The following is a 47,364-nucleotide window of genomic DNA, read 5'->3' on the forward strand; positions in this document are numbered from 1 at the left end:
CCGACGTTCGACGTCCTCCGGTGCAAAACGCTCGGCCATCCGGACGACCATGTCGAGCCCGGTGCCGAGCACGCATGTCATGGCGATCTCGGCCTGGTTCAACATGTAGCTCCACGCTGCCACGAGAGGCCCCGGATCCACGCCGGCGCGCTGGGCTTCCTGCAGGAATTTTGACGAGGTGAAGGACTCCCGGATCAGCTCGGCCTTTGAAGCGACGAACGACTCGGAGTGGACGACCCGGCTGACGTCGCGGCCCCAACGGTCGTACTTCTCCAGGCGCGGAGGGTTGCGGTCGGTCGCCTCTGCGCGCTCGGCGACCGGACCGCCCATCAGGGCGCCGGCGCGCTCCAGATGTGGCTCGGCCCAGCGCATCCCGTCGGCCCCCAGGTGCACCCGCATGAGGAATTGCAAGGTCGGATCGCACGACCACCAGTTCAGCCCGACCGCTCCGGCGTAGCGCTCGGTCGCGTATCGGCGGGTTTTTTCCGGGCTGCCGAACGGAAGCCTGTCGAACGGTTCTGTCACGTAGTCGGCCACATCTGCGACGTTACGCCTCCGTTGTCATTCAGGCAACGGCTGTAATGCGTCACGGAACGCTGTCAGCGCGATTGCAGTACCGCCACTCCCTCGCCGCTCAACTCGTCGAGCACGGCTTTCCGGCCCACCATGGCCATAAGAAGGGGGAGCATCGCGCCGCAGACCTCGGGACCGTTTCCGTGGGACCAGTCCGTGTCGGTCGCACGCAACGTGAGCCCGGTTACGCGTCGCTTGGTTCCCAGGATCAGGTTCGAAGCCTTGTAGAAGTCGGCGACCTGGATCACCGCGTCCATCGGATAGGTGTGCTGAATCCCCAAAGCGCGCCTGATGTCCTCGGAGTGCACGATCGTCTCGCCGAGCATCGTTGCGGGAGGTCCGGGCGGCCGCTTCTCCGAGTTCAGCACGCCCTCGAACCCGGTCAGGGTGTCTTCGGGGGTGGAGCCCTTCTCTGACGCGATGTCTTTCGCTTGCATCCGTTCGAAGCTGAAGCCGGATCCGATGAGCTTCGGGAAGAAGTTCGCGGGCGTGACCTTCGCGGTCGCGGTCATGTGGGCAAGGACATCCCGAACCGTCCACGCCGTGCACAGCGACGGCGTCGCCCAGCGATCTCCCGGCAGGCCGGTGAGATCCGATGCCAGAGCCTTGCGCTCGGTATGAACCACCGGCCAGATGTGGAGCTTTGCCATTCCCCCTCCTTGTTAGGTAACCGCTAAATATGCTTGTGACCGAACAATATGCAGTGACGGCGGGCGAAGAAGCGCGGTTCTGGATAATGCTTGGCGGATGAAGATCCGCCTGACCGCACAGGATGACTACCTGCACCCGCTTGAAGAAGCGTCCAACTTCAACGAGAGCAGGTACTACAACTTCTACGACCCCGGGTGCGGGCTTGGCGGTTGGGTGCGTATGGGGAACCGGCCCAACGAGGGCTATGCCGAGATGACCACCTGCTTCTACCTGCCTTTGGGGTCGGTGGCGTTCATGTTCGGCCGTCCCAAGATCGAAGGTCACACTGCTCACGATGCAGGCGGTCTCAAGTTCGACGTGGTCGAACCCTACGTCGAGCATCGAATCAGCTACGACGGGAAGGTTGTCCTTCTCGATCGACCCCGTGACATGGAGGATCCCCGCGCTGCGTTCACGGACAACCCCAAAGTTGCGTGCCAGATGAATCTGACGCTGAAGGCAGTGGCGAAGCCGTGGGGTGGTGAGCCCGAAGCGGAGGAAGGGGAGGCGGTCCGAGAGGTCGATCCTGAGAAGAGCTTCGCACGAGGCCACACCGAACAGCACATGGCGTCGACAGGGACGGTGACGATAGGGGACCAGACATTCCGCCTCCATGGCGCACTCGGTTTGCGCGACCACTCGTGGGGACCGCGCTACTGGCAGGCGGTCTGGTGGTACCGGTGGCTGACGGTCAACCTTGGGCCGGACCTCGGTTTGGCGACCACGATTTCGGGAACCGAGGGTGGAAGCCGGCACGTCCACGGCTTCCTCTACGACCGGAAGCGCTACGGGGACGACCAGTGGGTTCCAATACGAGACGTGAAGCTGAGCTCCGACTACGACGAAGGTTGGTATCACCAGGCCGTGCACGCGCTGGTCACGACCGACGATGCCGAATACCCCGTCGAAGGGGAGGTGTGGTCGAACATTCCGCTGCGCAACCGCCGCGAGGGGATGGTCACCCGTATCACCGAGGGCATGACCCGTTGGCGATGTGGTGATATCGAGGGCGCGGGCCTCGCTGAGTATCTCGATCAGATAATCGACGGACGCCCGGTGGGAACTCGCGAAGGCATCTAACCCGCGTTCGTGCCTTTGGATCGCCGCCCCCAAGCCTGGCTGTACACTACTGATCGATCAGTCAATCGGTAACGCCTCGCCGGTCAGGAGGTCCTCGCTGGGCGGCCCGTTCCTGGGGGGAACCATGAACAAGACACTCGTGCAGGTGCTCGGCGCTGTCGCGTACGGCGAACTGAAGGCGTACGAGAAGGCGAAATCGCTCGCCGAGGCGGCGACCGACGAATCCGCCAAGCGCCGGTATCGAAAGGTGGCAGCCGAGGAACTCCGGCACTACAGGGGATTCACCAAGCGTCTCGAGGTCCTAGGCGCAGATCCGGACCGTGCGATGCGCCCGTACCGGGTGCCACTCGATCGCTACCACAGTCACGAAACGACCGACACAGTCGCCGCCGGCGTGTACGACTACCTAGGCGAAGGCGTGGCCGATGATCTGCTCCATTGGCTGCGCAGGGTCGTCGACACCGACACCGCCGCCTTCATCGACACCGTCTTGGAGGACGAGGTCGAACACGAGGCTGCTGCTGCCGGCGACCTCAAGGCATTGCTCGACGAAGTCCCCGACGGTAAGAGGCGGGCGGCTAAGGCGGCGCAGAAAATGGTTCTTCACATGTTGTGGAGCGGGAGGGACAGGGCTGCGCCGTTCGCCGCCTTCTTGCGCCTCGGCCGTTCCCTGGATCTGCTCGCCGCTCTCGCCTCCGGCCACTACCGGCGGATGAAAGCGATCGGGCTCGGCCCGCTCGGATTGCCCGTGCCTGTACCGTAGGCGCGGTCGGCGTCGCCAGACTGGGGGGAGACGCGATGGATCAGCACACCTTGGCCCGCCTGACGGCGGCGAGCACCACGGCGCTGACATCGGCGCGGCGGTGGGCAGTGGGTGTAGCGATCTTCGCGTTGGCGTGCGTTGTCGCCGGCGCGGTCCTTCCTAACGGCCTTCCCTTCGGTGTGGTTCTTCTCGGCCTGGTGCTCGGGGGTTTGTCGTCCCTTACCGCGGTCGGGCTGGTGATTCTCTACCGGTCGGCACGCATCATCAACTTCGCTCAGGCCGAGATCGGAGGGCTCGCCGCGTCGGTAGCGGTGGTGATGGTGACCGGCTGGCACCTGACGTACTTCCTTGCGCTCCCGGTAGGGCTTCTTGCTGCGCTAGCGACCGGCACAATTGTCGACCTCACGGTCATCAGGACGCTGTTCAAGGCCCCGCGACTGATCGTCACCGTCGCGACCATCGGTTTGGCGCAGGTCATCGGCGCCGCCGAACTCGCCCTGCCGACAGCGTTCGGGCACCTCAAGCCTCTGACCACCTTCAACACGCCGTTCACGTTCAAGTTCAACGTCGGGCCCATCCTGTTCAACGGGAATCACGTCGTGGCGATGCTGGTAATCCCAGCCGTGTTGGGCGGCCTCGCTCTCTTCTTCAGCCGCACATCGTTCGGAATCGCGATCCGCGGCGCAGCCGATTCGAACGACCGAGCTGTTCTACTCGGCATCCCGGTGCGGCGCCTTTCGACGATGACATGGGTCCTCGCCGCGGGGCTGTCAGGGGTCGCGTCGATGCTGTCTGCTCCCATCCTCGGCCCGCAGCTCGGCGTGCTCGCAGGACCGGACGCCCTCCTAGCGCCCCTTACCGCCGCGGTGGTCGCACGGATGGAGAGCCTCACCGTCGCCTTAGCGGCGTCGCTTGCCATCGGTGTGTTCCAGCAGGCGGTGTTCTGGTCATACGCGCGCTCCACGACCGTGGACGTGGCTCTGTTCGTGGTCGTGCTCGTCGCGCTTCTTCTCCAGCGTGACCGCATCCGGCGTGCCGACGATCGCGACCTCGGCGGCTACGTCGCGCTGCAGGAGGTTCGGCCGATCCCGTCGGTTCTCGGGCGGCTCCCCGAGGTCCGGATCGGTAGGGGACTGCTTGCCGGTCTGGTGGTTCTGGCGGCCGTGTTGGTGCCGTTCGGTGTGTCGGACTCGAAGCTCACTCTCATGGCGTACGTCGCCATCTACGGGATTCTCGCGGTGTCACTAGTCGTGCTGACCGGCTGGTCGGGGCAGATCAGCCTCGGCCAGTTCGCGTTCGCTGGCATAGGCGCGGGCACAACCGCCAGCCTGTTCGTCAACTCCCACGCCGACTTGTTCGCGGCTCTGTTCGCTGCGGCCGTCACGGGCGCGCTGGCCGCGGTGATCATCGGCATCCCGGCGCTGCGCCTCCCCGGACTGTTCCTCGCGGTGACGACCCTCGCCTTTGCGGTACCGGTTTCCGACTACCTGCTGAACTCGGCCTACTTCCCGTGGTTCGCGCCGTCGACCCTCACCCGCCCGTCGGTGCTGCAACGGTTCGACCTCAACTCGGCGGGCACGTTCTATTACTTCTGCCTGGCTTTCTTGGTGCTTGCACTCCTGGCAGGGTGGAACTATCGCCGGGGTCGACCCGGCAGGGTGAGCGTTGCCGTTCGAGACAACACGAGGGGAGCCGCCAGTTTCGGTGTCGATCCGGTGCGTGCGAAGCTCACTGCTTTTGCCGTTGCAGGCGCCATGGCCGGGGTGGCGGGCGGTCTCTACGCAATCGGTCTCCGTGGGATCGGGTTCTCCGGCTACAACCCGGAGAACAGCCTCCAGGTGTTCACCATGGTCGTCATCGGCGGTCTGGGGAGCCTCACCGGTGGACTGCTCGGGGCGTTCTACGTCGAGGGAGCGCAATTCTTTCTCAAAGGAGCGGCCCAGTTGCTCGCGACTGGCGGCGGACTTCTGCTCGTCGTCCAGCTGTTCCCCGCCGGCTTGGCCGGGGGCATTCTGTACCGAGGCCGAGACGCGTTGCTTCGGATGGTCGCTTCGCGCCGAGGTTTGTCAGTGCCGAGCCTCAAAGAGGAGCAAGCCTTCGCCGAGAGCGCTGAAGAAGGCACCGTGGAAATGCCGGCGCTGGACGGTCTGCCTCCACCGGGTCTTCTCACGCTTTCGGGTGTCGATGCTTCGTACGGTCAAGTGCAAGTCCTCTTCGGCGTCGAGCTGAACGTTCCCGAGGGACAGATCGTCGGTCTGTTAGGAACGAACGGCGCGGGCAAGTCGACCGTTCTGCGGGTCGTGTCGGGACTGCTGAAAACCAAACGCGGCAGCGTCCGCTTCGCAGGCACCGATCTGTCCAAGCTTGATCCGATCGACAGAGTGCGGCGCGGCGTCGTAACGGTCCCGGGCGGGCGAGGGGTGTTCCCTTCGCTGACCGTCGCCGAGAACCTTCGGCTTGGGTCCTGGTTGATCAGGAGAGACCACGAAGCCGTGGACTCCACGACCACTTTGATACTCGGGCTGTTCCCCGCACTGCGGGACAGGCTCAACGTCCCGGCCGGAATGCTGTCAGGTGGCGAGCAGCAGATGTTGACCATCGCCCAGTCGCTGTACTGCAAACCCAAGCTGCTCATGATCGACGAAATGTCTCTCGGCCTGGCCCCGACGATCGTCTCCCAGCTCCTCGACGTCGTCCAGTCGTTAGCCGACAGGGGAGTGACGGTGGTGATGGTCGAGCAGTCGCTAAACCTTGCGAGTTCGATTGCAGGCACCGCGGTATTCATGGAGCGCGGTCAGGTTCGTTTCAGCGGCGAGACTACCGAGCTCTCCAATCGGCCGGAGCTGGTTCGCGCGGTCTTCCTCCAGGGCAGTTCCGAAACAAGGCGGACGTCGGACCGGTCGACGCCCGGAGAGGCTCGCGTCCCCGATGCCGGCCCCGCTTTCGCGGCTGTGGACCTCTCTCGGCGATTCGGCGGGGTGGTCGCCTTGGACGGGGTCAGCTTCGAGGCGTATCCCGGCGAGATCCTGGGCATCATCGGCGCGAACGGCGCCGGCAAGACCACTCTGTTCGACATTTGCTCCGGTTTCCTGCGCCCGACTGACGGACGTGTGCTTCTGCGCGGATGGGACGTCACCTCGATGCCGGCCCATACGAGGGCCGAACTCGGTCTCGGACGAGTTTTCCAGGACGCCGCTCTCTTCGCTTCGCTTACGGTCACCGAGACGCTGGCAGTCGCCTGCGAGCGCCACCTTGAGGTTCGTGACCCGTTCCTAAGTGTGCTTCGGACCGGATCGGTCGCGCGGTCGGAGGAGGGGGTCTCCGCCAAGGTCGACGAACTGATACGAACGTTCGGTCTCGAGCGATACCGCGATGCCTTCGTGAGAGAGCTGTCAACTGGAACCAGGAGGGTCGTCGAGCTTGCGTGCGCAGTCGCCCACGATCCTTCCGTGCTATTGCTCGATGAGCCGACTTCCGGGATCGCTCAGCGCGAGAGCGAGGCGTTGGGCCAGCTGATACTGGACCTTCGTGAGCGCACCGGCGCGACGTTCGTGATCATCGAGCACGATGTGCCGCTGGTTTCATCGATCGCCGACCGGCTGATCTGCCTGCACCTCGGAGCGTCGATCGCAGAAGGGGCGCCGATGAGCGTCATCGAGGATCCCGCAGTCGTCGAGGCGTATCTGGGTGTCGACCCGAGGGCGATCGCGAGGTCGGGACGCAGCCGGCAGCGGACTCCGCGAAAGTCCGCGGAGAAGCGGACCGCCAACACGACTACTCGAGCCGCGTCGCGGAACGGCAACATTCGTGACGGGTCGGCGGCGCCACCCGGCAAGGCCCGGGCAAGGACTGAACGAGGAGGGAACAGCCGATGACGGCACCCCTAGGGGGAGGACAGATGTCCCAGGCCGAGTTCGATGCGATGATGCGCCGGTGGCTGCTGAAGGTCGGCGCCCGTTACGTTCCCGTCGCGGTCATCGGGCTGGCCATCGGCCTGATCATCGCCTTTGTACCGACCACCCAGCCCAACAGCGCAGGAGGAGGATTTCAAGCAGGAGCTGCCGGGCAGCAACCGAGCGGGGCACCGGCCCCCACCGGCGCCGCGGCGAATCCACAGCCCTCCGGTGCCCAAGGGGCAACCCCCCCGGCGTCGGCGGCCGGAGCGGCCAGCGCGACCGGGGCGGCCTCTGTCGGGCCGTCCAGTTCGTCGAATTCAACGGGTATCACACCACCGGCGGCATCAGGCGTTTCTCGCACGGGGGTCACCTGCGGATCCGGAGCGCGTCAATTCAGCTGGTCTCGCTACGCACCGCTGTGCGTTCCTGCGTACCACGGCAACAACGGCGGCGCGACCGCCCCAGGCGTGACGGCATCCACGATCACCTTGACGTACCGCCTCGCCAACTCGGCCCAGCAGTCGGCCATCAACGCACTCGCGGGCGCCGCCAATGTCAATCAGGACGACTACGTGGCGGACCTGCAGGCATACATCGCCTACTTCAACAAGCAGTTCGAGCTGTACGGGCGTCAGGTGGTCCTCAAGACCTACCAGGGCCAGGGTGATTACATCGAAGAGGACCAGGGACAGGGTCTGGCAGCCACCCAGTCTGATGCCGTCACCGCCCACGACATGGGAGCGTTCGGCGACGTCACCTTCACGCTCCAGGCTTCCCAGCCTTACGAAGAGGACCTGGCCGCCGAGCGCGTGATCGGGTTCTCATCGGTTGGCCTTTCCCAGCAGTGGTTCGATCAGCATGCTCCCTACGAGTACTCGGTTCAGGGACCCTCCGGAACCAATGCGGTGACGGGCGGGGCGGCCGTGGTATGCCGCAGGCTGGCCGGACTGCCCGCGGTGTTCAGCAGTGACACTCTGTACCAGCACACCACACGCAAGTTCGGGATCATTTACCCGCAGACACCGGTGTACACGGCCGAAGCCAACCTCTACAAGCAGCTGTTGTCCAGCGGGTGTGGGGTGCAGGTTTCCAGCAACGACACCATCGGATACACCATTAACGTCGCCGAGTACGAGCAGGAAGCAACCACCGCTATGGCCAAACTCAAAGCGGATGGAGTCACAACCGTCCTCTGTTCGTGCGACCCGATCGTGCCGATCTTCCTTACCAGCGCGGCATCTCAGCAGCAGTATTTCCCCGAGTGGCTCACCGCAGATTTCGGTGACCCTATCGCCCGGGAGTACACCCAGAGCGAGTGGCAGGACACCATCGTCGGAGGCTTCCAGTTCCCACCCCTACCAACCATCGAAGCGTTCAAGGCCTACCAGCTCGGGTATCCCGGTCAACATCCTGCAGAGTGGTCGCCGAGCTCCCCGCCGTACTTCTACGTGCCGTATTACACGCTGCTTCAGGTGTTCGACGCCCTTCAGGCCGCTGGTCCTGATCTCACCCCAGCGACCTTCGAGCGGGGAATGTTTTCGCTACCGCCCTCGCTACCCGGTGATGTCATCGCCGGGCAGTGGAACTTTGGAAACGGAGTGTTCGACCCGGAGGCTTCGTTCGAAATCGCTAAATGGAACCCGAATGCCGTGAGCGCATTCGACAACACGAAAGGCGCCTACACATGGTGCAACGGCGGCCAGACCTATCTGATATCGGACCCATCCGCCCTAGGCGGACCCGGTCAACAGCTGCAGTGTCCGGGATAGCCTCCGATTCGCCGGCGTCACGCGCGGCGACCGCGTCGGCACCGAGGAACGACGTGCGGACGCTGTGCGACGCGTCGAGGATGTTCTTCCGGCAACGTTCTCCGATCGCCATCGCCGTCGTGCTGGTCGCTGCGGTCGCCGGACGGATCTACGTGGGGGAGTACAGCTGGTGGGACCTTCTGCCGCCGGCCATCGTGGTCGCTGTCCAACCCCTCACCGAATGGCTCATCCATGTGTTCCTGCTTCACTTCCGGCCGCGATCGGTCGGCGGTTACAAGTTTGATCCGCTCGTGTCGCGCAAGCACCGCGCCCATCACGCCGATCCGAAGGATCTTCGGCTGGTGTTCATTCCTGACCAGCCTCTCGTCGGATTGCTCGCCGGCACGGCAGCGGTCTTCCTGATCCCGTTCTCCCTTCCGGTCGGACTGTCGGGTCTGATCGGGGCGTACGCGATGACCCTCACTTACGAGTGGACCCACTTTCTGATTCATTCCTCCTACCGACCGCGCCACAAGGTGTACCGGTACGTATGGCGGGCCCACCGCAACCATCACTACCGGAACGAGCGGTATTGGTTCGGTGTGACCATGCACCTGGCGGATCACATTCTCGGGACCTTCCCGGATAAGAGCTCTGTCGAGCTGTCGCCCACCGCTCGAACCCTCGGCATGGAGTCATAGATAGCAATCGCCGCGGCAGAAAAGCACGCTACCGGGACAGCTCAGGAGTCACTATCCGGTAGTTGACCGTGCCGTCGGCAACCAGCCGTCCGTCGGCGGCGCGGCAGATCTCAACGTCGCAGAAGAGAACCTCGCGATCGACATGCACCACCCGCCCGTGCCCGACCAGGTCTCCCCGCGGAGCGGGGTCGAGTACCCGGGCCTGCAGTCCCGGAGTGGATGCCTTGAATCGGCCGGGCCCGGTCTTCGCCCAGGCCGACATCGCGCCAGTGGTGTCGAGGAGCGCGAGGAGCGCCCCCTCGTGGATTTCGCCGTCGGGAGTGGTGTTCGCCTCCGCCTCGGGCATGACGATCCGGGACAACCCGTCAGCCATGTGCTCCGCGCTGATCCCGAGCGCGGCATGAAACGGGATGGACGCGATGAACGGGCCCATCGGCCCCTTATCGTTCCCCGCGGCGAAGCCCGCCACGACCGGCGCAGGTAGGGGCTCGGCGCCGAAGCGGCCTCGCACCGTCAACAGTCCCTTCGCGATCGGTTTGCCGCCGTCGCCGGCAACTTCCACCTCGACGTGGGCGAGCTCCTTGCCCTTGCGCAGCAGTGTCGCGGTTCCGGTTATCCCCTCTCCCAAAGCCGCCGACAGATATCCGATCTGAAGCGCGCTGGTGTGCCAGGGGCCGCTCTCTGGCCCGAGCGAAGCGCGGGCCAGGCAACCGGCCGAGCTCACGATCATCGACCCGGCGACGCCGCCGTGAAGCGCGGTGTCCCCGTTGGACAGCTCTTCCTTGAAACCGAGCGACAGCCGCGCCTGCTCTGCGGACAGCTCTGTGATGGTCAGGCCGAGGAGCTTGGCGAACGGCGCATCCTCGATCCAGCGGCTAACCCAATCACTCCCGCTCATCGTGGGCGAAGGCCGTCCAGGACGAGCGACACCACGAAATCCGCGACGACTCGGGCCTCCAGCCCGTCGTCGGTGCTGAGGCGACGATGAGCCAGTTGCCCGACGAGCGCGGCCAGGCTGAACGCGACCATGCGAGGCGGCGCGGAGATGATTGCCCCCCGCTTCTGGGCGACCTTGATCATCTCCTCTATATCGCTGACGAACCGCTCGTAGATGCCGAAGAGATGCTTCTCGAATCGGTCACTGAGAGCGTAGGAATCGCGGAACAGGAGCTTCACCGTCGCGCGATCGGCCTCGAAGAACTCGAACGTGGCGCGTATGGCCGCGCGGAAACCCGCATCGGTGGCGTCCGCGGAATCTATGCCGGCGAGCGCAGCAGCGAGATGGGAGCGGAGGGCCTGCTCCTCGGATGCCATCAGCTCGTGGAACAGCTCATCCTTCGAAGAGAAGTACCAGTAGATCGACCCGTAGGCGACCCCTGCTTCTCTGGCGACGTCGGCAATGGTCGTCGCGTGGTATCCCTTGCTCGCGAACACCTTCTTCGCAGCGGCGAGGATGTCGTCACGGCGAGCCGCCTTGTCGTCCTCGCTGACGGCACGGCGCATCTGTTTCGCGCGCTGCGTTGTCACGGCCGCGAAGGTACCGCTCTTTTGATTGACTGATCAATCGAGAGGCCTGGCAGGCGGTTCTCCCAGATCGGTTGTAGCGGGCTCAGTCGAAGAGCAACAGGGACGCCGTCTGACTGGCCACCGCGAGCAGAGTCCCGTCGATCGACCACAGTCGGGCGGCTCCGTGTACGTAACCCCCAGCGATGAAGTGGGGATCCACGTCTATGAGCACCCAGTCGCCGGCCGGATCGGCGCCGAACCGAATCGAGTTGTCGAGGCTGGTTCCGGCGCCGGTTCGACCGGCGGCCCGCACCACCCCGCTCGGCACCACGTCAGCGACGAAGGCGAGGGCTGCACGGGTAAGAGGGCGGTCGAGCATGCGGGCCCATAGCGCCCCGCGGTCGCCAGCGTGACGGACCTCAACGCAGGCGAGCCAGCCAGCTCGATCTGCAATTTGCAGGTTCGGAGCCCTAGGACGCCACGTGGCGCATTGATCAGGAGGCGGGACCGCGGGCATGGATCCGAACTGAGCTTGAAGGGGATCTCGACGGAGGTCACCCGTGGCTCCGAGCGCGGAGAACAGGATGCCGTCGCGAACCTTGCCGGTCACCCGCACCTGAGAAGTCCGACGACCCTCGGCGAGAACCTCGACGTCGCAATCGATCACTTCGCCTACATCGGTCGTCGACACGAACTGCACTGTTGCCCATACTGCGTGCCGGCCGGTCTCGGCTTCCATCGCCGCCGCGACTGCTGCGAGCCCGGTTCCACCGTAGAACTTTCCATCAAAGCGTGACAGTGGGTTGGTTAGTGCGAAATGCCAGCGGCCCGGCTCGACTCGCGCCAGGCCGAGCCATTCGAGGTCTGCTCCGTCGTACATAGATCAGTCGCGCGCGTTCATCTGTTGATGGTGGGCTTGAATCGGCTAGTAGCGGGGCGGCCGGCGGCGTCGCCAGGCCTGCGACACCGATGGAGGTTCGTATCCCGCGTCGGCCCAGCTGAAGTTCGAGCCAGGCTTGACGATCTGGTCGATGCGGTCGAGGATCGACGGTTCCAGCGTCACGCCTGCGGCACCGAGCTGGCTGTCAAGGTGGTCGTGGGTGCGGGGGCCGATGATCGCCGAGGTCACCGCCGGGTGTCCGATCACGAACGCGAGGGCCATATGAACCAACGACATTCCCGCTTCTGCGGCCAGATCGCCGAGCGCGGTGGCCGCCTCGAGCTTGGCCTGGTTCGCCGGGATGGAGAGGTCATACCGCTCGGGCAGCCGCTCAGCCCGCCGGCTGGTCAGCTCGTCGGCACCCTTCCGCCACCTTCCCGACAACCACCCACCGGCGAGCGGGCTCCAGGGTATGACTCCCATCCCGTACTTCCGGCAGGTCGGCAGCACCTCGGCTTCAACGCCGCGGACGAGCATCGAGTACGGCGGTTGCTCGCAGACGAAGCGTTCGCGTTGCCTGCGCTCGGCGGTCCACTGCGCTTCGACAATGGCCGACGGAGGGAACGTGGAGGAACCGATATACCTGACCTTTCCTTGCCGGACAAGGTCGGTCAGCGCTCCAAGTGTCTCGTCTATATCGATGTGCGGGTCCGGCCGATGGATCTGGTACAGATCGATGTAATCGGTGCCGAGCCGCCGGAGGCTGTTCTCGCACTCCTGGATGATCCACCGCCGTGAGTTGCCCTGCTGGTTCGGATCCGAACCCATCGGCCCGTGAACCTTGGTCGCGATGACGAGCGAATCGCGCTTCCCTGCGATCGCCTTGCCGACGATCTCCTCCGACTCGCCGGCGGAGTAAACGTCGGCCGTGTCGATGAAGTTGATCCCCGCGTCCAGCGCGGAGTTGATGATCTTGATGCTGTCCTCGTGATCGGGATTTCCCCAACCGCCGAACATCATCGCTCCCAGGCACAGCGGGCTGACCCTCACTCCGGTCGTTCCGAGGTTGCGGTAGTTCATGGACCGCAACCTACACCGGCGCCTCGACGTTCAACCTCTCCGCCCGCGGGGCGGGGAGATGGTCGTACAGGTCGGACAGCAAATCGTCCCGCACGGATCGGTGAGCCGGATCCGCCCACAGGTTGTGCCACTGCAGGGGGTCGTCGACCAGCGAGTACAGCTCGCCTTCGCTGCCGTCGTATCCCCCTCCGGGCTCGTAGGCGGTGACCAGCCATCCGTCCCGGTACATAGAGCGCAGATGCAGGTCCTCGCTTGGGAACTGGCTGTCCCATTCGGTGATCACCCGCTCCCGTTCAGGGGCCCTACCGATCGGCAGGGGAGAGCCCTGCACCCAGTCCGGCACCGGCACTTCCGCGATCGAAGCGAACGTGGGAGCGAGGTCGAGCTGGCCGACAGGCTCCTCGACGACCGCCGCGGAGATTCCGGCGGACCGAGCGGGCCGCCAGATCATCGGCAGATGCATGAGAGCCTCGCAGTGGTAGGGGCCCTTGAAGAGGAGCCCGAAGTCCCCCTGAAGTTCCCCGTGATCGGTCGTGAATATCACGTCCGTGTCCTCGCCCCAACCCCGGCCATCCACACAGTCGAGGATCCGCCCGATCGCCTCGTCGATCAGTTCGTTCTCGATGTGGGTCAGAGCGTTGACCTCACGAACCTGGTCGTGGGTCATCGCGGCGGGCACAAAGGACGTCGGTCCTCCTTCGAGGTTCGAATGCGACCCGTCGTAGTACGCCAGCCAGTGGCGTGGCTTCTCGGATAGGACCTCCCGGCATGCGTCGGCACCGCCAGGGTGGGCGCGAGGCAGGTCCAGGTTCCGCCAGTCGACCCGTTTCAACTCCGATGCGGGCGGGTCCCACGGGTGGTGAGGATCAGGGAAGCTGACCCAGCAGAACCAATCGTCGTCGGCGGATAGCCCACGCAGCCACGCGATCGCCCGCGCGGCCGTCCAGTCTGTGTGGTACAGCTCGCGCGGCACCGGGTTCACCGCCACCTGCGGAGCGCTCGTGTCGCCACCGCCTTCACCGTTGAGCTGCCCGCCCTTGAACAACTGGTAAAAGCCGCGCTCCCAATGCCCCGGTTGCTCGAGGAGCCACTTGCCGTAATGCCAGAGCGGAAGCGGGCCGTGCATAGCCAGTTCGATATGGTCGAAACCCCGATGGGGGCCGGTACTCCCCTCTCGTGCGAAACGGTTCTCCGGCCAGCGGCCCTCCAGATCCATGCCCGGCTCGAAGTGAGCCTTCCCGATCAGAGCGGTCCTGTAGCCGTGGTCGTTCAAGTGGGCCGCGATGCTCGGGGCATCGGCCGGGAGCGGTACCCCATTGGCGAACACGCCGTGTGTCCGGACGTACTGACCGGTGATCATCGTCGAGCGTGCCGGCATGCACACGACGTTCTGGTTCATCGCCCGGCGGAAGTTGATCCCCTCCGCGGCGAGCCGGTCTAGCACGGGTGTCCGTGCGACCGTTCCCCCGTTGCAGCCGAGGCTGTCGTACCTCTGCTGGTCCGTCGTGATGAACAGGATCTTGCGCCCCATCGGTCAGGCGTCCTTGGTCGAGTTGATGAAATCGATGATCACGCGGGCCAGCTCGGGGCCACGGTCCTCTTGGAGGAAGTGGCCTCCTCCCTCGATGGTCGTATGGGGCTGACCCTTGGTGCCCGGCACCTCCGCGAGGAACAACGAGTCTGCTCCCTTGGTGATCGGGTCCTGGTCGCTGAACGCGCAGAGGAACGGCCTGGTGAAACCGCGCAGCACGTCCCAAGCCCGGCGGTTCGCGTCCGAGGCCGGATCGTCGGGCCGGATCGGCACCAGAAGCGGAAACTGCCGCGCGCCCGCCTTGTAGGCCTCGTCGGGGTAGGGGGCGTCGTACGCGGCGACGACATCTGGAGGGAGTGGCGAAACGCATCCGCCGGCGACGATCCGGCCAACCGGGAGCTCGGGTGTCTCTTGTGAGAACCGCAACCAAGCTTGAAAAGCATCACCCATGTTCTGGTCCCCCGTGACCAGCCCCGTGTTCGCGGCCACGACCCGGCGGAACCTGTCCGGATTCTCTGCCACCAGGCGCAATCCGACCATCCCTCCCCAGTCCTGCCCGACCAAAGTCACACCGTTCAGACGGAGCTGGTCGAGGAGGGCCGCGCGCATCCACTCGACGTGGCGAGCGTAGCTGTAGTCAGTCCGCTCGGCCGGCTTGTCGGACCGGCCGAAGCCGACGAGGTCCGGGACGACGACACGGAACCCGGCGTCGGCCAGGCTGGGGATCATCTTCCGGTAGAGGAAGCTCCACGACGGTTCGCCGTGAAGAAGCAAGACGGTCTCCGGTGCATCCGAAGGTCCCTCGTCGAGGTAGTGGACCCTCAAGGTTCCGTCGCCGTCGCCGGTTGCGACATCGACATAGCGCGGGGGGAACTCGTAACCCGGCAGGCCGGCGAACCTGTCGTCGGGTGTGCGAAGGACCTTCATCTGCCACTACCTCCTGGTGACTTGGTGCTCTCGAGCAATGAAATAAGGGTTCGGATCACGACTCGCCTGGCCGCGGCCGGGCCGAGGCCCATCCGCCTGCGCAGCTGGTCCCACGTCTCCCACGACGCCGCTGCTTCGAGCGCGTCCAGCAGCTCGGCGCGCGCAGGGCCCGCTGCCTGAAGCTCGGGACCGAAGGCGCGTTGTACCGCGCGACGCAAGACGAGCCGGGCGTTGGACAGCTCCCCGGCGACGGTCGGGGACGCCGCCTCGACTCTGGCCGCGGCGCGCCTCACCGGTGATATCGCCTCGAAGAGGGATTCCCGTTGGCGCACGATCTGAGCGACTCGTTCTCCAACCGGAAGGGACGGATCCACTGGTCGCAGGTGGTCCCAGTGCCGTTCGACTTGAACTTTCACCGCGGCGCGGAGCAGCTGCTCCATGTCGTCGAAGTGATGGAAGACCAGCCGGAGAGAGACGCCCGCCCGCGCTGACACCTCCCGCGCGGTGGGTTCGGCGATGCCGTCCTCGAGCAGCGATATCAGCGCCTCGGCGAGCTGCCGGCGGGTGCGCTCGCCACGGGCAAGGCGACCGTCGCTGGCGAGATCTGCGGTGTCGCGCATCGAAGCCAAACAGTAAACTATTTGCACTAAACATGCAACTAGTTTGTGGGTGCTGTCCAGAGCGCCCGCGGACGATGCCGAGTACTCTCCCCTACGTGCAGGAGCACACCTACTCGGTCGACGTGGAGGGATCCCCCGAGGAAGTGTGGTCGCTCTTCTGGTCTCATCGGAGCGGCACGCGGTCTCACGGGGACGTGACCATCGAGATCCTCCACCCGGGCGACCCAACCGGCGAGGGGTTGGTGCGCCATTGCGTGTTTCCGGTCCCTCGCTGGCTCCTGTCGGGAGGCCGGGGGGTGTCGTGGGAGTGGCTAACCGAGGTTCGCCGCCCGCACTCATGGCGTTACGACGCGATCGGGAAGCCCCTCTGGTCGAAGGCTGCAGGATTCACGAGCCTGGAGGATCTCGGAGACGGAAGTACCCGTATCCACTTCCGCGAGACGTACCACGCCTTCAATCCGGTGACGCGCACGCTGTTCGAGCGCAGGGTTCACAAGGCGATATCGCGGTCCAATGACACGACGCTCGCCTCCTCCATCAACGCGGGCCTGAAGATGTTGCGAGAAAGGAGCGGAAGCGGTGGCCGACTCGCGCAGTGAGCCTGTCCGGCCTGACGGCAGCAACTACGTCGTCGTAACCGCAGACGCGCACGCCGCGCCGGACGACCTCGATCTGTTCTTGTCCTACGTTGATCCCGCCTCCCGTGAGGCTGTGGCCGGGTTCGGCGATCTGTCGTCCACCGCCATCTCGATGTTCGGCGGCAACGACCCGGGTGAGATCGACGATCCGGACCCGGTGAGGCGGGTGGCTGCGCGCCGGCTCGCCGGAATGGGTGTCGACATATCCGCCGCGTCGAAGTGGCTCGAGCACTACAGCGCCGACTGGGTGATTCCGGGCGACGGCGACGGAAAGCGTCTGGCGGTTCTCGAGGAGCAGGGCATCCACGCCGAGGTCACCTTTCCAGGACCTATCCTCGCCGGGGGGATCTCGCCGGCGATGTATCTCGGGTCGCAAGCCTCGGAAGGCTTGGAGGTCGTCTGGCCGGCGCTTCACGGGTACAACCGCTGGCTCGCCGACTTCTGCTCGGCGGCGCCTGGCCGGCGCGCCGGTGTGATGCCGACGGATCTCCACGATCTGAAGCGGGCGGTCGAGGAGGTCGAATGGGCGCGTTCGGCCGGGCTGTTCGGAGGCGTCATGCTGCCGGCGATGTCGGTCAAATCGCGGCTTCCCGGCTACGCGGACGACTACTACGAGCCTTTCTGGAGCGCGTGCGAGGACCAGGGAATGGTCATCAATCTCCACACCGGAGCCTCAGGTTCCGCGACGGACACGAAGTACTTGTACGACGCCAAGCGAGGCGGAATGCTCGGCTTGTACGAGGTATTCGTCTTCACCAGGCGGCCACTGTGGTTCTTCGTGTTCGGCGGGGTATTCGACCGTCACCCCAATCTCAAGGTGGCCGTCACGGAGAACGGCGTGCAGTGGCTGCCTTCCCTTATCCGCGACATGGAACAGTTCTTCGACACTCACGGAGGTGCGCCGGTCCGCGCTGCGCTGAAGCTGCGGCCGGGCGAATACTTCGAGCGCCACGTCCACCTCGGAGGATCGTTGATCCAGCGGCAGGACGCGGAGATGCGCGCAGAGATCGGCGTCGACCGGCTCATGTGGGGAGCCGACTTTCCCCACCTCGAGGGTGCTGCCCCGGTTCACCGTCAGGTACTTCAGCACATCTTTGGTGGCATGCCCGAGCCCGACCTTCGCAAGATTCTGGGCCGTAACGCGGTTGAGCTGTGGGGTTTCGACGCCTCCCTCCTGCAAACGGTCGCCGATCGCTTCGGTCCCACCGTCGAGGATCTAGCCGCACCCGTGTCTCTCGAAGATATCCCCGAAACGTTCAGCTGGAGCCTTGCGCGGCCGGTTCCGCTGGCCACTTCCTGACGTGAAGGTTGGTCTGCCCCTCGGGATGCTCAACCCGAGGATGTGGAGGGAGGTCACCCAGACCGCCGACAGGCTCGGATACGAATCGGTATGGATCCCGGAGCACCTCATCCTCCCGGTCCACTCGAGCGGCAGCCCGTTCAGCGGGCAGGAGCACCCCCCGATACCGCCGGACATACCGGTCTTCGACCCGTTCGTGTACATGGGGGCGCTCGCCGGGTGCACAGAGAGCATTCGATTCGGGACCCACGTGTACAACATCGGGCTCCGCCATCCGTTCATCAGCGCACGCGCGGTTGCAACCCTGGACATCGTTTCGAGCGGCCGGGTGGAGCTGGGTATCGGCGCGAGCTGGCTAGCTGAGGAATGGGCTGCCACCGGGCTCGACTTCGGCACCCGCGGCCGGCGCGTCAACGAGGCGATCGCGGTGTGCCGCCGGCTGTGGACCGACAAGGAGATCGAACACCACGGGGAGTTCTTCGACTTCGAGCCGGTCATGTTCGAGCCCAAGCCGTTCCAACCCCGCATACCTGTCCATGTCGGTGGTGACAGCGCGGCCGCGTTGCGGCGGGCAGCGCTTCTGGGAGACGGCTGGATACCTATGAACCACACGCTCGACCAGATTCCGGGGTCCATCGCGAAGATCACCTCGATGCGAGAAGCGGCGGGCATCACGCCGGACATCGAGGTGACGATGGGGCTTCCTGTCGAGACTCGAGACGATCTCGCTCGCTACGAGGAGGCGGGTGTAGGCAGGGTTCTGGTTAGACCGTGGTCGAGCAGCCGGGAGGCGGTAGACGGGCTGAAAAGGTTCGCCGGCGAGGTCCTGCACGCCTGACTGCTGTTCACGCTCGGTCGCCGAACAACGTCCAGTTCCCTTGTGCGTTGCGCACCCAGCCTCCCGCCGCCCACGTTCCCCCGTCGACCGGGACGCTGACACCGGTGATGTAGCTCGCCATCGACGAGCAGAGGAACGCGACCAGCTCCCCACACTCGTCGACGTCGCCCTCGCGGCCGATCGGCACGTAACCAGCAATGCGGCTCTTGTCTTCTTGGCCCAGCGGAGGAAGCTCATCCGGGACCGATCCCGCGAGCCCTCTGTTGCCGGGGGTGTCGGTCGCATCCGGAGCGATCGCGTTCACCCGGATTCCGTACTCGGCCAGCTCGAGCGCCATCGAGCGGGTGAAGCTCGCCACCGCCGCTTTGCACGCCGCGTAAACGGCGTACATCGGGGCGGCCCGGGTCGCCTCGATGCTCGTGACGTTCACGATCGAGCCGCCTTCGCCTTGGCGGATCATCACCGGAACCGCCGCAGACGTAGCCGCAAAAACGCTGATCAGGTTGATATCGACGTGCCTTCGCCAACTCCGCTCGCTCTGGTCGATGAACGCCTTTCGGGAAACGCCACCGGCGTTGTTCACGAGTATGTCGATCCTGCCGAAGTCCCGGTCTACGAGGCTCATCGCTGAGCGGATCTGATCGATATCCATCACGTCGCAAGCCACTGCTGCTCCCCGCACACCATGCTCCTCGACGAGCCGAGCCGTCCTCTCTGCGAGCGACGGGTCTATGTCGAGCGCCACCACGTCCGCACCGCACCGTGCGAGTACAGTGGCAACTCCTCGACCGATGCCTGCCCCGCCCCCGGTTACCACAGCGACCTTTCCGGACAGGTCGATGGACGGGCGTTCCATTGCGGTCATCGGTCCTGCGAGGCCATGAGCGCCATCAGCGCGAGCGGGTCTCCGGTTTCCTCCGCCCCGAAGTCGCGGTACAGAGCCCTGAGGTTGACCACCAGCCTCTCCGGTTCCGACCACCCGGCGTAGGGGCCGAGTTCGACATCTCGTGCCGCGGCCACCAGGTCCATTCCCTCGTCGAAGCGTGCTCGTGCCTCCTTGGAGAGCCATTCGAAATAGCCTCTCATGTCGCTTACCGCTGACATACTGGCCAGCGGCCCGTGGCCGGGAACGACCGTCGTCGCTCCAAGCGAGAGGATCCGATCGCACGCTCCGATCCAGTTGCTCACCGGTCCGGCCCACACGATCGGATGACCTCCGTGAAAGAGAATGTCCCCGGTGAAAACGACGCCATCAGCCGGCAGGTGCACGACGACGTCTCCCCGAGTGTGAGCCGGACCAACCTCGATCAGGCGGACCGTGTGGTCTCCGACTTGAAGTTCGAGTTCCTCGTCGAATGTGCGTGAGGGCGGCACCAATTCGATGTCCTCAAAGGAAAAAGAACCGAAGATTCGTTGCACGAACTCTCCGGTCTTACCGAGCGCGGGCGCGGCCTTCATAAGGTCGGCCAGCCGCGACGGCGGAAGCTCAATCATCTCTTCGGCGCATGCGCGAGAAGCGATAATTTCCACGTCTTTCAGCAACTGGTTCCCGAAGCAGTGGTCGCCGTTTGCGTGAGTGTTGACGACAGTCGCGATCCGGTCTGCCGACGGCGATACCTTCCGAAGCGCTTGAAGCATCTCCCCGGTCAGTCGGAGATCGAACAAGGTGTCCACGAGCAGCGAGGTGTCGGTTCCGCTGACGAAGCCCGCGTTGGACCATCCCCATCCGCCATCCGGCTGTAAGTAGGCCCAGATCCCGTCGGCGACCTCGACGGGACCTTTTTCGTAGGAGGCGGCCATCGCCGGGGAACGGTAGTCGAGCGGTTGCGCTGTCAGTCCTGGCCGGCAGCAAGCGACAGCGCGATGGCTGACGCGTCGTCTGGCGTCGTGACGGGGACGATCCCGCTGTCCGGCTCACCCCCGGGACGCAGGAGCGACCAGGTCCCGAGCCCGACGACAGGCTTGCCGGATCTGAGGGCCAGCGCTATCTCGGAGAGGGTGCCGTACTCACCGCCTACCGCGATAACGGCGGACGATGCAGCCACCACCAAAGCGTTGCGCGTCTCGCCCAATCCGGTCGGGATCGCCACATCCACCCAGGGGTTGGCGTCGCGCCGGCTTCGGCCCGGCAGGATCCCAACCGTCAAGCCGCCGGCGGATTTGGCGCCTTTGCAGGCCGCGGCCATCACCCCGCCCAGGCCGCCGCAGACAACGACCGCCCCGCTCGTGGCCAGCATTCGGCCGACCGCCTCCGCTCGCTCTTCGTCCTCTGCGGTTGGTTCGCCGCCGCCGACGACTGCTATCTGTGTTGGCATCGGCGCGCGATGGTAATTAGGCCGGGCGCACGCGGGTGGCGTGATGCGATGCTGTTGCCGTGCTTCACGAGAATCGCCTCCGTGCGGAGATCTTCGGCGACGACGCCGAGCAATACGACCGCTCCCGTCCCACCTATCCCGACGGCATGCTCGATCACGTGCTGTCCGGCTGGGCGGGCCGCCCGATCGAGGTTCTCGATGTCGGGTGCGGAACCGGTATCGCCGCCAGGCAGTTCGAAGCTCGGGGATGTTCGGTGGTCGGTGTGGAGCCCGACGAAAGAATGGCCGCCGTCGCCCGCCGCCGTGGCCTCGACGTGGTCACCGGACGGTTCGAGAACTGGGATTCCGGCGGCCGGATCTTCGACCTGCTCACCGCGGGTCAATCCTGGCACTGGGTCGAGCCCTTCGAGGGCGCCCGCCGTGCCGGCCAGGTTCTGCGGTCGGGCGGCCGGATAGCTCTTTTTTGGAATTACGGAGCACCCGATCCCGAACTCCAGTGCTCCTTCGACCAGGTGTATGAACGGCTCGCAATCGAGGTCGACCGGGACTCGGTCCGGTCGCGCGGCCAGAACTCGGAGCGTTTCGACGTTGTGGTGGACGGCCTGCGTCGCAGCGGCTCCTTCTCTGACCCGGAAATCACCAGGTATCCGTGGAACCACGAGTACCGCGCAGAAGAATGGTTGGACCAGATCCAGACCCACAGCGACCATCGGCTCCTTCCCAAAGAGACGCTCTCGCAGCTACTCGAGGGCCTCGCCGAGGCGATCAACGCGCGTGGAAGCACGGTCCCCGTCGATTACCGGACCTGGCTGATCCACGCCGAACGCCGAGCCCGCTGACCGTTCCGATGGCCAAGGCTCCGTTGGGATGGCGCGCGTCCAGCGGACGGGTCGTAATGTGACCGGGATGGACTGGCCTTTGAGATTCGGAATCTTCCTGGCGCCCTTCCATCCCGCCGGGCAGAACCCGACGTTGGCGATCGAGCGGGACATGGAGCTGATCGTCCGCCTCGACGAGCTCGGCTACAACGAGGCATGGATCGGGGAACACCATTCAGCGGGGTTCGAGATCATCGCTTCCCCCGAGGTGTTCATCGCTGCGGCCGCACAGCGGACGCGCAACATCCGGCTCGGAACCGGCGTTAGCTCACTGCCGTACCATCACCCGTTGATCCTCGCCGACCGGATGGTGCTGCTCGACCATCTGACTAGGGGAAGGGTGATGTTCGGAGTCGGTCCGGGAGCGCTTCCCTCGGACGCCTTCATGATGGGGATCGATCCCAATCGCCAGCGGGAGATGATGGAGGAGTCACTCGAAGCCATCCTGGCGCTGCTGACCAGCGACGAGCCCGTCAACATGGTGACGGACTGGTTCACCTTGAGGGACGCCCGTCTCCAGCTCCGCCCGTACACGCATCCCCGTTTCGAGATCGGCGTCGCCGCGCAGGTCTCCCCGGCCGGGCCAAGAGCCGCAGGCCGCTTTGGTGTCGCGCTCCTGTCACTGGGTGCGACCAGCGCCGGCGGGTTCGACGTCCTCGGCGCCCACTGGGAGACGTGCGAAGAACGAGCCGAGCAGTTCGGCACCAGCGTCGACCGGCGGGCGTGGCGTCTGGTCGGGCCCATGCACATCCGGGAGACGGAAGAGCAGGCACGGGCCGACGTCGAGTTCGGGCTTGCCGACTGGGTGCGCTACTTCCAGGAGGTCGCGGCCCTGCCGATCGCCCCGCAGACCGACGATCACACCACGCTCCTCGAGGCGATGAACGCTTCCGGCATCGCGGTCATCGGTACGCCCGACCAGGCCGCCGCGCAGATACAGCGTCTCATCGACCAGTCGGGCGGATTCGGGACCTACCTGTTCATGGCCCACGAGTGGGCGGACCGCGAGGCGACGCTGGCTTCCTACGAGCTGTTCGCCAAGGAGGTCATGCCGCGCTTCCAGCGATCGGCGGAGCGCACCGTGCGTTCGAGGGACTGGGCGGCCGCCAACCGCCCGGAGTTCATCGGGGCAGCTATCGGAGCCGTCGGGAAGGCGATCACCGATCATCTCGCCGAGAAACAAGTCGCGAGCGAAGGACAGCCGGCGTCCACTTGAGGACAACCGTTGATCCACGCGGCGTTGAACCGGCGGGCGCACCGGCGTAGCGTCCGTTTTCATGGCAGCTTCGGATCCGGTTCGACAAACCCGTCCCGAAGACAGGGTCGAGGCGGACCCAACTCCCGGGGTGATCCGGGAGCGCGCCATCGAGGTCGACGGTCTGTGGGCGGGGCTGGCTCGGACTCCTCCGATGTCCGCCACCGCCTGGCATCACCACGGCGGGCACCAGACCTCGATCTTCGTTGTATCCGGTCGGCTACGTATGGAATCGGGGCCGGGCGGACAGGACGTCATCGAGGCGCAGCCAGGGGACTTCCTGCACGTGCCGCCCGGTGCGGTCCATCGCGAGTCCAATCCCGGCGAATCCGAGAGCTCGATCGTCGTCGTTCGTGCCGGCAAGGGCCCCCCGACAGTGAACGTCGACGGCCCGGCGTGACGGTCTAACTACTGCCGCCCCCCGACTCGAGCCGTTTCGCGAGCCCGCGGCGCACTTCCGGCCATTCGCTTGCGATGAACGAGAACATCGCCGAGTCGCGGAGCATGCCCTCCTCCCCCCGGGCATGGGACGAGTTCCAGTTGCGAAGTATTCCCTCGAAGGTCGCTCCGAGCGCGCCGATCGCCGTTCGTGATCGCGAGTTGCGGGCGTCGGTCTTCAAATCGACCCGGCTCACCCCAAGGACGTCGAAGGCGTAACCCATCAGCAGGAGCTTTGCTTCTACGTTGATGCCCGACCGCTGCGCGTCGGCGGCGAGCCAGGTCCAGCCGATCTCCACCGCATACAGCCGGTTGTCCAGTTCGTGCCGCCGGAGGTGGGTGAAGCGGGTGGTTCCGACCACCCTCCCGTCCGACTTCCGGATCTGGACGAACGGAACCCCCTCACCCGCGTCCCGGTCGGCCAGCGCCGTCTCCACATAGGCCCGGGTCTCCTCGAGACCGTTCGGAACGGTCGTGAAGCCGTACGTCGATCGGTCGCCGGCGGACGCCTCTGCCAGCGCTTCGACGTGCGCCTCGGACAGTGGATCGAGGCGTACGATGCGCCCCTCCAGCGGACTGGCGATTCCGACGGTCTCCACTCGACGAGTCTTGCAAGCTTCGTCGTCGGCTCACCACCGATTACCGTGGCCCACATGCAAGCCGAAGGCCTGTCCATAGCCGATCCGGAGTTCTGGTGGCAGCCGCTGGGGGACAGGATGGCCCATTTCGCGGAGCTGCGCGAGCAGGGCCCGTTCATCAAGGCCGCCACCCCAAACCCCCTTACCGGGGTCGACGACGAATTTCTCGCGGTCACCCGCCACGCAGAGGTGATCGAGATCAGCAGACGTCCGCACGACTTTTGTTCGGGCGGCGGCTCGACGAGCATCGCTGATCTGCCCGAGGACGCCATGGAGTTCTTCGGCTCGTTCATAGTGATGGACGACCCCCGCCACGCACGCCAGCGCGGGATCGTTTCTCGCGCCTTCACTCCTCGGCAACTGCAACGGGTACTGGACTCGGTCGAAAAGATCTGCGACGAAGTCATCGACGGCATTTGCGAACAAGGCGAGGTCGACCTGGTCGAGACCGTGTCGCAGCCGTTCCCGCTACTGGTCATCTGCGACATGATGGGGATCCCGCGAAGCGAATACGAGACGGTGCTTCGCGCAACCAACGTCATCCTCGGAGCAGGCGATCCGGAGATCCTCGCCGGCCGTGAGGACATCCTCGCGGCTCTGATCGGGGCGGGGATGGAGCTGACGACGCTCATGAACGAGCTCGCCGAGCACCGCCGGTCCCACCCGGGTGACGACCTGACCAGCGCGCTGGTGAACAGCGACGTCGGCGACGACATCCTCGCTCCGCACGAGCTCGGCGCGTTTTTCATCCTCCTGGCAGTCGCCGGCAACGACACAACCCGCACGGCAATCAGCCTCGGGATGCAGCTTCTCGCCGAGAACCCGGAGCAGAGGGAGAAATGGCAGAACGACCCCGATCGGGTCACGCCTACAGCGGTCGAGGAGATCGTCAGGGCTGCGTCGCCGGTCACCTTCATGCGCCGTACCGTTACCCGGGACCTGACCCTGTCCGGGCACGAGTTGTCCGAGGGCGAAAAGCTCGTGCTGTTTTACGGCGCGGCCAACCGGGACCCCCGGGTGTTCGAAGATCCGGAACGGTTCGACGTGCTCCGCCAGCCGAACCCGCACGTCGGCTTCGGTGGCCCTGGCCCGCACTTCTGCCTCGGAGCGCACCTCGCCCGTCGCGAGCTTTCCGTCGCTTTTCCGAAACTGTTCTCGCGGCTGCCCGATATCGAGGTTGCCGGTGACCCGGTGCCCCTTCAGGCGATGGGGATCCCGCTGGTGGGTGGGATCAAGCGATTGCCAGTGCGGTTCACCCCTCGCCGGCGCTGAGAGACGCGATCTGGGCCTGCACGCGCCTCATGCCGCGCAGCCAGCGTTCGCGGTCCTGGGCGCGTCGCTGCTCGTAAACCGCGACCTGGGGGTGGGGCAGGATCAGGAAGCGTTCCTCGCGCATCCCTCGCAGAACCGACTCGGCGACCGTCTCGGGTTCGAGCATGCCGTCGCGGCCCGCAGTCGACTCCGCCAGGACGCTCGAGTCCCTGGTTGCTGCGCCGGTCATCGCGGTCCATACGCCCTGCGGACACAGGCAAGAAACGCGAATACCCGCGTCGTGGTGGGTGATCGAAAGCCACTCGGCGAGGGCGACCACGGCGTGCTTGGTCACGCTGTACGGCGCCGATCCAAGTTGGGTGAGCAGGCCGGCGGCGGACGCGGTGTGGACCAGGTACCCCTCGCCTCGGTCGAGCATCGACGGCAGCACCGCGCGGACCGCGCATACGTGGCTCCGCACGTTGACCTTCCAAATCCGTTCCCAGTCCGCGTCGGGCACCTCGACGCCGCCCCCGATGAGGATTCCGGCGTTGGCACAGAACACGTCGACCGGTCCGAACCGCTCCGTGGCGGTTGCGACAAACCTGTCGACGTCGTCCTGAACAGATACGTCGCCGGCGACCGCCACCGCGGCGTGACCCTGCTTGCGTATGCCTTCGGCCACCTCCTCGGCGCCCTTGCCGTTGAGGTCGGCGACGACGACTCCCTTCGCACCGGCCGTGCCGAACGCCTCGCATAGGGCTCTGCCGATGCCGCTTGCTCCTCCGGTTACGACGCAGACCCTGCCGATCACATCCATCTGTCTCAGCCGCGGGGGGAGCGCCGCTCCATGAAGTCGGCGTACTTCACCAGGTCGGGGTCGTTGGCGAAAGCCTCGGCGAACTTCTTCCTCGCCTGTTCCCGTTTCGCCGGCAGGTACTCGGTCGGCCACAACCCATCGTGGGGTCTGTAGTCCTTGAGCACGTTGCGAGCGACCGTCACCTTGTGGACCTCGTCGACGCCATCCATGACGGCCATCGTCGGTGCCGACGCCCACATCGCCTGTAATGGAGTGAGGTCGGTGACTCCCAGCGAACCGAAGATGTGGATCGCGCGGTAGGACACCTCTCGGAGCACCTTCGCCGCGGTGTACTTGCAGGCAGAGATCTGCGTTCTTGACGCCTGGGTGCTCGAGTTGTCGATCGTCCAGGCGGTCCACAGAACCAGCAAGCGGAGCATGTTGATCTCCGCGTACGAGTCGGCGATCGCCTCTTGGACCATCTGGTGATCGGCGATGACCTTGCCGTGCGATTCCCGGCTAAGCGCGCGCTCGCACATCATGTCGAACGCTCGCTTGCACTGCGCGATCGACCGCATCGCGTGGTGTATCCGGCCTCCCCCGAGCCTGCGTTGCGCCAGCACCTTGGCCCCATCCTCGGGGCCAAGAAGGTGGTCCAGGGGAACCCGGACGTCCTTGTAGAGAATGTGGTCGTGGCCGCGCGGTTCGTCCATGAACTCCACGCCCGGGGTGTCGCGCGGCACGATGAAGATCCCGTTTGTGCACATGACGAACAGGATGTCCGAGTACCGCCCAGCACTTGTGAACCACTTCTCGCCGTTGATCACCCACTCCTCGCCGTCTCTTACCGCGACCGTCTTGAACAGGTTCGGGTCGGAGCCGCCCTGGGGCTCGGTCATCGAGTATGCGGACCAGATCTCCTGGTTCATGAGTGGGTAAAGCCACCGCGTCTTCTGCTCTTCGGTCCCGTACGCTGCGAGGATCTCCATGTTCCCCGTGTCGGGAGCCTGGCAACCGAATATCGACGGCGCGGTCCCGTACCTGCCGATGATCTCGTTGAGCAAGGCGAGCTTCAGCTGCCCAAAGCCGGGGCCGCCCAGTTCCTTGTCGAGGAATATGGCCCACAACCCGTGATCCTTCACCTGCTGTTTGAGAGGGTCGACAAGGGCCTTCATCTTCGGGTCCCGCATCCGGACTGCGTAGGGGAACACCAGCTCCAGTGGCTCTACCTCCTCACGGCAGAACTGATCAACCCAGTCCAGTTTCTCCTGAAACTCCGGTTCGGTAGAGAAGTCCCACATGCTTTTCAGCCTCCTGGGGTCGGTACAACCAATATCTTGCAGTGTTGTTCGGGGTCGGCCAACTCGTCGAATGCGCCCGGCACTCCGTCGATCCCTACCTGCCCGGTGATCATCGGGGCGACGTCTATATCCCCTTCGGCTATCGCCTTCAGCGAGTCGTTGAACTCGAGAGGGTCGTAGGCGAGCGCGAACTGGACCTGCAGCTCCTTGGTGATCGCCCAGAACGGGACGATCGTGTCGGAGCCCATGCACACCCCGACGACTACCACCCTGCTGTGCATCGGAGCCAAGCGCATGACGTCGTTGATCATCCCCGGCACGCCAACGGCCTCGAAGACGACGAGCGGCCTGCCCGGTGCTGCCCGCTGCCACGCCTCGAAGGAGTCCTCGACTGCAGGGTCCACAACCTCGTGGGCGCCCATGACAGACGCCAGGCCGCGTCGCTTGGGGGAGTAGTCGGCAGCGACGATCGGCTCGACCGCTCTCAGCTTTAGCGCGGCGATAACCGCGATGCCTATCGGACCGCAACCGAGCACCAGCGCACCTTCGCCGGGTGATATCGCCGACTTGTTGACCGCGTGCAGACCGACTGCCATCGGCTCGGTCAGCGCGGCACGTTTCGCGTCCAGGCCGTTCGGAACGGTCTGCAGAAGCGGGGCGGACAGCAGCATCATCTCGCCGTAGCCGCAAGGAAGGCGGTTGCTGTACACAAGTGGCTCCACCCCGGTGAGCCCGACCATCGCGGGGATGGACGTGACCAGCGTGCCCTGTTTGGGCGCGATGGTGTCCGGGCCGACCTCCAGCACCTCCCCGGCGAACTCGTGGCCCATGTAAACGTCATGGTCGAGGTTCGTCCGGGCGTCGCCGAAGTCAGGCACGCCGCCCATCTCGTCGACCAGCCCCATCATCTCCCGCCCGTGCTTCACGAAGTGCAGGTCGGATCCGCAGATCCCGCATGCCTTCACCGACACGAGCACCTGACCGAGGGAGGGCGCCGGGTCCGGCACGTCGTCTGCCACGACTAATCGACCGGCACGCAGGATCGCCGCCTTCATGGCGCCACAGAGAACGGGACGCTAGAGAACCCGTGGACGTTGCTCTGGTGGACCCTTCTCAGCCGGTCCTCGTCGACCTCGTATTCCGGAAAAAGGCGGGCGAACTCGCCGATCCCGACTCTCCCCTCGAGCCGGGCGAGAGCGGCTCCCAGGCAGAAGTGAAGACCGTGCCCGAAGCCGAGCGGGATGTGCGGCGCCCGCGAGATGTCGTAGCTGTCGGGGTCCTCGTACTCCCGTTCGTCCCGGTTGGCGGCGCCGGTGACGAGCAGCACCCGGCTGCCCGCCGGCATGGTCACTCCGTGCACGGTGACCTCCTCCGTCAGCGTGCGACCCTGATACTGCGAGGGCGCCCAGTAGCGCAACGTTTCCTCGACCGCGCCCGGAATCACCGCCGGGTCGGCCACTATCTTCTTCCACTCGGACGGATTCCGCCGCAGAAGCACGGCCGCGTTGGCAAGCAGCTTGGTGAGCGTCTCTGTGCCGGCTGTTCCGATCAACGAGCAGAAACCGATCACCTCATCGTCGGTCAGCCTCGCAGGTCCGTCCCCGGTCTCGATCTCCGCCTCGCAGAGCCGGCTCATCAATCCGCCGTCCGGCGTGGTCCGCTTCTCGCGAAGCAGGTCCCGCCAGTACCCGCTCGTCGCGACCATTGCCTTGATGGCCTCTTCGGGCACATACGGTGGCTCTTCGTTGCGATCGAGCGTGGCGTCCATCCACTTACGCATCTGGTCGCGGTCCTCTCGAGGCACTCCAATCAACTCCAGGATCACGTTCATGGGGAGGATGGCGGAGAACTCCTCCACGAAGTCACCGCCTCCTTTCTCCCGGAGCGCCTCGAGAAGCGCGACCGCTGTGGACCGGACGAACGGCTCGAGCTCTGACACGGCGCGGGGGGTGAAGGCCCGGCTCACCAGTTGACGGTGCAGGTCGTGCCGGGGAGGGTCCATGAAGATCATCATCGGAAGCAGGCCACGGGTGTCCAGCCGCTCGACCATCGTCCCGTCCGCCGAGCTGTAGAGCAGCGGCTGCTGAGAGGCCGCATGGACGTCCGAGTAGCGGGTCAGCGCGAAGAAGTTGAGCTCGGGGTTGAAATGACACGGGTCCTCGTCGCGAAGCCGCCGGTAGATCGGGTACGGATCGGCATGAAACTCGTGCGAAAACGGATTCAGCTCCACGCTCGATCCCTCCCATCGGCCCGGCCAGCCTGGCCTGTCTGCCGCCGCTGTAATAGCTTGCTGGGAGTTCTCGAATCAAGGGGGGATCCGATGACAGCGCCGTTCGAGTTCCGAGGGATCAACCATCTTGCGCTCGTTTGCAGCGATATGGGGCGCACCGTTCACTTCTATCGGGACATCCTCGGCATGCCGCTGGTGAAGACGATCGAGCTTCCAGCGGACATGGGCCAGCACTTCTTCTTCGACTGCGGCAACGGCGACTGCCTGGCCTTCTTCTGGTTCCCGAACGCTCCCGGCCCGATCCCCGGCGTGACCGCCCCCGCTGCCCGACCGGACACGGGCGAGCTCACCTCCGCCGTCGGATCGATGAACCACGTGGCCTTCAACGTCCCGCTCGAGAAGATCGAGGAGTACGCCGATCGGCTCCGCGCGGCGGGGGTCGACTGCAGCGAGGTCGTGAATCACGATGACAGCGAGTGGGGAGTGAGCAAGGAGCTGCACTCCGGAGTGTTCGTGCGTTCGATCTATTTCCAGGATCCCGACGGAATCCTGCTCGAGTTCGCGGCCTGGACCCGCGCCCTGACTCCGGCCGACGTGGTCCACGAGCCCGCCACCGCTCTCACCTAGTCTGCGCCAACCGTGCCCCGACTCCACCAGGTTCCCAGGGCCGAGGCGGCCGCCCCGATCGTCACGGCCATGTACGACTACGTTTTCGGCGAGCGCGACCCGGTCGCAGAACCAGGAACGGAGTCCGGATCGCCGGGAGACTGGTGGACCGTCTTCGCCAACGTCCCCGACATTCTCGAGCACGCCGTGCAGGGGTTCGGGATCTACCGCAGTCCCAATCGCAAGCTCGACCCCCTTCTGCGTGAGCTCGGTCAGACCCGCGTGGGCTGGGCGGCTCAGAGCCAGTTCGTATTCTCCCAGCACTGCAAATCGCTGCGCGCTCTCGGAGTATCCGAGGAGAGAATCGCCGCCATCGCTCACTGGCAGGCCGCCGACTGCTTCACCGAGGTCGAACGGCTCGTCCTCGCCTACACCGACTGTCTCGCTTTCGACCACGGCCGGGTGCCCGACGGCCTGTTCGACAAGCTGCACGAGCACTTGTCCGACGAGGAAATTCTCGAGCTGACGTACATAACGTCTCTTTACTTCCAGCATGCGGTGATGTCACGGGCGCTGCGCACCGAGTTCGACGATGTACCCGAGGCGATAGTCGAGGTGCCCGCGCCGGAGGGAACCGATCCCATAGACGTCGGGCGCTATCTCAGCCGCAACCGCGGTTCCTGATCAGGGAACCGCTACCGATCCCTCGGTCCTGAAGCGAACCCCGCCGATTTCGGCGTCGATCGCGTCATCGCCTTCGAGGACTACTTCGGTGATGCCTTCCTCGCGGTCGGAAGCAAGTCTCTCGAACCGCAGCGTTTGCCCCGCGGTGTCAAGCTGAATGGACACTGCATCGCCTCTGATGGTCGGGGCGACCCCGAGAGCGGCCGCCCAGCGCTCGGCTCCTGCCGCCGGTTCGTTCAGCTCGACGGTGATCCTCTTGATAGATCCTCGCTCGTTCGGTGCGCCTTTTTCCTTCCAGTCCGGCCCGCCCCACCGCCACGACTCCGGCGGGTCGGCCCAGTCGATCGACACGATGGCTCCGGGCACGTCCTTCGGGTGGAGATGGGTTCCAGCGATGTCGTCGAGGTTCACCTGCCAAACGACGCGGATTCCGGAGCCGGCGATCCTCTTGCGTGCGGCCTTTATGTCAGGCACCTGGAAAATGGCCATGTAGCCGGAGTCTCCTCCGCGCCTCTCCATGTACCGGCCCGCGGCTGTTCCGTCACGGACGGGCGACACGACCTCGATGAAGGTGTCTCCGGCGGCGAATACCGAGTTCTCCAATCCGAATTCGCCGACGCCTGGATCGTTGAAGGGGTTACCCCACCCGAAGGTTTTCTGCAGTTCGCCGGAGACGGCGCCGAGGTCGTGAGCGGCGAGGGCAACCTGCCGAAGCCTTGGAAGGTTGGACATGGCAACAGCTTCGCGCCTACGTCGGGGTGAACTTGTAGCGAACCCGGGTCGCTTGGGGGTAGAACGGCAATCGACCGACGTCCACACACGGGAGAGAGCCGATGCCCGAACCGGTGACCGAAAAGCAGTCCCGCGAGCTGGCAGAGCAGTCACGCCAGACAGAGTGGGAGAAGCCGAGCTTCGGCAAGGAGCTGTTCCTCGGGCGGTTCAGACTCGACCTGATCCATCCCCACCCCGTCCCGAGCGAGCGCGACCGCTTGCACGGGGAAGAGTTCCTCTCGAAGTTGCGCGCGTTTCTCGAGGAAGGGGTCGATCCGTACGAGATCGAACGGGACGCCAAGATCCCCGACAGCGTGGTGAAGGGCATCAAGGAACTCGGCGCCCTCGGAATGAACATCGACGCCGAGTACGGCGGCCTCGGACTCAGCCATCTCTACTACGGGAAGGCGCTGGCGCTCGCGTCGACATGGCATCCCGCCATCCCGACGCTTCTCTCGGCCCACCAGTCGATCGGAGTCCCCGAGCCGTTGAAGATCTTCGGGTCGGAAGAGCAGAAACGCAAGTACCTCCCGCAGGTCGCATCCGACAAGATCAGCGCCTTCCTGCTGACCGAACCGGACGTTGGCAGCGACCCTGCGCGAATGAGCATGACCGCGACGCCGGCAGAGGACGGATCTGTATATGTCCTCAACGGAGTCAAGCTCTGGACGACCAACGGCGTCATCGCCGACCTCCTCGTCGTAATGGCGATGGTTCCAAGGTCGGATGGTCACAGAGGCGGGATCAGTGCGTTTGTCGTGGACGCTCATGCTGCCGGAGTCGAAGTGCTGCACCGCAATTCGTTCATGGGCTTGCGGGGAATCGAGAACGGGGTAACCCGCTTCACCAACGTTCGCGTTCCCCGGGAGGACCTGATCGGAGAAGAAGGCAGGGGGCTCCGGATCGCGCTTCAGACCCTCAACACCGGCCGCCTCTCTCTGCCCGCGACGTGCGTGGGCGGGGTCAAGTGGTGCTTGAAGGTGGCGCGCGAATGGTCCGCCGAACGGGTGCAGTGGGGGATGCCAGTGGGGAAACACGAGGCGGTCGCCAAGAAGCTGGCCTTCATGGCTGGCAGCGCGTTCGCGGTCGAGGCGGTGTCCGATCTGTCCTCGCTGATGGCCGACGAGGAACGCAACGACATCCGGATCGAGGCCGCGCTCGCCAAGCTGTTCTGCTCCGAGATGGCGTGGAAGGTCGCGGACGAGCTGGTTCAGATCCGTGGCGGGCGCGGGTACGAGACTGCGGCGTCGCTTCGGGCGAGAGGGGAGCGCGGGATCGCCGCCGAGCAGGCGCTTCGCGACCTGCGCATCAACCGGATATTCGAGGGATCCTCAGAGATCATGAAGCTGCTGATCGCGCGCGAAGCGGTCGATCAGCACTTGAGCGTGGCCGGAGGTTTGATCGACCCGGAGGCGGGCCTGCAAGCGAAGGCAAAGGCGGCTGCATCGGCGAGCCGGTTCTATGCCGGCTGGCTACCGCAACTGGCCGTCGGCGAGGGGACCAATCCGCAGTCGTTCGACGAGTTCGGACGGCTCGGCACACATTTGCGTTTCGTGGAGCGTTCCGCCCGCAAGATGGCCCGTAACACGTTCTACGGCATGGCCCGCTGGCAGGGTGGAATGGAGCGCAAGCAGGCGTTCCTCGGGCGGGTGGTCGACATCGGCGCCGACCTTTGGGCGATGAGCGCGGTCGTGGTTCGGGCGAAGATGCTCGCCGGTGGATCCGCTCCTGACGGCGCCCCCGAGGACCTCGCCGACCTCTTCTGCCGGCAGGCGCGCAGAAGGGTCGACCAAGCCTTTCACGACCTATGGCACAACGATGACGACACCGAATACGAGGCGGCGATGCACGTGCTCGACGGCCGTTACGCCTTCTTCGAGGAGGGCATCCTCGACCCCTCGGGCAACGGCCCCATGATCGACGCCACCGGCAACCCACCTGCAAGTCAGTAACGCCGGAGGTCAGGAGTCTCAGCTACCCCAGCGGATCGTTTCGACAGAGGTGGTCACCGAGTCGAGCACTTCAGGGTCCGGCCGGACCCCGAGCCCGGGGCCGGAAGGCACGTGCAGCCGTCCTTGGTCCAGGACGAAAGGTGGCGTCAGGTCGGTCCGCCAGTAGCGGTCCGACGCGGACGTGTCCCCCGGCAGTGTGAACCCCGGGAGGGCTGCGAGCGCGACGTTGGCGGCGCGGCCCAGCCCGGTCTCGAGCATCCCACCGCACCAGACCGGCACTCCGCTCGCCGCGCAAACATCATGAACGCGCCTTGCCTCCAGGTACCCACCCACCCGTCCCGCCTTGATGTTGACGACCGAGCACGCCCCACGCGAGATGGCGTCGGCCGCGGCTCGAGCGGACGTGATCGACTCGTCCAAACAGATCGGCGTTCGCAACAATCCTGCGAGCGCCGCATGGCCGGCGATGTCGTCTTCCGGCAACGGCTGCTCGATGAGTAGGAGATCGAAGGGGTCGAGGTTCGACAGATGCCTGGCGTCGGCCAGCGTGTAGGCAGTGTTCGCATCGACCTGTAGCAGCAGGTCGTCCCCGAAGCGCTCTCTCACCGCGCGGACCGGCTCTATGTCCCAACCCGGCTCGATCTTCAGCTTGACCCGAAGGTATCCATCGGCCAAGTAGCCGGCGACTACGTCCAGCAGCTCGGACACGCTCCCCGTGATCCCGACCGACACGCCGCACGGAACCGATTCGGCCACCGCGCCGAGATGGGCCGCGAACGACTCGCCTCGTGCGGACAGCTCGGCGTCGAGGATCGCCATTTCAACCGCCGCCTTGGCCATCGGATGCCCCTTCACTCCGGCGAGAACGATCTGGAGTTGCTCAGCCGTGAGGTCCGCCCGGCCCCAGAGTCGCGGCAAAAGGAACTGGCTGATCACCTGCTGTGCCCCCTCGACGTACTCCGATGAGTAGGCGGGCTCGTTCATAGCGACGCACTCCCCCCAGCCCTCGCTGTCCGGACCGGTCACGTGCACCAAGAGGATGTCGCGGGAGGCCTGCGTTCCGAACGACGTTCGAAAAGGCGAGACCAGAGGCATCTCGATCCGGATCAGATCAACTGCGTCAAACTTCACCGGGAACCTCTCTTCGGTAGGTCCAAGACACCCTGGCGAGTCACGTCAGGCGGCGAATCAGTTCCGCCAGCAGGGCGGCCCGTTCGGCCATCGACGGAATGTGCACCCACTCGCCTTCGGCGTGGGCCTTCCCACCGACCGCTCCGAGCCCGTCGAGAGTCGGGACGCCCAACCCGGCGGTGAAGTTGCCGTCCGAGCCTCCTCCGACGGCCTCGCCGCGCAAAGGCTCCAGGCCGAGCGTCGCAGCCGCTTCCTGGGCTTCATCGAACAACGATGCCGATGCGTCCTTCGAGAACGGAGGCCGGTTTGGCCCCCCGGATACGATCAGCCTTGTTCCGTCGACGTGTGGCCGCAACGACCGAATCTCCTTGTCGACCCTGTCCTGTTCGTCCTGGGTCTCGGCGCGAACGTCCACGTGTACCACCGCGTTCGCAGGCACCGTGTTGGTCGTCGTTCCTCCAGACGCGACCGTCGGGGTGACGGTGGTCCCGATATCGGGCCGTGCCACCTGGGTGACCGCCAGTATCTGATGGGCGAGCTCGACGGTCGCGTTCGCGCCGTTCTCGGGCTCGAGCCCAGCATGGGCGGCGCGCCCTTCGACCGCGATCTCGTACATCGAGGTCCCCTTGCGTGCCACCTTCAGCGCGCCGTCCGCACTCGGTTCTAGCACCAGGGTCGCGGTCGCCCCCTCTGCGATCTGCTCTATCAGCAGCCTCGACGTCTGAGATCCGAGCTCCTCGTCCGAGGTGAGCACGTAGGCGACGTTCTCCGGCGATCCCGTGTGCGCGAGGGCGTGGAACATCTGGACGATTCCAGCTTTCATGTCGAACGCGCCAGGGCCGGTCGCTCGCTCGTCGTCGAAGGCGAACGGCCATCGGGCGACGGTTCCGTGTGGCCAGACCGTATCGAAGTGCCCGAGAAGGAGGACCGCCGGCGGCCGGTCGTCCGGACCCGGCCGCCACACAAGATGGATGCGGCCGGCTGTGTCGACTCTCTCCGGAGCTCTTCCGGTCAGGTCAGCGCTGAGGTCTCGGATGATGTCGGCGCAAGCGCCGATCCCGTCGAGATCCGTCGACCCGGATTCGGCGTTCACCAACAAAGACAGCTGCTCGAGCATGGCCGGCGTCTTTTTCCGGAACACCTCTACCGCTGACGTTTCGGCGGTTGCCATAGTGCAGACCCTAGTGACCCTCTGCCGGCCTTACGAAGAAGATCCACTCTTGACGAGGCTCAGGATCCGCTCCATCTCCTCGTCCTGTGCGGCTAGATGCTTCTGGATCTCCATCGCTTCGTGGAGAATGGCGCCGGCGTCCTTGTAGGTGTCCTCCGCTCGCTTGTCGGACGCCTTGGCCTGAATGTTCTGCCCGACGATGATGATCGGCAAGAGAATCAACTGGAGGAAGTTCGACGATATCCAGGCGATGATGATCGTCAGGTTCCCCGATTTGAAGGCCGACGGCGCGCTCAACAAGGCGATGACGGTAAAGAGGTAGGCGCACCACATAGTGCCCACGACAACAGTGATGCCAAGACCCAGGCGCGCGTTGAACCGGACTATCGGGTTCGGATGATTGATCCGTCGTTGGTCGATGGTTCGCGCAGGACCCTGCAATTTGTGGACGGCGATGTGTGGATGCGGCACGTACTCATATTTCGGGGGCATGCCCGAATTCTCGCAGCCTGCAACTCGCGTTTCAGCGATGCCTCGTGGCCCGGCGACGTTCCTCGCACACCTGCGCGTAGACGGCGACGTGCTCGGCGACCATCCTCTCCGCAGAAAAGCGATCTTCCGCAGCCTTACGGCACGCGAACCGGTCGAGTTCGGCGACTCTTTGCAGCGCTTCGACCAGGTCGCTTTGATCGTGGGCAAGTATTCCGGTGACCCCATCGTCGACTATTTCAGGTGCCGAACCAACGTGCGCGGCGATCACAGGGGTGCCCGTGGCGAGCGCTTCGATCATCACCACTCCGAACGGTTCGGGCCAGTCGATCGGGTTGAGGAGGCACGTTGCCTCGCCGAGGAGCTGAAGTTTTTCGGTTCTATTCACTTCACCGATGTACTCGATGTCGCCGCCGAGCAACGGTTTGACACTGTCGTTGAAGTAGGCCATTTCGGCCGGCTCGGACATCTTGGCGGCGATCTTCAAGGGCATGCCCGCGGACCTTGCTGCCCTCGCGGCGTGGTGCACTCCCTTGTCCGGGTTCATCCGTCCGAGGAAGACCGCGTAGTCTCCGCCACCCATGCCAACCGGCCAACCGGCGAGGTCGACGCCATGGTGGATCACTCCGGCGAGGTTGACTCCCTGCGCGGTGGACGCTTGATGGTGAGAGATGGCGATGACCGGAACGCGGTTGCTGATCGCCTGGTAAATCGGTCCGAGCTCGCTCAGGAATGGACCATGGTTGGTGGTAACAACCGGGAGCCACGGGAAGCGGTCCGCGTACACGGGCCCTGTCAGCGTGTGATCGTGAAAGATGTCGAATTGGCGGGCAACGTCGTAGGCGGACATGACGTGGCGCAACTCGACCGACGGTCCCGCAGTGGCGATGCCGCGAGCCGCTTCGAAAAGCCAGGCCTTCTTGACCGGGCAGGTGCTGTCTCCCGTCGTAAACAGGGTTACGTCATGTCCGGCCGCATCGAGACCTCGCGCGAGAGTGTCGAGCATGATCTCGATCCCCCCGTAGGCGCTCGGAGGCACTGCGACCCAAGGCGGGGCGACTATCGCAACTCGCATGGACCTGTGTTCTCGCTCATTCGGATCTGCCCTTCATCGAATGCACTTCGCCGGAACCCCGGTCCGGTGGCCCCGGCAGAACTACTCCTGCACGGTAGTCTTCCCCTAACCCCCCCGAAATCCGAGATCGCTCCGGCCAGGTACGAGTCCGCCAGAGTTGTACAAAGCCCCTGGTCAAGCCGTATCAGCGCATCAGGCGGAGGCGCTCGCGATCAGGTACCCCCTGGTCAGCCTCACTTCTCCGCCGACCAAACGTTCTCGCAGCGCGGCGTCGACGGATTCGGCGGCCCGCTGCCGAGTTTCCTCGTCGGCATCCTTCAATGCGTCGCGCGCCGCTCCGACCCTCAGGCTCGTCGCGGCGTATCGGGAAACCTCATCCTCCGGTACGACCAGCGTGTCGTTGTAGGGCGCGATAACTACCTCGCTGAAACCGGCATCACGGAGCACAGAGTTCACGCGTTCCGGATCGGCGAGCGAGAACGGTCCCGGCTCGCCTTCTGCCGGCATCGGTGGGGGCGTTCCCGTCGCTGTCATCACTGCCATGCCCGGTACCAACATCCACTCATTGGCGAAGATGTGTTGCCAGCACGCGAAAGCGAGTCGCCCGCCGTGGCGAAGCGATCGTCGAACGTTTGCAAAGGCGAGAACCGGTTCGGCGTAGAACATGACCCCGAATCGAGAGAAGGCCGCATCGAACCTCATCTCCCCGAAGTCCTCGGTCTGGACATCGGCGTGAACGAACTCGATATTCGACATCCCCGCCTCATCAGCGCGCTGTCTCGCCTTGACCAGCATCTCGGATGCGATGTCGGCGCCGACCACTTGGCCGCCCGGCTCCACCATTCGGGCGATCGCAACAGTTGTGCCGCCCGTTCCGCAACCAACGTCGAGAATGCGTTCTCCAGGCCGAGGGTTGAGCGCGCCAAACGCCCTCCTGCCCGGCTCGGCGGCGGTGCTCTCGATCCGCTCCTCGATCTCGATCCAGGTCGCCGCCATCTCTTCCCAGAACTCAGCCTGCTCCTCGTTGGCAATCGGCATCGCGCAAAGACTAGAAGTCTTGAGGCTGGTAGGTGGCCAATCCGTGCTGTCCGGCGAGCGGGTTCCAAGCCTCGACGAATACCTGTTTGTCGCTATCCGCCTTGGTCGAGAAAGCTTGCCCAGCGGCGAAGTTCGCATCGCTCATCGGGTTGGCTCCGCAGGTCACACCGCCTCCGGCTATGTCCGCCATCCAGGCTACGTACGCCCGGTCGGCCTGGACCGAGTCGTTGAGCACTGCAATCAGGCTCTGGATTAGCGAACGGTCAGCGAGCGGGGTTGACTCGACCTTGTCCAATCGATTGAGGTCGCTGAGCCCTTGCTCGCGTTCGGTGACGACTTGGCCGACTGCAGCCTCGCCATCCGAGGGTTGCATCGAGCACGACTCGACCGCGTCGATGGCGGTTATCAATTTTTCGCGACCGGCACCCGTCTCGTCGATGATCGCGTTTACCGCCGTGAGCGTCGAGCGGCTGCTCGCGCTCTGTCCGTCAGCCGCAGGAGGGGTCGTTGTCGAACTGTGTGGAGACTGCGCGCTACGGGACGATGACTTCTTGATGGCAGGCGCCGGCGTTGTAGACCGAGCCTTGGTCGCCGCGCGCGCGGTCCGTTGTGGATGCGGGTGACCAATCGACGGTAGGCCGGTCGTCAACACCGCCAGAGCGACGAGCGCTGCCGCGCCGAATGCCGCCGCAGATATGAGCCACATGGTCGCGGTTGCGCTATGTCGCCTGCGTCGGGTGTGCCGAATCACTGAACGGTCCGGCGGACCCGGCGCAGGAACATTGGGCGCCGCCGGGATCAACGGGTCGGGCGGAGGGTAGGGCGGCCCCCAGCCGCCGTCAGTGGCTCGGCCGTGCGTGACGCGTTTCTCCCTCCAGCCTGAAAACATCAGCCGCCTTTCATTCGGGATCCGCGATCTCAGGCTAAGGGATCCGACGGACACGGTCTACCACCCGGGCTTGTGGCACACATCCGCTCGGCGGCAAGATGCGGAAGTGCGGTCGCTGTCCGAGGCTCCTTATCTCGATCTGTTTGACCCCGAATTCATGGCGGACCCCGAGCCGAGAGTGGTTGAGCTTCGCAAGCAGGCGTCGGTGTTCCGCACCCCGCTGGGCGCTTCGGTCGTCGACCGAGACAAGGTTCACGACCTCCTTCGCGACCGCTTGCTGCATAGCTCACTGCTGCACCTGCTCCGGCTGCAGGGCGTCAACGACGGACCCCTGTACGATCTCGCCTCGTCCTCCCTTCTGGGACTCGAGGGTGAGGATCACACCCGCATCCGGCGGCTCGTTTCACGGTCGTTCACGCCGAGAGCCGCAGACGGCCACCGGGAGTTCATGAGAGAGCTGGTCGAACAGCTGTTGGACGGTTTCGTCCCGACGGGAAGATGCGAGTTCATGAGCGAATTCGCTGACCGCTACCCGGTTCAGGTCATTGCTCATCTCATGGGTGTCCCACGCGAGGATTATCCCCTGTTCTCTCGCTGGGGTGATTCACTCACCCATCTCCTGTCTCTCGAGCTGTTTCAGTACCGAGCCCAGGTCGAGAGCGCGCAGTCGGAGCTTGCGGCGTACCTGACCGACCTTGTCGCAGACAGGCGCAAGAACCCAAAGGACGACCTCGTTTCGGAGCTGATCGCGGCACGGGACGGCTCCGATCGGCTCAATGACTACGAGCTCATGTCCCTGCTCGGCGGGCTACTTTTCGCTGGTTATGACACGACCCGCAACCAGCTCGGCATGGCGATGTCGATCTTCTCCGATCACTCTGATGACTGGGTTGCGTTGGCCGAGCGGCCCGAGTTGGCGCCGCAAGCCGTCGACGAGGTGATGCGTGTGGCCGGCGTCGTGTCCGTCGTGCCGAGGGTCACCACAACGGACATCGAGATCGACGGCTGGCTCATTCCCAAGGACACGCTCGTGTCGTTGTCGCTTGCGGGTGCCAACCACGACCCGAAGGTGTACGACGACCCGAATGCTTTCGACATCTACACCACCAGGCCGGAACCTCACGTCGGCTTCGGTGGAGGTGCCCACCACTGCTTGGGGGCGAATCTGGCACGAGCTGAGATGCAGGAGGCGCTCCCGCTTCTTGCCGCAGCGATGCCGGGGATGCGCATGGCCGAGCCGGCGGAGTGGCGGTCCCCGCTGGGCGGGATATTCGGCCCAACCAAGCTGATGATCGAATTCACGCCGTCGCAGCGCCGACAAGTCACGGCCTAGGTATCGTCGGACCAATGCCAGTCCTCGAACGCCCCGGCGGCGTGCGGATCCAGTACGACGTCCACGGCCCGGCCGATGCCTACCCGTTGATCCTGTTCGCACCCGGCGGCATGCACTCTGTAGCGCGGTTGTGGTCGGAGCGCCCAGGTGAGCCCGGCGTACCGATGCCATGGATCGATCCGAGGCAGGTGCTTTCCGATCAGTTCAAGGTGATCTCGATGGACCAGCGCAATGCCGGTGGGTCAAGCGGCCCGGTTGGGCCGGGCGACGGATGGCAGACCTACAGCGACGATCAGATCGCTCTCCTCGATGACCTGAATCGGTCGACTACTCACGCGATGGGCGGTTGCATCGGGTCCTCGTACGCCCTTGCGCTTTGTGAGCGTGCTCCCGGGCGGGTCACCGCGGCAGTGCTGCAGAATCCGATCGGGTTGACTGCGGACAACCGGCGTCTGTTTATCGAGATGTTCGACCAGTGGGCGTCCGGTTTGCGCGCCAAAGGTATCGGCGCAAGCGAAGACACCGTGAGCGCGTTTCGCGACCGCATGTTCGGAGGTGACTTCGTTTTCTCGGTCGATCGCGACTTCGTGCGGCAATGTACGGTGCCGATGCTCATACTCGCCGGCAACGACGAGTTTCATCCGACCGCCGCCGCCGAAGAGATCGCGGAGCTGGCGCCTTACGCCGAACTGGTCTACAAGTGGGCCGGCCCGGAGCGGCACTCCGAAACGGCCGAGCGAATCAGCAGCTTCCTGTCCGAGCACACCCCGAAAGGTCACACTCCGACCGGCTGAACGCGGTTCGAGCCGGCGAGTGGATTCTCAGTCACCAACGGAATCCGGAGAGAGCCGCCCACTCCTCGGGGGTTGCTGACTGCCAAACCCAGAACGAAGCCCCGACTGCGCCGTATCGGTGGGCCTGGGCGAGGAACTCGTTGATCTCGGATGCGCTGGGGGGCACCACCCGACCACCGACGTCGGCCATGTTGAACGCCTGGCCAATGACATGCACCGGGCGAAGGGTCGAGAGCCGCTGGACAGCGGACTGCGCTGCTGCCCCGGGGTCGACGCATTCCCAGTAGACCATCGGGGCGAACGCGTCGACGTACGTGGCTATCGTCGAATACGGGTAGCCGCCGCTCCAATAGGCGTCAAGAGGCGGGTAGACGGTGGCGATAACCGGAACCGTCCCGGCGGCCTTTCGGACGTTCTGCAGGTACACGGCGGAGCGCTGGGCGGTCAGGTCGACCCCCTCGCTCGGACGTTCGATGTCAGCGCTGTAGCCGTCGACCGCCTGGCCGGCCGGTCCCCTCCAGGCGAGTATCTGCGCCGTCCAGTTGGCGTCCCCGACCGGGTCGTAGAGATACGGGAATCCCCACGCCACCACGTCCAGGCCGGCGGCGTGGGCGGCCGGCACGAGCGTCTGGAGTTCGCCGGCGCCGTAGAAGCCGTATTTAGAGTCCCCGACTCTGACCCAAAGCTGGTGCAAGCCTGCAGAAACCGCCTGAGCCACGACCGCTTGCGGGTTGCCGCCGTCCGTCTGCGACCACTGCCAGACCCACATGCCCTTGCCGGCAATGGCATCGATGGAGCTGTGCCACGGGGCGGGTGGCTGCACCGGGGGGAGCGCCGAGTCCGGAACGAGCGTGGCCGGATGCCACGTCGGCGGGGAGGGTTGGGTCGGCCCGGGCTTGGGAGGCACCGGGCAGCCGGCGAGGGTCGCGGTTGCAGAGGGCGCAGCGGTGCTGGTGGTCGGTGGCACCGTCGTGGGCGGCACGGTGGTAGTTGTGGCACTGGCGGTCGACGGCGGAGTGGCCGTGGTAGACGGCTGCGTCGTGGTCGTACCGGAGGCGACTCGAACGGGATGTGCCGGCCCGCTCCCGCTGGTGGAGCTCAAGGCGGCCGCGCCGGCCAGACTGCCGATCGCGAGGATCGAAACCGCAGCCCCCAGTGCCCGCTCCAACACCGGGTTCATTGTCGCGGACCCGAGTGCCCTTCGCCCGGCGGCCCGGAAATAGGACAATTGGTGCTGGACTCGGGCAACACAGCCCCGCTAGCGTGGGTTCCCGTCTTGGCACTCGTTCCGAGCGTCCATCGAGGCGACCGCCGCCGGCGGGCTGTCGCCGCAGCGTTGCTGGCCGCACCGCTCGCCCTGGCGGGATCGGCTTTGCCGGCAGCCTTGGGCTTCGGCGCGCCCAGCGCATCGGCGGACCAGATCTCGGTAACCCGGGCACAAATAGCGTCGCTCGAGGCCACGGTGGTGGCGAGCGCACAACGCATCCACCAGTTGACCGTCGCCTACAACCGGGCAACCTTCGAGGCCGGGGCCCTAGCCCACGAGGTGGGATCCGCCATCGCGGAGGTCCAGTCGCTCGGTACCCAGACTGCCGCGATCTCGTTGCAGCTTCGCCAGCAGGCGATCAGCAGCTACACCGGCGCCTACAGCGGGGTTCCGAGCGTGTTGCCGTCCGATCATGGTCCGGATATTGCCGTTCGAGCCGAATACGTCTCGGTCGCCTCTGGCGACCTGAAGGACTCGGTCGACCGGTACCGGACGAGCCGACGGGAGCTATCGGCCGCCCAGGCTCAGCTCGCCGCGCAGCAGACTGCAGCGTCCGCCGCCCTGGCGGAGGTCGGTCAGTCCCGGCAGGCGGCACTTGCAGAGGCCTCCACCGACCAGGCGCGTCTCGACGGCCTGCAGGCGCAGCTCACCAGCCTGGTGGCTGCGCAAGCCCAACAGCAGGCCCAGTCCAAGGCTGCCGCGCTCGCGGCCCAGGCCAAATCGCCCGTGCAGGGTCTGCCGGTGAACGGCGGACTGGTGGCGGTGGTGCGGGCGACCGTCGCGTCTACACCTCCACCGGTTCCCGCAGCGCCACCTACGACGCTCCCGCGGGCAGTGGTTCCATCAACCACGCTTCCCGTGGTCACGGCAGCGCCTGCACCGGCTCCAGCGGCGCAGAGCACGGACGGCGGAGCCGGCGGTGTCTGGCTTCAGCTTCGGGAATGCGAGTCCTCGGACAACTACCAGGCCAACACTGGCAACGGCTATTACGGTGCGTACCAGTTCAGCCAGCAGACGTGGACGGACCTCGGTTTCCCCGGCAGGCCCGACCTGGGCCCCCCGGCGATGCAGGATGCCGCAGCGCAGAAGCTCCAGGCCGAGTCGGGGTGGGGCCAATGGCCAGCCTGCTCCGCCGCACTTGGCCTGAGCTGACTGGCCGGAGCCCCGCCGATGAATCCGGGGCCGGTCCTACGTCTTGCGTGGTAGACGGTTTTCGCGACAAACCCAACAAGGAGGCTCGATGAGCGCTGTCCGGGTTCTGGTTGGCACCCGCAAAGGGGCCTTTGTGCTGACGGCTGACGGCGGCCGGCGGGATTGGAAAGTGGAGGGGCCCTTTTTCGGCGGTTGGGAGGTGTACCACGTCTCGGCTTCGCCGGTGGATCCCGATCGCCTCTACGCGTCCCAGTCCACGGGTTGGTTCGGCCAGCTGATCCAGCGCTCCGACGACGGCGGCAAAACCTGGAACCCGGTGGGCAACCAGTTCTCCTACGAAGGCGAAGTCGGCACCCACCAGTGGTACGACGGCAGCCTTCGACCGTGGGAGTTCACGAGGGTGTGGCATCTCGAGCCGTCGCCGCTCGAGCGCGACACCGTCTTCGCGGGGGTGCAGGACGCTGCTCTGTTCCGGTCAACCGACGGAGGGGGAACGTGGGAAGAGATGCCGGCGCTGCGCCAGCATGGCACCGGTCCGGACTGGGCTCCGGGGGCGGGCGGTATGTGCCTGCACACGATCGTGATCGACCCGAAGGATCCTTCCCGGATGTTCGTCGCGATCTCTGCCGCGGGAGTCTTTCGCACGAACGACGGCGGTAAGAGCTGGGAACCGGTGAACCGAGGGCTTCGCTCGGAGCACATCCCGAATCCCGAGGCCGAGGTTGGTCACTGCGTTCACCGGATCGCCTTGAACCCGTCGCGCCCTGAGACCCTCTTCATGCAGAAGCACTGGGACGTTATGCGCAGCGACGACGGTGGCGACACCTGGCGTGAGATCAGCGGCAACCTACCGAGCGACTTCGGATTCCCGATCGCGATCCACTCACACGATCCGGAAACCGTGTACGTCGTGCCGATCAAGAGTGATTCGGAGCACTACCCGCCCGACGGCAAGCTCCGCGTGTACAGAAGCCGGACCGGTGGCGACGAGTGGGAAGCATTGACGAATGGCTTGCCTCAAGACGACTGCTACGTCAACGTGCTCCGAGACGCGATGGCCGTGGACCAGATGGAATCATGCGGTGTGTACTTCGGGACGACCGGCGGTCAGGTCTACGCTTCGGCCGATAGCGGGGACACCTGGAGACCGATAGTCCGCGACCTGCCGTCGGTGCTGTCGGTCGAGGTCCAGACGCTGACCTGAGGCAGCACCCTTGATCCGCGTGATGCTCCCAGCGCACCTGAAGAATCTTGCCGGCGTGAACGGCGAAGTTCAGGTCGACGTCGAGCAGCCGGCGACGCAGCGCAAGGTGCTTGACGCACTCGAAACCCGCTACCCGGTGCTCCGGGGAACCATTCGCGACCACGACGGTGGGAAGCGCCGTGCGTTCGTCCGCTTCTACGCTTGCGAAGAAGACATCTCCCACGAGTCGCCTGACGCGCCGCTTCCCGACAAAGTCGCGGCGGGTGAGGAGACGTTCTACGTGATCGGAGCGATCGCCGGCGGCTGACCGTACGCACGGGGTGCGTCCGCCTTCGGGCGCAAGTCGCGTCTTTGGGTATGAAAACAGGCTGCGCGAGGTCGAATTCCACGCCCGGACAGCGAAACCCACGCCCAGAACGCGTCTCTGTTGCGCAGCGATCAGAACCTGGAGATCTCGCTCACCGGGCCCATGACGATCAGAGGCGACTCCGACGGCTGCATCCAGCGCAGGAACGTGTCGAGGTCGCCCAAGGGAACACTCACGCACCCGGCCGTTGGACCGCCCGTAGAAGCGTGCACGAAGATCGCGGAACCGGCGCCGGGGACGATCGGGCCGGCGTTGTAGTCGACGACCGCGAAACTCGGGTACGCGCGGGTCTCGGTCCACAAGGCTTCGCTGCCGGACGCCCAAGAGGGAGTGCTTCCGCAAGCGACGTGCTGGAAGGTGTTGTAAGCCCCGGACGACGCATTTTCATCCCACCAGTCACCGCACACCAACGGGTGGTAGGCCTCGTGTACGCCAGGGTTTGCTGCGTTGCCGTACACGACGGGACCGAAACCGTATGCGCCCGTAGGGGTCATTCCGTCGCCCTCCCGCTTGTGGTCGGAGAACCCGTTGTAACCGATGAACCCGCTCCACGGGCCGCCGGCGACCGACCAGCAGCCGCCCGACCGCTGCCAGAGCGTCACTGTCGCGGTCTGGGTTGTGTACCCGGTGCCCTCGACGGTGACTAGCTGCCGAGAGTTCCCCGTGGAGGAAAGCTCCCCGGCCAAAGAGGGAGCGCAAGCCGTTGGAGTCGTGCTGCGCTGGACCGTGGGTGTCGTTGCCGTTCGCGAGACCGTCGTGGTCGGGCGCCCGATCGTCGATGTGCTCGTAGTGGCGATAGTCGCCGGGATCGTCGTCGTTGCTGGCACGGTGCTCGAAGTGGTCGCCGCGGTCGACGATGACTTGGATGGCGCTGCTGCACTTGCACTCGACCGTATGGAACTCGAGCACGCAGAGAGGGATAGAGAAATCGACGCGGCCGCGACGAAGACCAAAGACGACAGCCGTCTAGGCTTGGCCGGCGTTCTGGTCATGTCCGCCTCGACTCTCTCCCGGTTATCCCCCTTACGGTACGCGCTCGTGGCCGTCGTAGTGCTCGCGGTCGGTGCGTGCGGGTCGTCTGGTGACCGCCGGGCTTCGGCTCGGAATGAGTCGGCAGCCAATGTCGCGACCACGACCTCGTCGACATCTACGGTCCCGTCGACAGTTCCGCCTACGACCAAGTCGACGACGACTTTGCCGGCGGTGACCAACCCTCCGGCATTCGCTTACAACGTCAGCGCCGTGACTGCGGCCGATGTTCCGTCGACCTGGCGCCCGGGTTGCCCCTTGCCGCCTTCGCAGCTGCGGATGATCCATATGAGCTACTGGGCCTTCGACTCAACATCTCACACTGGAGCGATGGTGGTGAATGCCGGTGTCGTGGGCGACGTGCTCACCATATTTCGGACCCTGTACCAGGAGCGCTTCCCGATCTACGAAATGGTCCCGCAGGACGTATACGGCGGCAACGACAACACCGCCGCCGCCGCCGATGACACGTCGGGCTTCAACTGCCGCTACGCGGTGACCAACCCGCCGAGCACGTCATGGTCGGTTCACGCCTA

General features: G+C 65.2%; 48 protein-coding genes. 22 read left to right on the forward strand and 26 right to left on the reverse strand.

Going from position 1 to position 47,364, the window contains the following annotated elements; translation table 11 throughout:
* Positions 1-537, reverse strand: a 537-nt coding sequence (locus tag VFZ97_17985; GenBank protein HEX6395329.1) for a hypothetical protein, incomplete at its 3' end; no start/stop codon positions are given.
* A gap of 62 nt (positions 538-599) precedes the next feature.
* Positions 600-1,223, reverse strand: a complete 624-nt coding sequence (locus tag VFZ97_17990) for a maleylpyruvate isomerase family mycothiol-dependent enzyme (GenBank protein HEX6395330.1) — start codon at positions 1,221-1,223, stop codon at positions 600-602.
* Between the two features lie 97 nt (positions 1,224-1,320).
* On the opposite strand from VFZ97_17990, the gene VFZ97_17995 reads away from it, so the two are divergent.
* The 5 genes from VFZ97_17995 to VFZ97_18015 all read left to right on the forward strand — a co-directional run bounded on the left by VFZ97_17995 (position 1,321) and on the right by VFZ97_18015 (position 9,451).
* On the forward strand, positions 1,321-2,343 hold the full coding sequence (locus VFZ97_17995; GenBank protein ID HEX6395331.1) for a hypothetical protein: 1,023 nt from the start codon (positions 1,321-1,323) through the stop codon (positions 2,341-2,343).
* A 124-nt stretch (positions 2,344-2,467) separates the two neighbouring features.
* Positions 2,468-3,106, forward strand: coding sequence for a ferritin-like fold-containing protein (locus VFZ97_18000; GenBank protein HEX6395332.1), 639 nt, complete (start codon positions 2,468-2,470; stop codon positions 3,104-3,106).
* 35 nt (positions 3,107-3,141) lie between these two features.
* Positions 3,142-6,981 (forward strand): ATP-binding cassette domain-containing protein, encoded by a 3,840-nt coding sequence (locus VFZ97_18005; protein ID HEX6395333.1) that lies wholly within the window; start codon positions 3,142-3,144, stop codon positions 6,979-6,981.
* The gene (locus VFZ97_18010) at positions 6,978-8,771 is read left to right on the forward strand and encodes a hypothetical protein (GenBank protein HEX6395334.1); all 1,794 of its coding nucleotides are present in this window, start codon (positions 6,978-6,980) and stop codon (positions 8,769-8,771) included. Before VFZ97_18005 ends, VFZ97_18010 begins: the two co-directional genes overlap by 4 nt.
* Positions 8,759-9,451: a sterol desaturase family protein gene (locus VFZ97_18015; protein HEX6395335.1), complete on the forward strand. Its 693-nt coding sequence runs from the start codon at positions 8,759-8,761 to the stop codon at positions 9,449-9,451. Before VFZ97_18010 ends, VFZ97_18015 begins: the two co-directional genes overlap by 13 nt.
* A 28-nt stretch (positions 9,452-9,479) precedes the next feature.
* On the opposite strand, the gene VFZ97_18020 is transcribed toward VFZ97_18015, so the two are convergent.
* The 7 genes from VFZ97_18020 to VFZ97_18050 all read right to left on the reverse strand — a co-directional run bounded on the left by VFZ97_18020 (position 9,480) and on the right by VFZ97_18050 (position 15,995).
* A complete protein-coding gene (locus VFZ97_18020) occupies positions 9,480-10,349 on the reverse strand; it encodes a PaaI family thioesterase (GenBank protein ID HEX6395336.1) in 870 nt (289 codons plus the stop codon).
* Positions 10,346-10,978, reverse strand: coding sequence for a TetR family transcriptional regulator (locus tag VFZ97_18025; protein ID HEX6395337.1), 633 nt, complete (start codon positions 10,976-10,978; stop codon positions 10,346-10,348). The genes VFZ97_18020 and VFZ97_18025 overlap by 4 nt, the downstream gene beginning before the upstream one ends.
* An 82-nt stretch (positions 10,979-11,060) precedes the next feature.
* A complete protein-coding gene (locus VFZ97_18030; GenBank protein ID HEX6395338.1) occupies positions 11,061-11,837 on the reverse strand; it encodes a thioesterase family protein in 777 nt (258 codons plus the stop codon).
* A gap of 45 nt (positions 11,838-11,882) precedes the next feature.
* Positions 11,883-12,917, reverse strand: a complete 1,035-nt coding sequence (locus VFZ97_18035; protein HEX6395339.1) for an aldo/keto reductase — start codon at positions 12,915-12,917, stop codon at positions 11,883-11,885.
* Between the two features lie 10 nt (positions 12,918-12,927).
* Positions 12,928-14,448, reverse strand: coding sequence for a sulfatase-like hydrolase/transferase (locus VFZ97_18040; protein ID HEX6395340.1), 1,521 nt, complete (start codon positions 14,446-14,448; stop codon positions 12,928-12,930).
* A gap of 3 nt (positions 14,449-14,451) precedes the next feature.
* Positions 14,452-15,375, reverse strand: coding sequence for a haloalkane dehalogenase (locus VFZ97_18045; GenBank protein ID HEX6395341.1), 924 nt, complete (start codon positions 15,373-15,375; stop codon positions 14,452-14,454).
* A complete protein-coding gene (locus VFZ97_18050) occupies positions 15,372-15,995 on the reverse strand; it encodes a TetR/AcrR family transcriptional regulator (GenBank protein HEX6395342.1) in 624 nt (207 codons plus the stop codon). The genes VFZ97_18045 and VFZ97_18050 overlap by 4 nt, the downstream gene beginning before the upstream one ends.
* A 95-nt stretch (positions 15,996-16,090) precedes the next feature.
* Here VFZ97_18050 and VFZ97_18055 point away from each other — a divergent pair, with 95 nt between their 5' ends.
* Genes VFZ97_18055 through VFZ97_18065 form a run of 3 tightly spaced genes read left to right on the forward strand, consistent with a single transcriptional unit; the run spans position 16,091 to position 18,771 of the window.
* Complete coding sequence (locus tag VFZ97_18055; GenBank protein ID HEX6395343.1) at positions 16,091-16,594, forward strand: SRPBCC family protein; 504 nt, start codon at positions 16,091-16,093, stop codon at positions 16,592-16,594.
* Positions 16,575-17,933: an amidohydrolase family protein gene (locus VFZ97_18060; GenBank protein ID HEX6395344.1), complete on the forward strand. Its 1,359-nt coding sequence runs from the start codon at positions 16,575-16,577 to the stop codon at positions 17,931-17,933. The genes VFZ97_18055 and VFZ97_18060 overlap by 20 nt, the downstream gene beginning before the upstream one ends.
* 1 nt (position 17,934) lies before the next feature.
* On the forward strand, positions 17,935-18,771 hold the full coding sequence (locus VFZ97_18065; protein HEX6395345.1) for a TIGR03619 family F420-dependent LLM class oxidoreductase: 837 nt from the start codon (positions 17,935-17,937) through the stop codon (positions 18,769-18,771).
* A gap of 7 nt (positions 18,772-18,778) precedes the next feature.
* On the opposite strand, the gene VFZ97_18070 is transcribed toward VFZ97_18065, so the two are convergent.
* Genes VFZ97_18070 through VFZ97_18080 form a run of 3 tightly spaced genes read right to left on the reverse strand, consistent with a single transcriptional unit; the run spans position 18,779 to position 21,086 of the window.
* On the reverse strand, positions 18,779-19,636 hold the full coding sequence (locus tag VFZ97_18070) for an SDR family oxidoreductase (protein HEX6395346.1): 858 nt from the start codon (positions 19,634-19,636) through the stop codon (positions 18,779-18,781).
* Positions 19,633-20,571 (reverse strand): MBL fold metallo-hydrolase, encoded by a 939-nt coding sequence (locus VFZ97_18075; protein ID HEX6395347.1) that lies wholly within the window; start codon positions 20,569-20,571, stop codon positions 19,633-19,635. Before VFZ97_18075 ends, VFZ97_18070 begins: the two co-directional genes overlap by 4 nt.
* 32 nt (positions 20,572-20,603) lie before the next feature.
* Positions 20,604-21,086 (reverse strand): TIGR00725 family protein, encoded by a 483-nt coding sequence (locus VFZ97_18080; GenBank protein HEX6395348.1) that lies wholly within the window; start codon positions 21,084-21,086, stop codon positions 20,604-20,606.
* A gap of 59 nt (positions 21,087-21,145) precedes the next feature.
* Here VFZ97_18080 and VFZ97_18085 point away from each other — a divergent pair, with 59 nt between their 5' ends.
* From VFZ97_18085 to VFZ97_18095, 3 genes are all read left to right on the forward strand, one after another.
* Complete coding sequence (locus VFZ97_18085) at positions 21,146-21,925, forward strand: class I SAM-dependent methyltransferase (protein ID HEX6395349.1); 780 nt, start codon at positions 21,146-21,148, stop codon at positions 21,923-21,925.
* A 67-nt stretch (positions 21,926-21,992) separates the two neighbouring features.
* The gene (locus tag VFZ97_18090; GenBank protein ID HEX6395350.1) at positions 21,993-23,180 is read left to right on the forward strand and encodes an LLM class flavin-dependent oxidoreductase; all 1,188 of its coding nucleotides are present in this window, start codon (positions 21,993-21,995) and stop codon (positions 23,178-23,180) included.
* A gap of 61 nt (positions 23,181-23,241) precedes the next feature.
* A complete protein-coding gene (locus VFZ97_18095; protein HEX6395351.1) occupies positions 23,242-23,619 on the forward strand; it encodes a cupin domain-containing protein in 378 nt (125 codons plus the stop codon).
* 4 nt (positions 23,620-23,623) lie between these two features.
* Here VFZ97_18095 and VFZ97_18100 read toward each other — a convergent pair whose 3' ends face one another.
* Complete coding sequence (locus VFZ97_18100; protein ID HEX6395352.1) at positions 23,624-24,256, reverse strand: GNAT family protein; 633 nt, start codon at positions 24,254-24,256, stop codon at positions 23,624-23,626.
* A 54-nt stretch (positions 24,257-24,310) separates the two neighbouring features.
* On the opposite strand from VFZ97_18100, the gene VFZ97_18105 reads away from it, so the two are divergent.
* Positions 24,311-25,567: a cytochrome P450 gene (locus VFZ97_18105; protein ID HEX6395353.1), complete on the forward strand. Its 1,257-nt coding sequence runs from the start codon at positions 24,311-24,313 to the stop codon at positions 25,565-25,567.
* Here VFZ97_18105 and VFZ97_18110 read toward each other — a convergent pair.
* The 4 genes from VFZ97_18110 to VFZ97_18125 are packed head-to-tail and all read right to left on the reverse strand — an operon-like array spanning position 25,548 to position 29,876.
* Complete coding sequence (locus VFZ97_18110; GenBank protein HEX6395354.1) at positions 25,548-26,366, reverse strand: SDR family oxidoreductase; 819 nt, start codon at positions 26,364-26,366, stop codon at positions 25,548-25,550. The genes VFZ97_18105 and VFZ97_18110 overlap by 20 nt on opposite strands.
* Positions 26,367-26,371: 5 nt before the next feature.
* Positions 26,372-27,646 (reverse strand): acyl-CoA dehydrogenase family protein, encoded by a 1,275-nt coding sequence (locus VFZ97_18115; GenBank protein HEX6395355.1) that lies wholly within the window; start codon positions 27,644-27,646, stop codon positions 26,372-26,374.
* Positions 27,647-27,651: 5 nt separating this feature from the next.
* Positions 27,652-28,701: a zinc-binding dehydrogenase gene (locus VFZ97_18120; GenBank protein HEX6395356.1), complete on the reverse strand. Its 1,050-nt coding sequence runs from the start codon at positions 28,699-28,701 to the stop codon at positions 27,652-27,654.
* A complete protein-coding gene (locus VFZ97_18125; protein ID HEX6395357.1) occupies positions 28,698-29,876 on the reverse strand; it encodes a cytochrome P450 in 1,179 nt (392 codons plus the stop codon). Before VFZ97_18125 ends, VFZ97_18120 begins: the two co-directional genes overlap by 4 nt.
* A 90-nt stretch (positions 29,877-29,966) precedes the next feature.
* On the opposite strand from VFZ97_18125, the gene VFZ97_18130 reads away from it, so the two are divergent.
* Positions 29,967-30,503, forward strand: a complete 537-nt coding sequence (locus VFZ97_18130) for a VOC family protein (GenBank protein HEX6395358.1) — start codon at positions 29,967-29,969, stop codon at positions 30,501-30,503.
* 12 nt (positions 30,504-30,515) lie between these two features.
* Positions 30,516-31,166, forward strand: a complete 651-nt coding sequence (locus VFZ97_18135; GenBank protein ID HEX6395359.1) for a carboxymuconolactone decarboxylase family protein — start codon at positions 30,516-30,518, stop codon at positions 31,164-31,166.
* Here the strand turns inward: VFZ97_18135 and VFZ97_18140 are convergent, their stop codons facing one another.
* Positions 31,167-31,898 carry a hypothetical protein gene (locus tag VFZ97_18140; protein HEX6395360.1) on the reverse strand — a complete coding sequence of 244 codons (732 nt, stop codon included), beginning with the start codon at positions 31,896-31,898 and terminating at the stop codon, positions 31,167-31,169. It lies immediately after the preceding gene.
* Positions 31,899-31,999: 101 nt separating this feature from the next.
* On the opposite strand from VFZ97_18140, the gene VFZ97_18145 reads away from it, so the two are divergent.
* Entirely contained in the window at positions 32,000-33,889 is a 1,890-nt protein-coding gene (locus VFZ97_18145; GenBank protein ID HEX6395361.1) for an acyl-CoA dehydrogenase family protein, read from the forward strand.
* An 18-nt stretch (positions 33,890-33,907) separates the two neighbouring features.
* Here the strand turns inward: VFZ97_18145 and menC are convergent, their stop codons facing one another.
* The 6 genes from menC to VFZ97_18175 all read right to left on the reverse strand — a co-directional run bounded on the left by menC (position 33,908) and on the right by VFZ97_18175 (position 39,499).
* On the reverse strand, positions 33,908-35,020 hold the full coding sequence (menC, locus tag VFZ97_18150) for an o-succinylbenzoate synthase (protein ID HEX6395362.1): 1,113 nt from the start codon (positions 35,018-35,020) through the stop codon (positions 33,908-33,910).
* Between the two features lie 40 nt (positions 35,021-35,060).
* Entirely contained in the window at positions 35,061-36,191 is a 1,131-nt protein-coding gene (locus VFZ97_18155; GenBank protein ID HEX6395363.1) for a M20 family metallopeptidase, read from the reverse strand.
* 30 nt (positions 36,192-36,221) lie between these two features.
* Positions 36,222-36,683, reverse strand: coding sequence for a hypothetical protein (locus VFZ97_18160; GenBank protein ID HEX6395364.1), 462 nt, complete (start codon positions 36,681-36,683; stop codon positions 36,222-36,224).
* 31 nt (positions 36,684-36,714) lie between these two features.
* Positions 36,715-37,755 carry a glycosyltransferase family 4 protein gene (locus VFZ97_18165; protein ID HEX6395365.1) on the reverse strand — a complete coding sequence of 347 codons (1,041 nt, stop codon included), beginning with the start codon at positions 37,753-37,755 and terminating at the stop codon, positions 36,715-36,717.
* Between the two features lie 192 nt (positions 37,756-37,947).
* Complete coding sequence (locus VFZ97_18170; protein HEX6395366.1) at positions 37,948-38,793, reverse strand: class I SAM-dependent methyltransferase; 846 nt, start codon at positions 38,791-38,793, stop codon at positions 37,948-37,950.
* A 10-nt stretch (positions 38,794-38,803) separates the two neighbouring features.
* Positions 38,804-39,499, reverse strand: coding sequence for a hypothetical protein (locus tag VFZ97_18175; GenBank protein ID HEX6395367.1), 696 nt, complete (start codon positions 39,497-39,499; stop codon positions 38,804-38,806).
* A gap of 289 nt (positions 39,500-39,788) precedes the next feature.
* On the opposite strand from VFZ97_18175, the gene VFZ97_18180 reads away from it, so the two are divergent.
* Both VFZ97_18180 and VFZ97_18185 read left to right on the forward strand, forming a co-directional pair.
* A complete protein-coding gene (locus VFZ97_18180) occupies positions 39,789-41,015 on the forward strand; it encodes a cytochrome P450 (protein ID HEX6395368.1) in 1,227 nt (408 codons plus the stop codon).
* Between the two features lie 14 nt (positions 41,016-41,029).
* Positions 41,030-41,809 carry an alpha/beta hydrolase gene (locus tag VFZ97_18185; GenBank protein ID HEX6395369.1) on the forward strand — a complete coding sequence of 260 codons (780 nt, stop codon included), beginning with the start codon at positions 41,030-41,032 and terminating at the stop codon, positions 41,807-41,809.
* A 31-nt stretch (positions 41,810-41,840) separates the two neighbouring features.
* On the opposite strand, the gene VFZ97_18190 is transcribed toward VFZ97_18185, so the two are convergent.
* Complete coding sequence (locus VFZ97_18190; protein ID HEX6395370.1) at positions 41,841-42,578, reverse strand: hypothetical protein; 738 nt, start codon at positions 42,576-42,578, stop codon at positions 41,841-41,843.
* A gap of 13 nt (positions 42,579-42,591) precedes the next feature.
* Between VFZ97_18190 and VFZ97_18195 the strand changes: the two genes are divergently transcribed.
* The 4 genes from VFZ97_18195 to VFZ97_18210 all read left to right on the forward strand — a co-directional run bounded on the left by VFZ97_18195 (position 42,592) and on the right by VFZ97_18210 (position 45,739).
* On the forward strand, positions 42,592-43,032 hold the full coding sequence (locus VFZ97_18195) for a hypothetical protein (protein HEX6395371.1): 441 nt from the start codon (positions 42,592-42,594) through the stop codon (positions 43,030-43,032).
* Positions 43,033-43,085: 53 nt separating this feature from the next.
* The gene (locus VFZ97_18200; GenBank protein ID HEX6395372.1) at positions 43,086-44,228 is read left to right on the forward strand and encodes a transglycosylase family protein; all 1,143 of its coding nucleotides are present in this window, start codon (positions 43,086-43,088) and stop codon (positions 44,226-44,228) included.
* An 88-nt stretch (positions 44,229-44,316) separates the two neighbouring features.
* Positions 44,317-45,432, forward strand: a complete 1,116-nt coding sequence (locus VFZ97_18205) for a hypothetical protein (protein ID HEX6395373.1) — start codon at positions 44,317-44,319, stop codon at positions 45,430-45,432.
* A 19-nt stretch (positions 45,433-45,451) separates the two neighbouring features.
* Positions 45,452-45,739, forward strand: coding sequence for a MoaD/ThiS family protein (locus VFZ97_18210; protein HEX6395374.1), 288 nt, complete (start codon positions 45,452-45,454; stop codon positions 45,737-45,739).
* Positions 45,740-45,870: 131 nt separating this feature from the next.
* On the opposite strand, the gene VFZ97_18215 is transcribed toward VFZ97_18210, so the two are convergent.
* Positions 45,871-46,485 (reverse strand): L,D-transpeptidase family protein, encoded by a 615-nt coding sequence (locus VFZ97_18215; GenBank protein ID HEX6395375.1) that lies wholly within the window; start codon positions 46,483-46,485, stop codon positions 45,871-45,873.
* On the opposite strand from VFZ97_18215, the gene VFZ97_18220 reads away from it, so the two are divergent.
* On the forward strand, positions 46,463-47,364 hold a 902-nt coding region (locus VFZ97_18220; protein HEX6395376.1), incomplete at its 3' end, for a hypothetical protein. The genes VFZ97_18215 and VFZ97_18220 overlap by 23 nt on opposite strands.

It is taken from the genome of Acidimicrobiales bacterium (assembly GCA_036378675.1).
In the GTDB taxonomy this organism is placed as follows: Bacteria; Actinomycetota; Acidimicrobiia; order Acidimicrobiales; family Palsa-688; genus DASUWA01.

Bases quoted from the DNA above. Each gene is read 5' to 3' on its own strand.
- VFZ97_18040 (HEX6395340.1), bottom strand. From the start codon at position 14,448: ATGGGGCGCAAGATCCTGTTCATCACGACGGACCAGCAGAGGTACGAC.
- VFZ97_18090 (HEX6395350.1), top strand. From the start codon at position 21,993: ATGGACTGGCCTTTGAGATTCGGAATCTTCCTGGCGCCCTTCCATCCC.
- VFZ97_18035 (HEX6395339.1), bottom strand. From the start codon at position 12,917: ATGAACTACCGCAACCTCGGAACGACCGGAGTGAGGGTCAGCCCGCTG.
- VFZ97_18160 (HEX6395364.1), bottom strand. From the start codon at position 36,683: ATGCCCCCGAAATATGAGTACGTGCCGCATCCACACATCGCCGTCCAC.
- VFZ97_18105 (HEX6395353.1), top strand. From the start codon at position 24,311: ATGCAAGCCGAAGGCCTGTCCATAGCCGATCCGGAGTTCTGGTGGCAG.
- VFZ97_18095 (HEX6395351.1), top strand. From the start codon at position 23,242: ATGGCAGCTTCGGATCCGGTTCGACAAACCCGTCCCGAAGACAGGGTC.
- VFZ97_18045 (HEX6395341.1), bottom strand. From the start codon at position 15,375: ATGAAGGTCCTTCGCACACCCGACGACAGGTTCGCCGGCCTGCCGGGT.
- VFZ97_18170 (HEX6395366.1), bottom strand. From the start codon at position 38,793: ATGCCGATTGCCAACGAGGAGCAGGCTGAGTTCTGGGAAGAGATGGCG.
- VFZ97_18000 (HEX6395332.1), top strand. From the start codon at position 2,468: ATGAACAAGACACTCGTGCAGGTGCTCGGCGCTGTCGCGTACGGCGAA.
- VFZ97_18145 (HEX6395361.1), top strand. From the start codon at position 32,000: ATGCCCGAACCGGTGACCGAAAAGCAGTCCCGCGAGCTGGCAGAGCAG.
- VFZ97_18195 (HEX6395371.1), top strand. From the start codon at position 42,592: ATGGCATCGATGGAGCTGTGCCACGGGGCGGGTGGCTGCACCGGGGGG.
- VFZ97_17990 (HEX6395330.1), bottom strand. From the start codon at position 1,223: ATGGCAAAGCTCCACATCTGGCCGGTGGTTCATACCGAGCGCAAGGCT.
- VFZ97_18050 (HEX6395342.1), bottom strand. From the start codon at position 15,995: ATGCGCGACACCGCAGATCTCGCCAGCGACGGTCGCCTTGCCCGTGGC.
- VFZ97_17995 (HEX6395331.1), top strand. From the start codon at position 1,321: ATGAAGATCCGCCTGACCGCACAGGATGACTACCTGCACCCGCTTGAA.
- VFZ97_18030 (HEX6395338.1), bottom strand. From the start codon at position 11,837: ATGTACGACGGAGCAGACCTCGAATGGCTCGGCCTGGCGCGAGTCGAG.
- VFZ97_18115 (HEX6395355.1), bottom strand. From the start codon at position 27,646: ATGTGGGACTTCTCTACCGAACCGGAGTTTCAGGAGAAACTGGACTGG.
- VFZ97_18005 (HEX6395333.1), top strand. From the start codon at position 3,142: ATGGATCAGCACACCTTGGCCCGCCTGACGGCGGCGAGCACCACGGCG.
- VFZ97_18165 (HEX6395365.1), bottom strand. From the start codon at position 37,755: ATGCGAGTTGCGATAGTCGCCCCGCCTTGGGTCGCAGTGCCTCCGAGC.
- VFZ97_18175 (HEX6395367.1), bottom strand. From the start codon at position 39,499: ATGTGGCTCATATCTGCGGCGGCATTCGGCGCGGCAGCGCTCGTCGCT.
- VFZ97_18070 (HEX6395346.1), bottom strand. From the start codon at position 19,636: ATGACCGCAATGGAACGCCCGTCCATCGACCTGTCCGGAAAGGTCGCT.
- VFZ97_18140 (HEX6395360.1), bottom strand. From the start codon at position 31,898: ATGTCCAACCTTCCAAGGCTTCGGCAGGTTGCCCTCGCCGCTCACGAC.
- VFZ97_18130 (HEX6395358.1), top strand. From the start codon at position 29,967: ATGACAGCGCCGTTCGAGTTCCGAGGGATCAACCATCTTGCGCTCGTT.
- VFZ97_18080 (HEX6395348.1), bottom strand. From the start codon at position 21,086: ATGCCAACACAGATAGCAGTCGTCGGCGGCGGCGAACCAACCGCAGAG.
- VFZ97_18020 (HEX6395336.1), bottom strand. From the start codon at position 10,349: ATGAGCGGGAGTGATTGGGTTAGCCGCTGGATCGAGGATGCGCCGTTC.
- VFZ97_18190 (HEX6395370.1), bottom strand. From the start codon at position 42,578: ATGTGGGTCTGGCAGTGGTCGCAGACGGACGGCGGCAACCCGCAAGCG.
- VFZ97_18075 (HEX6395347.1), bottom strand. From the start codon at position 20,571: ATGGCCGCCTCCTACGAAAAAGGTCCCGTCGAGGTCGCCGACGGGATC.
- VFZ97_18185 (HEX6395369.1), top strand. From the start codon at position 41,030: ATGCCAGTCCTCGAACGCCCCGGCGGCGTGCGGATCCAGTACGACGTC.
- VFZ97_18120 (HEX6395356.1), bottom strand. From the start codon at position 28,701: ATGAAGGCGGCGATCCTGCGTGCCGGTCGATTAGTCGTGGCAGACGAC.
- VFZ97_18205 (HEX6395373.1), top strand. From the start codon at position 44,317: ATGAGCGCTGTCCGGGTTCTGGTTGGCACCCGCAAAGGGGCCTTTGTG.
- VFZ97_18010 (HEX6395334.1), top strand. From the start codon at position 6,978: ATGACGGCACCCCTAGGGGGAGGACAGATGTCCCAGGCCGAGTTCGAT.
- VFZ97_18110 (HEX6395354.1), bottom strand. From the start codon at position 26,366: ATGGATGTGATCGGCAGGGTCTGCGTCGTAACCGGAGGAGCAAGCGGC.
- VFZ97_18155 (HEX6395363.1), bottom strand. From the start codon at position 36,191: ATGGCAACCGCCGAAACGTCAGCGGTAGAGGTGTTCCGGAAAAAGACG.